This is a genomic window from Stenotrophomonas sp. TWI700 (assembly GCF_039673645.1).
Classification (GTDB): Bacteria; Pseudomonadota; Gammaproteobacteria; order Xanthomonadales; family Xanthomonadaceae; genus Stenotrophomonas; species Stenotrophomonas maltophilia_AA.
In genome coordinates this window covers 1-57,103 of the sequence record NZ_JBDJMB010000017.1, presented here as the reverse complement: position 1 = coordinate 57,103, position 57,103 = coordinate 1, and the positions used below count along the sequence as shown (strand labels likewise).

Here is a 57,103-nt window from a genome sequence, read left to right as displayed (position 1 = left end):
ACCTACGATCTGGTGTTCGGTGAGGTGGACCGGTGATCGCATCCGTCTGCACGATGCCTGACACCCGCCGGCTGCTGCCGGCGCTGCAGGTTCTGGTTTTTAACGATTTCGTATTCGCTGAGGTCGGCCGATGAAGGCGACAGGTAATTTCGAGGCGGCGCGCGACGTCGACCCGATGGTGGTCTTGAATGACAAGACCCGTGCGCACATCGATCACTGGCTGGCCAAGTTCCCGCCGGATCGCAAGCGTTCGGCTGTCCTGCAGGGCCTGCACGCCGCACAGGAACAGAATGCAGGCTGGCTGACCGACGAGTTGATCGCCGGCGTCGCCAAGTACCTGGATCTGCCGCCGGTGTGGGCCTACGAGGTCGCCAGCTTCTACTCGATGTTCGAACTGGAGAAGGTCGGCCGCCACAACGTCGCCTTCTGCACCAACATCAGCTGCTGGTTGAACGGTGCAGAGGACCTGGTCGCGCACGCCGAGAAGAAGCTCGGCTGCAAGACCGGTCAGTCCACCGCCGATGGCCGCATCTACCTCAAGCGCGAAGAAGAATGCCTGGCCGGTTGCGCCGGTGCGCCGATGATGGTCATCAACGGCCATTACCACGAGCGCCTGACCGTCGAGAAAGTCGACGAGCTGCTGGACGGGTTGGAGTAAGACATGGCACATCATCACGCACCCAGTGGTCCGGTCGGTCCCGCACCGTTGCCGCACCAGGTGGTCTACACCACCCTGCATTACGACACTCCGTGGTCGTATGAAAGCTACCTCAAGACCGGTGGCTATGCCGCCCTGCGCAAGATCCTCGAAGAGAAGATCTCGCCGGAGCAGGTCATCGAGATGGTCAAGCAGTCCAACCTGCGCGGCCGTGGCGGCGCGGGCTTCCCGACCGGCCTGAAGTGGTCCTTCATGCCCAAGGGCACCATGCAGAAGTACATCCTGTGCAACTCGGATGAATCCGAGCCGGGTACCTGCAAGGACCGCGACATCCTGCGTTACAACCCGCATTCGGTCGTGGAAGGCATGGCGATCGCCTGCTACGCCACCGGCTCGACCGTGGGCTACAACTACCTGCGTGGCGAGTTCCACCACGAGCCGTTCGAGAACTTCGAGCAGGCCCTGGCCGACGCGTACGCGAACGGCTGGCTGGGCAAGGACATCCTCGGCAGCGGCGTGGACATCGACATCTACGGTGCGCTGGGCGCCGGCGCCTACATCTGCGGCGAAGAAACCGCGCTGATGGAATCGCTGGAAGGCAAGAAAGGCCAGCCGCGCTACAAGCCGCCGTTCCCGGCCAACTTCGGCCTGTACGGCAAGCCGTCGACGATCAACAACACCGAGACCTATGCCTCGGTGCCGGCGATCATCCGCAACGGCCCGGAGTGGTTCGCAGGCCTGAGCCTGACCAAGAACGGCGGTCCGAAGATTTTCTCGGTCTCCGGTTGCGTGCAGAAGGGCGGCAACTTCGAAGTGCCGCTGGGCACCACCTTCGACGACCTGCTGGAAATGGCCGGTGGTCTGAAGCCGGGCCGCACGCTCAAGGGCGCGGTCCCGGGCGGCGTCTCGATGCCGGTGCTGAAGGCCGAAGAGCTCAAGGGCCTGCAGATGGACTACGACACCCTGCGTGCCCTGGGCACCGGTCTGGGGTCGGGCGCCATCGTGGTGCTGGATGACAGCGTCTGCTGCGTCAAGTTCGCCTGCCGCATCTCGCAGTTCTTCCACAAGGAATCCTGTGGGCAGTGCACCCCGTGCCGTGAAGGCACCGGCTGGATGCACCGCGTGCTGGAGCGCATCGTCGCCGGCAAGGCCACGATGGAAGACCTGCACCAGTTGAAGACGGTGGCCGGCCAGATTGAAGGCCACACCATCTGCGCGTTCGGTGAAGCGGCGGCATGGCCCATCCAGGGCTTCCTGCGCCAGTTCTGGGACGAATTCGAGTACTACATCGTCAACGGTCATTCGATGGTTGACGGCAAGAAGGTGGAGGCAGCCGCCGCATGAGCGCGCAACCCGTAAACCCGAGCGTGCCACCGGATCATGTGACCGTCGAAATCGACGGCCAGTCCCTGGTCGTGCCCAAGGGCTCGATGATCATCCAGGCCGCCGACAAGGCCGGCATTCCGATCCCGCGCTTCTGCTACCACGAGAAGCTGCCGATCGCCGCCAACTGCCGCATGTGCCTGGTCGACGTGGAAAAGTCGCCCAAGCCGGCGCCGGCCTGCGCCACGCCGGTCATGGATGGCATGAAGGTCGCCACCCGCAGTGAAAAGGCGCTGAAGTTCCAGCGCTCAGTGATGGAATTCCTGCTGATCAACCATCCGCTGGACTGCCCGATCTGCGATCAGGGCGGCGAGTGCGAGCTGCAGGACGTGTCGCTGGGCTATGGCCGTTCGGTCAGCCGCTTCAACGAGCGCAAGCGCGTGGTGCCCGACGAGGACATCGGTCCGCTGGTCGCCACCGAAATGACCCGCTGCATCCAGTGCACCCGCTGCGTCCGCTTCACCGCCGACGTTGCCGGTACCTATGAACTGGGCGGCATGTACCGCGGTGAGAACCTGCAGATCGGTACCTATGACGGCAAGCCGTTGACCACCGAGCTGTCCGGCAACGTCGTCGACGTCTGCCCGGTCGGCGCGCTGACCAACAAGGTGTTCCAGTTCCGCGCCCGCCCGTGGGAACTGACCGCGCGCGAATCGCTGGGCTACCACGACGCGATGGGCTCGAACCTGTTCCTTCACGTGCGTCGCGGCGAAGTGCTGCGCGTGGTGCCGCGCGACAACGAGTCGGTCAACGAATGCTGGCTGTCCGACCGCGACCGCTATTCGCACCAGGGCCTGTACAGCGAAGACCGTGCGGTCAAGCCGCTGCGCAAGGTCAATGGCGAGTGGAAGGAAGTGAGCTGGGCCGAAGGCCTGGCCGCCGCCAAGGACATCTTCGCCGCCCACCAGGGTGACGACCTCGGCGTGCTGGTGCACCCGTCGGCCTCGAACGAGGAGGGCGCACTGCTGGCCCGTCTCGCGACCGGCCTGGGCACCACGAACATCGATCACCGCATCAACAACCGTGATTTCTCCGACGCCGCCACCGCCGAAGTCTTCGGCCTGCCGTTGGCTGAGATCGAAGGCGCGGACAGCATCGTCGTGCTCGGCAGCAACATCCGCCACGAGCTGCCGCTGCTGCATGCCCGCCTGCGCAAGGCGCAGACCACGCGCAACGCGAAGATCCACGCCGTCAATCCGGTGGACTTCGATTTCGCCTTCAAGCTGGCCAGCAAGCAGATCGTCGCCCCGTCGGCCTTCATCGACGCACTGGGCAACGCCGAGCTGCGTGACGCCGTGAAGGGCGCGAGCAACGCCGTGCTGATCGTCGGTGGCATCGCCGAAAACCACCCGCAGGCCGCCGCGATCCGCGCCGCTGCGCGTGATTTCGCCGCCGCGACCGGTGCCAAGCTGTGCCGCATCCCGCAGGGCGCCAATGCCGTCGGCCTGACCCGCGCCGGCGTGCTGCCGGCCGGCAAGGACGTCAACGCCATGTTGGCCCAGCCGCGCAAGGCCTATGCCATCTACGGCATCGAGCCGGGCCTGGACTTCGCCGACGCCGCTGCTGCCCGCAAGGCGCTGGCTGGTGCCCAGGTGGTGGCGTTCAGCCAGTTCGCCTGTGCCTCGACCCGCGACGTCGCCGACGTGATCCTGCCGATCGGCGCACTGCCGGAAGTGGATGCCACCCTGACCAACCTCGATGGTCGCGAGCAGTCGGCCCGTGCCGGCGGCAAGCTGCCGGGCGAGGCGCGTGAAGGCTGGCGCGTGCTGCGTGCACTGGGCGGCGAGATGTCGCTGGCCGGTTTCGAGTTCACCGACTTGGCCGGCCTGCGCGCCAGCCTGGCCCCGGCCAGCGTCAACGTCTCGTCCTCGGCGGCAACGCCGGTCGCGGGCGAGGGCCTGGAAGTGACCTCGACCGCCGCGATCTACCGCACCGATGCGGTGGTCCGTCGCGCCCAGGCGCTGCAGTCGCATCCGCTCAACAACGCCCCGCGCATCGTGCTCAACGCCGACGACGCCGCCCGCCTGCAGTTGGTGGAAGGCCAGATGGCCAAGGTCGGCACCGATGCCGGCCGTGCCACCTTGCCGGTGGTGGTCGACGCCCGCGTTGCCGCAGGGTCGGTCTGGATTGAATCGGGCCACGGTGCAACCGCACCGCTGGGTGCCGCACGCGTAACGGTGGTGGCTGCATGAACGAATTGCTGTTGAACGCGGTCGACCCGCTGCACCAGTGGCTGCTGTCACTGGGCGACATCGGCGCGCTGCTCTGGATCATCCTGAAGATCCTGGTGATCGCCATGCCGGTGATCATCTCGGTGGCCTTCTACGTGGTCTGGGAGCGCAAGCTGATCGGCTGGATGCACGTGCGCCATGGCCCGATGTATGTCGGCATGGGCATCTTCCAGGCCTTCGCCGACGTCTTCAAACTGCTGTTCAAGGAAATCATCCAGCCGAGCAGCTCGCACAAGGCGATGTTCATCCTGGCGCCGCTGATCACGCTGGGCCCGGCCTTCGCGGCCTGGTCGGTGATTCCCTTCGACGCGCAGATCGTGCTGTCCAACGCCAACGCCGGCCTGCTGTACCTGCTGGCGATGACCTCGCTGGGCGTGTACGGCATCATCCTGGCCGGTTGGGCCTCCAACTCGAAGTACGCGTTCCTGGGTGCCATGCGCGCCTCGGCGCAGATGATCAGCTACGAAATCGCGATGGGCTTTGCCCTGGTCGGCGTGATGATCGCCTCGGGCAGCCTCAACCTGAGCAGCATCGTGATGGCGCAGGCGGGCAACTCCGGTCTGTTCGACTGGTTCCTGCTGCCGCTGTTCCCGCTGTTCATCGTGTACTGGGTGTCCGGCGTCGCCGAAACCAACCGCGCGCCGTTCGACGTCGTGGAAGGTGAATCGGAAATCGTTGCCGGCCACATGGTCGAATACTCCGGCGGTGCGTTCGCGCTGTTCTTCCTGGCCGAATACGCGAACATGATCCTGATCAGCTTCCTGATCTCGATCTTCTTCCTCGGTGGTTGGCTGAGCCCGCTCCAGGGCTGGATCACGGCAGACATCTCGCCGTGGATCGACTGGATCTGGAAGGGCGGCTGGCCGTGGCTGCTGCTGAAGGTCTTCTTCTTCGCCAGCTCCTACATCTGGTTCCGTGCCAGCTTCCCGCGCTTCCGTTACGACCAGATCATGCGTCTGGGCTGGAAGGTCTTCATCCCGCTCACCATCTTCTGGATTGCAGTGACGGCGTTGATGGTGTTTTACGGCGTGATCCAGAAGGGCGTCTAAGCGATGAACCGAATTACCCATTACTTCAAAAGCCTGCTGCTCCTTGAGCTGCTCGGTGGTCTGTGGCTGACCCTGAAGTACGCCTTCAAGCCGAAGTACACGATGATGTACCCGATGGAGAAGTTCCCGCAGTCGCCGCGTTTCCGCGGTCTGCATGCACTTCGCCGCTACCCCAACGGCGAGGAACGCTGCATCGCATGCAAATTGTGCGAAGCGGTGTGCCCGGCGCTGGCGATCACCATCGATTCGGCCAAGCGCGAGGACGGCACCCGCCGTACCACCCGTTACGACATCGATCTGTTCAAGTGCATCTTCTGCGGCTTCTGTGAAGAAAGCTGCCCGGTGGACTCGATCGTCGAGACCCACATTCTCGAGTACCACTTCGAGAACCGTGGCGAGAACATCGTTACCAAGCCGCAGCTGCTGGCCATCGGTGATCGGCTTGAAGCCGAGATCGCCGAGCGTCGCGCCGCCGATGCCGCTTTCCGCTGAGGTCGAATGATGGATTGGGTAAATATCAGTTTCTGGGTCTTCTCCATCGTGGCGGGCATTTCCGCCGCGGCGGTGATCAGCGTGCGCAATCCGGTCTATGCCGTGTTGTGCCTGATCCTGACCTTCTTCTCCGTGGCCTGCATCTGGATCCTGGTCGGGGCCGAGTTCCTCGGTGTCGCGCTGGTGCTGGTCTACGTCGGCGCGGTCATGGTGCTGTTCCTGTTCGTGGTGATGATGCTGGACATCGATCCCTCCAACCTGCGTGAGGGCTGGGTGCGTTACCTGCCGCTCGGCCTGGTGGTGGCGGTGACGATGCTCGTGCAGATGCTGGTGCTGATCGGCGTGAAGGGCAGGGCGGTCAATCCGTTCCCGGCCGACAACGCTGCCGCGCTGGCGGCTGACACCTCCAACATCACCTGGCTGGCCCGCAGCCTGTTTACCGAATACCTGCTGCCGTTCGAGTTCGCCGCCGTCATCCTGACCGTGGCCGTGGTCGCCGCCGTGATGCTGACCCTGCGTCGCCGCACCGGCCTGAAGACCCAGAACCCGTCCGAGCAGACCATGGTCAAGGGCAGCGACCGTCTGCGCATCGTCAAGATGGACGTGGAGAAGCCGGTCGTGCACACCAACATCAAGCCGTCCAGCAATGAGGAGGCGCAGCCATGATCACCCTTGGCCACATTCTGGCGCTGGGCGCGGTGCTGTTCTGCATCAGCCTCGCCGGCATCTTCCTCAACCGCAAGAACATCATCGTGCTGTTGATGTCCATCGAGTTGATGCTGCTGTCGGTCAACATCAATTTCGTCGGGTTCTCGCGTGAGATGGGTGATACGGCCGGACAGCTGTTCGTCTTCTTCATCCTGACCGTGGCCGCGGCCGAGGCCGCCATCGGCCTCGCGATCCTGGTAACCCTGTTCCGTACTCGCCGCACCATCAATGTCGGCGAAGTCGATTCGCTGAAGGGCTGATCCGTAGATGGAAATCACTCTCTCCAAGAGTCTGTTGATCGCAGTGGTGCTCGCACCGCTGTTCGGCAGCATCATCGCCGGCCTGTTCGGTCGTCAGGTCGGTCGCGCTGGCGCGCAGGCGGTCACCATCCTCGGCGTGGCGGTCAGCTGCGTGCTGTCCAGCTACGTGCTGTACATGCTGCTGTGGGGCGGTGCCCAGCCGTTCAACCAGAACATCTATACGTTCTTCGAAGTGGGCCAGTACTCGGCGCACGTCGGCTTCATGGTCGACAAGCTGACCGCGATGATGATGGTCGTGGTGACCTTCGTGTCCTTCCTGGTGCACGTGTACACCATCGGTTACATGCAGGATGACCCGGGCTACCAGCGGTTCTTCAGCTACATCTCGCTGTTCACCTTCTCGATGCTCACCCTGGTGATGAGCAACAACTTCCTGCAGCTGTTCTTCGGCTGGGAAGCGGTGGGCCTCGTCTCGTACCTGCTGATCGGCTTCTGGTTCAAGCGCCCGACCGCCATCTTCGCCAACATGAAGGCCTTCCTGGTCAACCGTGTCGGTGACTTCGGCTTCATCCTCGGCATCGCCGGCGTGTTGTGGGTGTTCGGCACCCTCGATTACGCCACCGTGTTCGCCAATGCCCAGGTGCTGGGCCACCCGGATGCGGTGATCCAGATCTGGTCGGGCACGATCGATCTGTTCGGCACCTCCATCCCGGTGATGAGCGAGCCGGTGATCTGGTCGGTCGCCACCGTGATCTGCATCTGCCTGTTCATTGGTGCGATGGGCAAGTCGGCCCAGGTGCCGCTGCACGTCTGGCTGCCGGACTCGATGGAAGGCCCGACCCCGATCTCGGCGCTGATCCACGCGGCGACCATGGTCACCGCGGGCATCTTCATGGTCACCCGCATGTCGCCGCTGTTCGAGCTGTCGCAGACCGCGCTGAACTTCGTGCTGTTCATCGGTGCCACCACCGCGTTCTTCACCGGCCTGATCGGCATCGTGCAGAACGACATCAAGCGCGTCGTCGCGTACTCCACGCTGTCCCAGCTGGGTTACATGACCGTCGCCCTGGGCGTGTCCGCGTACTCGGCGGCCGTGTTCCACCTGATGACCCACGCCTTCTTCAAGGCGCTGCTGTTCCTCGGCGCGGGCTCGGTGATCATCGCCATGCACCACGAGCAGGACATGCGCAAGATGGGCGGCCTGCGCAAGTACATGCCGATCACCTTCGTCACCATGTGGATCGGTACGCTGGCCCTGGTCGGTACCCCGTTCTTCTCCGGCTTCTACTCCAAGGACACCATCATCGAGGCCGCGCAGCACCACGCGCATGTCTCCTCGAGCTGGGTGGCGACCTACGGGTACTGGGCGGTGCTGGGTGGCGTGGTCGTGACCAGCTTCTACAGCTTCCGTCTGCTGTTCCTGACCTTCCATGGCAAGGAACGCTTCCGCGACGCGCATGATGATCATGGCCACGACGATCACCACGCCGCTGACGGGCATGCTGCCGACGCGCACCACGGTGACGCGCATCATGACGACCATGGCCACGGCCATGGCGCGCATGAGCCGCACGAAACCCCGTGGGTGGTGACGCTGCCGCTGATCCTGCTGGCGATCCCCTCGATGGTCATCGGTTTCTTCAGCATTGGTCCGATGCTGTACGGCACCGACTGGGCCGGCCACCACGCCGAGACCGCCATTCCGGGCCAGGCGCATTCGTTCTTCACCGGCATCGTCGACTTCTACGTCCCGGCGCGTGACACCATCGGTGCGCTGGCCGAAGAGTTCCACGGCCCGGTTGCCTTCGCGATCCACGGCATGATGGCCCCGGCCTTCATCCTGACGGTGGTGGGCTTCCTGCTGGCAGCGCTGTTCTACCTGTGGAAGCCGGAACTGGCCGGCAAGGCCCGCAAGACCTTCGCGCCGATCGTGTCGGTGCTGGAGAACAAGTACGGCTTCGACAAGCTCTGGATCGGCGGTTTCGCCGGCGGCGGTATCAAGCTCGGCAAGGTTTCGCGCGCGATCGACACGAATGTGGTCGATGGTGTGGTGGTCAACGGTTCGGCGCGCCTGATCGATCTGGCGGCCAACCTGCTGCGTCGCACCCAATCCGGTTTCCTCTATCACTACGCCTTCGCGATGATCATCGGCCTGATTGCCCTTCTGGGCGTCCTGATGCATTACCTGCGTTGATGACCTGTACGGAATAAGAAGACGTGTCGAACTGGCCCCTACTTAGTGTTCTCATCTGGCTGCCGATCATCGGCGGTGCATTGATCCTTGCCATCCGGGATGCCCAAACCGCCCGGTGGGCGTCCCTGGGCGTCGCGGTGCTGACCTTCGTGGCCAGCCTGTCGCTGCTCAGCGGCTATGACACGGGAATCGACGCGCTGCAGTTCGTCGAGACCCGCGCCTGGATCCCCGCCTACGACATCGGTTACAACCTCGGCGTCGACGGCATCGCGATCGCGCTGATCCTGCTGACCACCCTGGTCTCGGTGCTGGCCCTGATCGGTGCCTGGAGCGCGATCGACAAGCGCGTGAACCAGTACGTGGCCGCCTTCCTGATCCTGGAAGGCGTCACCGTCGGTATCTTCTCGGCGACGGACGCGATGCTGTTCTACGTGTTCTTCGAAGCGATGTTGATCCCGATGTTCCTGATCATCGGTGTCTGGGGCGGCCCGCGCCGCATCTACGCCGCGCTGAAGTTCTTCCTCTACACCTTCCTCGGCTCGGTGCTGATGCTGGTGGCGCTGATCTACCTGTACCTGAAGGGCGGCAGCTTCCAGCTGGCCGACCTGTACCAGCTGCAGCTGTCGGGCAAGGAACAGACCTGGATCTTCTTCGCCTTCCTGATCGCCTTCGCGGTCAAGGTGCCGATGTTCCCGGTCCACACCTGGCTGCCGGACGCCCACGTGGAAGCGCCGACCGCCGGTTCGGTGATCCTGGCGGCGATCGCCCTGAAGATCGGTGGCTACGGCTTCCTGCGCTTCAACCTGCCGATCGTGCCGGACGCCTCGCACGAGTGGGCCTGGCTGGTGATCGCGCTGTCGCTGGTGGCAGTGATCTACGTCGGCCTGGTCGCCCTGGTGCAGGACGACATGAAGAAGCTGATCGCCTATTCGTCGATCGCGCACATGGGCTTCGTGACCCTGGGTACCTTCATCGCCATGTGGCTGGTGCGTGACGCCGGCAACCCGGATGCGGCCCGCCTGGGCCTGCAGGGTGCGATGGTGCAGATGGTCTCGCACGGCTTCGTGTCCGGTGCGATGTTCTCCTGCGTCGGCGTGCTCTACGACCGCATGCACAGCCGCCGCATCGCCGATTACGGCGGCGTGGTGAACGTGATGCCCTGGTTCGCCACCTTCGCCATGCTGTTCTTCATGGCCAATGCCGGCCTGCCGGGTACCAGCGGTTTCGTCGGTGAGTTCATGATCATCATGGCCAGCTTCCAGCGCAATCCGTGGCTGGCACTCGGCGCGGCGAGCACCCTGGTGATCACCGCGGCGTATACGCTGTGGCTGTACAAGCGCGTGTTCTTCGGTGAAGTGGCCAATGCCCATGTCGCCGAACTGAAGGACATCAACGGTCGCGAGTGGCTGGTGTTGGGTGTATTCGCCGTGGGCACCCTTGCCCTGGGTCTGTACCCCAAGCCGCTGACCGACCTGATGGAGCCCTCGATCGCGAAGCTGGCGATGCAGATCGCATCCAGCAAGCTGCTGTAATCGGGCCGTCGAGAGTATTGATTCCAGGATTTGATGATGACCACCTCGCCGCTGTTGCCACTGACCGCCGCTGACCTCCCGCCGCTCGCTCCCGAGCTGGTGCTGGTCGGCAGTGCGTTCGCCCTGTTGATGCTTGATCTTTTCATCAGTGAGAAGAACAAGATCTGGACCCACCTGTTCTCGATCGCTGCGCTGGCGGTCGTGTTCTTCATGCTCGCCACCGGAGTGGGCGGGCAGGGCGAGGTCTTCCACGGCATGTTCGTCCGCGACAACGCGGCCGACGTGATGAAGACCGTGATCGTGCTGTGCAGCGGGCTGACCCTGATCTACGGCTGGAGCTACCTGCGCGAGCGCAAGCTCTACCAGGGTGAGATTCCGGTGCTGATCCTGTTCGCCACCGCGGGCATGATGATCCTGGTCTCGGCCGGCAGCCTGCTGATGGTCTACCTGGGCCTGGAACTGCTGGCCCTGTGCTCCTACGCACTGGTCGCCAGCAACCGTGAGAACGGCTTGGCCTCGGAAGCGGCGATGAAGTACATCGTGCTGGGTTCGCTGGCCTCGGGCCTGCTGCTGTACGGCATGTCGCTGATCTACGGCGCCACCGGCTCGCTGCACCTGGACGCCATCAATGCGGCCATCCCGCACACCGAAGAGAAGATGCTGCTGCTGACCGGCGCGGTGTTCATGATCGCCGGCGTGGCCTTCAAGCTCGGTGCGGCCCCGTTCCACATGTGGCTGCCCGACGTGTACCAGGGTGCTCCGGCACCGGTCGCGCTGTTCATCAGCTCGGCCCCGAAGCTGGCTGCGTTCGGCATGGCCTACCGCCTGCTGGAAATGGGCGTGGGTCCGCTGGCCGACGAGTGGAAGTACCTGATCGGTGGCCTGGCCGCACTGTCGCTGGTCATCGGCAACCTGATGGCGATCGCGCAGACCAACCTCAAGCGCATGCTGGCCTTCTCGACCGTCTCGCACATCGGCTTCCTGCTGATGGGCATGGCCGGGGGTGGCGAGCGGGGCTACTCGGCGGCGCTGTTCTACGCCCTGAGCTACGCGATCATGTCCACCGCGGCGTTCGGCGCGATCATCGCGTTGTCGCGCAATGGCTTTGAAGCCGAGAAGATCGAAGACTTCAAGGGCCTCAATGCCCGCAACCCGTGGATGGCCGGCCTGGTGCTGTGCATCATGGCGTCGCTGGCAGGCATTCCGCCGTTCCTGGGCTTCTGGACCAAGCTGGCCGTGCTCGGCGCGGCGATCCAGGGCGACATGCTGTGGCTGGCCATGGTCGGTGTGATCTGCGCCGTGATCGGCTGCTTCTACTACCTGCGCGTCATCAAGGTCATGTACTTCGATGAGCCGGTGGGCGAGCCGCTGCCGGCCAACAACGACCGCGTGCTGGGCGTGGTGCTGGGCGTGAATGCGCTGGCGCTGCTGGCGCTCGGCGTGGCGTGGAACCCGATCATGGTGTGGTGCCAGCAGGCATTTGCACATATTTCGTAAAAAACGATACAAACGTGCGCAACTCGTGTAATATTCATCTCCTGAGTTGTTGATGCAGCGGTTTCGCCAGAACATCGTTGCTAGGAAGTCCCCCGGGTCTTCCGCACTCATCCGCTTCTGCTGCGGGGTGGAGCAGTCTGGCAGCTCGTCGGGCTCATAACCCGAAGGTCGCAGGTTCAAATCCTGCCCCCGCTACCATATAGCTCCGGTGCAAGCCGGAGGCAGTGGACGAATCAAGCGATACCGGAAACGGTGTCGCTTTTTTCGTTCCAGGGTTCGGCTCGCGCTGGTTGTTTGGCGTTGGCGTTGGCGTTGGCGTTGGCCAATGGCTGTCGCACAGCAAATGTTTCAAAGGGGTTGCACGGGAACTCAAACTCCCTTACAATTCCGCTTCTGCTGCGGGGTGGAGCAGTCTGGCAGCTCGTCGGGCTCATAACCCGAAGGTCGCAGGTTCAAATCCTGCCCCCGCTACCACAGAAAATCTGCAGTGCAGATGCAGTAGACGAAAAGGCGATCTCGGCAACGAGGTCGCTTTTTTCGTTATGGCATCGCCCAGCTTTTGCTGTGCCTTTGCACCTGACCTCGATGACTGACCTGCCATGTGTGCAGGCGGCGGTTGGGGCAGGTTGGCGGGACCATTGGGGCGACATGGATGTCGCCCATGAGCCCCCAAGGGTGAGAGCGCATTGCTTGCGAGGCACTGCCTCGCATGCGCTCGAACGCACAGCCGCCAGCGGCTGGGCCGGACCGCGGAGCGGGGTTCACGGCGCTTCCCGCGGACCTGCCTGCACCGATGCCCTCGACGAAAGCCTAAACAGCCCGCCTCCGCTGTTCAGCTTTCCGAATAGAGGCACCAGTAGCCACCCCAACCATTGCACCAGCGCGGTGCAACGGCTATCATCAGTGGCTTAGCGGACTGTCTACTCATATCCCCTCAACGGATATGAACAGGCCCCGCAACCGGCTTCCAGGAACGGCAACCTGTACCCAGGCCGCCGTGACCCCCGGAACGCTGGGCTCGCAGACGCGCACCACGTGCGCATCTGCACCGGAATCCAGCATGACCGGAGTTGTACCGGACAGGGGCCCAACGGGCCCTTTGTTGTTTCCGGAAGGTGGTCCATGCAATGGACCAGACCGTATTTCTTTTCAACGAATCAAGGCCGACTGTGAGCGACAAGGCAACCGAAATCGCGAATCTGCTCGCCCCCACCGTTCAGTCGCTGGGTCTCGAGCTGCTGGGCGTGGAGTATCTGACCGCACCGGGCGGCGCAACGCTGCGCCTGTACATCGACGTGCCGCTGGCCGAACAACCCGAGCGCATCGTCAACATCGACGACTGCGAGCGCGTCAGCCGCGAAGTGTCCGCCCAGCTGGACGTCGAAGACCCGATCACGGCGAACTACACGCTGGAAGTGTCTTCGCCGGGCGTGGATCGCCCGCTGTTCACCGGCGCGCAGTTCGAGCGCGCCATCGGCGAATCCGCCAAGGTGACGCTGAGCCTGCCGCAGGACGGCCGTCGCCGTCTGCAGGGCGAGATCCTCGCCGTGGATATCGAACAGGGCACGGTGACCTTCAAGGTCGACAATGCTCCGTTCACCGCCGACATCGAGAACATCGACAAGGCACGCATCATGCCGGACTGGGCCGCCCTCGGCCTGGCTCCGACCAAACCGACTGGCCCGGCACCCAAACAGGGTGGCAAGGCGAACAAGAAACCATCCAACGAGCCGGCGGCCAAAAAGCCGCGCGCGGAGTGAGCCAATGAGCAAGGAACTTTTGCTGGTAGTGGATGCGGTCGCCAACGAAAAAGGCGTCCCGCGCGAAGTCATCTTCGATGCCATCGAGGCCGCGTTGGCTTCGGCTGCCAAAAAGCGTTACCCGGAAGAAGAAGTGCTGGCCCGTGTGTCGATCGACCACAAGGACGGCAACTACGAAACCTTCCGCCGCTGGGAAGTGGTGGCCGATGACGTGGTCATGGAGTCTCCGGACCGCCAGATCCGTCTGATGGACGCCATCGATGAAGCCGACGGCGTGGAAGTCGGCGATTTCATCGAAGAGCAGATTGAAAACCCGGACTTCGGCCGTATCGCCGCACAGGCCGCCAAGCAGGTGATCGTCCAGCGCGTGCGCGAGGCCGAGCGTCAGCAGGTGGTCGATGCGTGGAAGGATCGCGTCGGCGAACTGGTCACCGGTGTGGTCAAGCGCGCCGAGCGCGGCAACATCTATGTGGACCTGGGCGGCAACGCCGAGGCCTTCATCCCGAAGGACAAGGGCATTCCGCGCGACGTACTGCGCGCTGGCGACCGCGTGCGCGGTTACCTGGCCGAAGTCCGTTCGGAACCGCGTGGCCCGCAGCTGTTCATCAGCCGCGCCGCCCCGGAATTCATGATCGAACTGTTCAAGCTCGAAGTGCCGGAAGTCGGCCAGGGCCTGGTCGAGATCAAGGCCTGTGCACGTGATCCGGGCGACCGCGCCAAGATCGCCGTGCTGGCCCACGATTCGCGTACCGATCCGATCGGTGCCTGCATCGGCATGCGCGGTTCGCGCGTGCAGGCCGTGTCCAACGAGCTCAATGGCGAGCGCGTGGACATCGTGCTGTGGAACGAGAACCCCGCCAACTTCGTCATCAATGCGATGGCGCCGGCGGAAGTGCAGTCGATCATCGTCGATGAAGAAAAGCACTCGATGGACCTGGCCGTGGCGGAAGAGCGCCTGGCCCAGGCGATCGGCAAGGGCGGTCAGAACGTCCGTCTTGCCAGCCGCCTGACCGGTTGGCAGCTCAATGTAATGACCCAGGACCAGGTGACCGCCAAGTCCGAGGCAGAGCAGACCGTTGCCCGCCAGCTGTTCATGGACAAGCTGGAAGTGGATGAAGAAATCGCCGCCATCCTGGTGACCGAAGGCTTCAACACCGTGGAAGAAATCGCCTACGTCCCGGTCGGCGAACTGCTGGCCGTGGAAGGCTTCGACGAAGACATCGTCGAAGAGCTGCGTGCCCGTGCCCGCGATGCGCTGCTCAACGAAGCGCTGGCGGTGGAAGAAGGTCTGGAAGACGGCTCGCCGTCGGAAGACCTGCTCGCCCTGGAAGGCATGGACGAGGCGACCGCCTACGCCCTGGCCGGTCATGGCGTGCGTACCAGTGAGGACCTGTCGGACCTGGCCGCCGACGAGATCCTCGAGTTCGGCATCGAGGACATGGACCAGGAGCGCGCCGCCGCCCTGATCCTTGCCGCCCGAGCCGAGGAGATCGCCCGCCTGGAGCGCGGCGAATGAGCCAGCGATGAACAGTGCCCTGACCCGCTCAGGGCTTAGACTCCGCGCTGCCTTCGCACGTTTCGAGGGAGCGCCAACCAGATCATAGGATCCGAATGTCGCAGCAAACCACCATCCGCAAGCTTGCCGAACTGGTCAATACCCCGGTCGATAAACTGCTCGTACAACTTGCCGAAGCCGGCATGAAGTTCAGCGGTCCCGACCAGGTCGTGACCAGTACCGAGAAGGTGAAGCTCCTGGGCTTCCTTCGTCGCTCGCACGGCAAGACCGAGCAGCCCGTCGAGAGCACCGACGAAGCCGCCAAGAAGATCACCCTGAACCGTCGCAAGTTGCAGGAAGTGACCGTCAGCGCCGGCCGCAGCAAGACCACCGTCAACGTGGAAGTGCGCCAGAAGCGTACCTACATGAAGGACGCCAGCGGCAAGCCGATGACCGCGGATGAGGAGCGCGCCGACATCCTGCGCAAGCTGGAGGAATCCCGCCAGCGCAATCTGGACGAGCAGCGCGCACTGGCCGAGAAGGACCGTGCGCGCGATGAAGAAATCGCCCGCAAGCGTCAGGAAGAAATCGACGCCAAGGAACGTGCCGAAGCCGAGCGCAAGGCGGCCGAAGCCGCTGCCGAAGCGGCCAAGAACGCACCGCCGGCTCCGGCCCCGGTTGCGGCCAAGTCTGCTGCTGCCGATGCACCGGCCCGCAATGCGCGTCCGGCTGCACCGTCGACTGCCCGTCCGGCACCGCGTTCGGACGATCGCAACTCGAACAACAACAACAACCGTCCGGGCGCCAAGCGCGACGACGATGGTGGCAACCGCTTCGCCGGTCAGCTGCATCTGTCGGCCGCCGATCGTGCCCGCCGCGGCAACAACAGCAACTCGCGCGGTCGTCCGACCGGGCGCGTGCAGCACGGCAGCCGCCGTGACAGCAACCAGTCGCGCAGCGGCGGTGGTGCCCATGGCTTCGAACGTCCGGTCGCTCCGATCGTGCGTGACGTGACCATCGGCGACACCATCACCGTCGCCGATCTGGCCCAGAAGCTGGCCGTCAAGGGCGGCGATGTGGTCAAGGCGCTGTTCAAGATGGGCGTCATGGCGACCATCACCCAGACCATCGACCACGATACTGCCGCGCTGGTGACCGAAGAACTCGGCCACAACGTGATCCGTGCCAACACCAACGACGCCGAAGACGCGCTGCTGGCGCTGGCCGGTGGCAACCAGGGCGAGCCGGTGGCACGTCCGCCGGTCGTCACCATCATGGGCCACGTCGATCACGGCAAGACCTCGCTGCTGGATTACATCCGCCGCACCAAGGTCGCCACGGGCGAAGCCGGTGGCATCACCCAGCACATCGGTGCGTACCACGTTGAAACGCCGAAGGGCGTGATCAGCTTCCTGGATACCCCGGGCCACGCGGCGTTTACGTCCATGCGTGCCCGCGGTGCCAAGCTGACCGACATCGTGGTGCTGGTGGTGGCTGCCGACGACGGCGTCATGCCGCAGACCAAGGAAGCCATCCAGCACGCCCGTTCGGCGGGTGTGCCGCTGATCGTGGCGATCAACAAGATCGACAAGTCCGGCGCCGATCCGATGCGCGTCAAGAACGAGCTGCTCACTGAGCAGGTCGTGTCCGAAGACTTCGGTGGCGACACCCAGATGGTCGAAATCTCGGCCAAGGCTGGCCTGGGCATCGACGACCTGCTGGATGCGATCTCGATCCAGGCCGAACTGCTGGAACTGAAGGCCGTGGCCGACGGTCGCGCCACCGGCGTGGTCATCGAGTCCTCGCTGGACAAGGGTCGCGGCCCGATCGCCACCGTGCTGGTGCAGCAGGGTTCGCTGAAGAAGGGCGATTACCTGGTCTGCGGTATCCAGTACGGCCGCGTGCGCGCCCTGTTCGACGAAACCGGCGCACAGCCTGACCAGGCGGGTCCGTCGATTCCGGTGCAGGTGCTGGGTCTGTCCGGCGTGCCGGATGCCGGCGATGACTTCGTCGTGGTTGAAGACGAGCGTCTGGCCAAGGACGTCGCGCAGCAGCGCGAAACCAAGCGCCGTGAATCGCGCCTGGTGCAGTCTGCCGGCAGCCGCATGGAAGACATCATGGCGACCCTGGGCAAGGGCGATGGCCAGCAGGTGCTGAACCTGGTGATCAAGGCCGACGTGCAGGGTTCGGTGCAGGCGCTGAGCCAGGCACTGGTCGCGCTGTCCAACGATGACATCCGCATCAACGTGATCCACTCCGGCGTGGGCGGCATCACCGAGTCGGACGCCAACTCGGCGGTTGCCTCCAAGGCCACCGTGATCGGCTTCAACGTGCGTGCCGACGCCTCCGCGCGTCGCATCATCGAGTCCAACGGCGTGGACCTGCGTTACTTCTCGATCATCTATGACGTGATCGATCAGGTGAAGCAGGTGGCATCCGGTCTGCTCGGCGTGGAAATCCGCGAAGAGATCATCGGTATCGCCCAGGTCCGCGATGTGTTCCGCAGCTCGAAGTTCGGTGCGGTCGCAGGCTGCATGATCATCGAAGGTACGGTGAAGCGCAGCAAGCCGATCCGCGTCCTGCGCGACAGCGTCGTGGTCTTCGAAGGCGAGCTGGAATCGCTGCGTCGCTTCAAGGAGAACGTCGAGGAAGTCCGCAACGGTACCGAATGCGGTATCGGCGTGAAGGCTTACAACGACGTCAAGCCGGGTGACCAGATCGAGTGCTTCGAGCGTATCGAAGTGCCGCGCACCCTGTAATGTTCCAGGCCGGGCCGCATCACGCGGTCCGGCTTTTTCGCTTACGCATTACCCTTCAAGACGAGTCCGCCTACCGTGCCAAAGACCTTCCATCGAACCGACCGTGTTTCCGCCCAGATCCGCCGCGAACTGGGGACGCTCGTGCACAACGCCGTGCGTGTACACGGCCTGCCTTCGGTGAGCGTCTCGGACGTGGAAATCACCCGTGACATGGCGCATGCCAAGATTTTCGTCACGGCACTGATGCCCGAACGTTCGGTGGAAGCGATGAAGGGCCTGAAGGAACTGGCCTGGGAATTGCGCATGGAGCTGGCGCGTGCGATGAAGCTGCGCCACGTGCCGGAGCTGCACTTCCACTACGATGATTCGGTGGACCGCGGTGAGCGCATCGACAACATCCTGCGCGACCTGCCCGATACGCTGGCGGCAGAGAAGAGCCGGCAGGGTGATGAAGGCGATGAAGGTGTCGAAGACGACACCGACGAAGGCGAAAAGAAAGTCTGATGGACCAACAGCCCGAAAGGGCTGTTGTCTTATGGGGCGGGGCCTGTCGCAGCGCGACCGCTCCGCCGGAGGCCGGATTGACCGGCAGCGCCACACGGCGCCGTTTTTGAATTGAATGCATGGCACCTCGAATTTCGTTCCGCCGCCTGGATGGCATCCTGCTGCTCGACAAGCCCACCGGCATGAGCTCCAACGCGGCCCTGCAGGTGGCACGTCGCCTGTACCGGGCAGAGAAGGGCGGCCACACCGGCAGCCTGGATCCGCTGGCCACCGGCCTGCTGCCGCTGTGCTTCGGTGAAGCCACCAAGATCGCCGGCCTGCTGCTCGGCTCGGCCAAGGCGTACGACGCCGAGGTGGTGCTGGGCCAGACCACCGATACCGATGACGCCGATGGCACCGTGCTGCGCGAGCGCCCGGTCCCGGCCATCAGCGCAGTGGAGCTGGAGGCGGCGCTGGCCCCGCTGCGCGGTCGCATCCGCCAGCGCGCCCCGATCTATTCCGCGCTCAAGCAGGGCGGTGAGCCGCTGTACATGAAGGCCCGTCGCGGCGAGGCGATCGAGGCACCCGAGCGCGATGTCGAGGTGCACGCCCTGGAGGTGCTGGACCAGCAGCCGACGCGTCTGTCCCTGCGGGTGACCTGCGGTTCAGGCACCTACATCCGCAGCCTGGCCCGGGATCTCGGCGAGACCCTGGGCTGCGGTGCGCATATCGCCGGCCTGCGCCGGCTGTGGGTGGACCCCTTCCGCGACGCCCCGATGGTCACCCTGGAGACCCTGCGGGCCCTGGCCGAGCAGGGCGATGAGGCCGGCATGGAGGCCCTGTTGCTGCCGCTCGACGCAGGTCTGGCCCATTACCCCCGGGTCACGCTGGACGACGAGCAGACCCCCCGCTTCCGCGTGGGTCAGCGCATCCGCGACGCCGGCTGGCCGCAGGGTGGGGTGGTCGTCTTCGGCCCGGGCGAGGCGATCCAGGGCCTGGGCCAGGTCGACGAGACCGGTCTGCTGGCGCCGCAGCGCCTGTTCAACCTCTGACCGACCCGGCCCGGGACCCGCCCGGTCCTTGTTCCGGAGGGCCACGGACGTTACAATTCCGCGGCCTTTTCAGGCTTCCCGCGTTCTGCGGGTTCATCCTTTCGTTCACGGCGAGTCGCGCGGTACGTCAATGGGACGTTTCTGCGGGCCACGCATCCAAGAGAAAAAAGATATGTCGATCGACACCCAGAAGGTCATTGAAGACAACAAGCGCAGCGCGGCTGACACCGGCTCCCCGGAAGTCCAGGTCGCTCTGCTGACCGCCCGCATCGAACTGCTGACCGGCCACTTCAAGACCCACAAGAAGGATCACCACAGCCGTCGTGGTCTGCTGCAGATGGTCAACCGTCGCCGCAGCCTGCTCGACTACCTGAAGAAGAAAGACGCTCCGCGTTACAAGGCCCTGATCGAAAAGCTCGGCCTGCGTCGCTAAGCACGAACCCCCACCGCGGCGCAGGAATGCGCCGCGGTTTTGTTTTGGCAGTACCGCATCAAACGTATGGGCCGGACAACCGGTCACCCGTCGGCGGCAAGGGTCGCCCGCGGTCCATTGAAGAAAGCATCATCCAAGGAAACCCCCGTGGCAAAAATCACCAAAACCTTCCAGTACGGCAAGCACACCGTCACGCTTGAAACCGGCGAAATCGCCCGTCAGGCCGGCGGTGCCGTCATCGTCAAGTTCGACGACACCGTGCTGCTGGTCTCCGCCGTTGCCGCCAAGAGCGCGCGTGAGGGCCAGGATTTCTTCCCCCTGACCTGCGACTATCAGGAGAAGTTCTACGCAGGTGGCCGTATCCCGGGCGGTTTCTTCAAGCGCGAAGGCCGCGCGACCGAAAAAGAGACGCTGATTTCGCGCCTGATCGATCGCCCGATCCGTCCGCTGTTCCCGGAAGACTACAAGAACGAAGTCCAGATCATCGCTACCGTGATGTCGCTGAACCCGGACATCGATGGTGACATCGCTGCCCTGATCGGTGCCTCGGCTGCGCTGTCGCTGGCCGGTACCCCGTTCAAGGGTCCGATCGCCGCCGCCAAGGTCGGTTACAAGAACGGTGAGTACATCCTCAACCCGACCGTGACCGAGCTGAAGGATTCGGAGCTGGAACTGGTTGTCGCCGGTACCGCCAACGCCGTGCTGATGGTGGAATCCGAAGCCGCGCTGCTGTCCGAAGACGTGATGCTGGGCGCCGTGACCTTCGGTCACCGCGAAATGCAGAAGGTCATCAACGCGATCAACGAGCTGACCGTGGAAGCCGGCACCAAGCCGTCGACCTGGGAAGCCCCGGCCAAGAACGACGTGCTGATCAGCGCCCTGCAGGAAGCCATCGGCCCGCGCCTGGGCGAAGCCTTCCAGGTGCGCGACAAGCTGCAGCGCCGTGACGCCATCTCGGCGATCAAGAAGGACGTGGTCGAGTCGCTGGCTGGCCGTGTCGCCGCCGAAGGCTGGAACCCGGCCGAGCTGTCGAAGGAATTCGGCGAGCTGGAATACAGCACCATGCGCAACTCGGTGCTCGACACCAAGGTCCGCATCGACGGCCGTGCGCTGGACACCGTCCGCCCGATCTCCGTGAAGACCGGCATCCTGCCGCGTACCCACGGCTCCTCGCTGTTCACCCGCGGTGAGACGCAGGCGATCGTGACCATCACCCTGGGCACCGCCCGTGATGGCCAGGTCATCGATGCCGTCGCCGGTGAGTACAAGGAAAACTTCCTCTTCCATTACAACTTCCCCCCCTACTCGGTGGGTGAGACCGGCCGCATGATGGGCCCGAAGCGTCGCGAAATCGGCCACGGCCGCCTCGCCAAGCGCGGCGTGCTGGCAGTGATGCCGTCGCTGGAAGCCTTCCCGTACACCATCCGCGTGGTCTCGGAAATCACCGAATCCAACGGCTCCTCGTCGATGGCCTCGGTCTGCGGTTCCTCGCTGGCCCTGATGGACGCCGGCGTGCCGGTCAAGTCGCCGGTGGCCGGTATCGCCATGGGTCTGGTCAAGGAAGGCGAGCGCTTCGTCGTCCTGTCCGACATCCTGGGTGACGAAGATCACCTGGGCGACATGGACTTCAAGGTGGCCGGTACTGCCGAGGGCATCTCCGCCCTGCAGATGGACATCAAGATCGAAGGCATCACCGAAGAGATCATGAAGCAGGCACTGCAGCAGGCCAAGGCTGGCCGTCTGCACATCCTGGGTGAAATGGCCCACGGCCTGACCGCCCCGCGCGAAGAGCTGTCGGACTACGCGCCGCGCCTGCTGACCATCAAGATCCACCCGGACAAGATCCGCGAAGTGATCGGCAAGGGTGGTTCCACCATCCAGGCCATCACCAAGGAAACCGGCACCCAGATCGACATCCAGGATGACGGCACCATCGTCATCGCGTCGGTCAACGCCATCGCTGCGCAGGCTGCCAAGGCCCGCATCGAGCAGATCACCTCGGACGTCGAGCCGGGCCGCATCTACGAAGGCAAGGTCGCCAAGATCATGGACTTCGGTGCGTTCGTTACGATCCTGCCGGGCAAGGACGGCCTGGTCCACGTGTCGCAGATCTCCAGCGACCGCGTGGAGAAGGTCGGCGATGTGCTGAAGGAAGGCGATGTGGTCAAGGTCAAGGTCCTGGAAGTCGACAAGCAGGGCCGTATCCGCCTGTCGATGAAGGCCGTCGAAGAAGGCGAGGGCGTCACCGCCGAGTAATCGGCCCACGCCGATCTCGCGGCAGGTGAGGACCGCTGGTCCTCACGCTTTCGCAGACACAAAAAAAGCGGGCTTCGGCCCGCTTTTTTTGTTCCCGATGCGACCCGTATGACACGAACAGTCACGCTGCAGCAGGTTGCATGACGTCACGAGGCGGCCCGGAAGACCGCATGGACTGTCCGCCGGACGGATTCGCAGGACATCGTCACCGATGGCACGCACAGGGTGCGCTGCACTGCTAACGTGGCCTCGCCTTCGACCGGGGAGATCCCATGTTCCGTCCTGCCGTCGCTGTTCTTGCCGTCCTGATCGCCAGCGTGATGCCGCAGGCGGCCTCCGCCGCCGAGCCGTTGCCCACGGTCATCGGCGCCTATTACCCCGGCGGCTCCGCCGACCGATATCCGGTGGAAAACATTCCGGCCGAGACGCTGACCCATCTGTTCTACGCGTTCGCCACCATCGACCAGGGTCAGTGCGTCGTCGCGCCGCAGGCCGATGCGCACTTCAAGGCACTGGCCACGCTCAAGCGCGCGCATCCGACGCTGCATACGCTGATCTCGATCGGTGGCTGGAACGCCGGGGGCTTCTCCGATGCGGCGCTGACCGCGGAAAGCCGGCAGCGCTTCGTGGCCTCCTGCGTGGCGATGTTCTTCGAGCGCCACCGCGGCAGCTTCGACGGCGTGGATATTGATTGGGAATTCCCCGTGTATGGCGGGCCGACCGATATCACCGACCGCCCGGAAGATCGTCGCAACATGACCCTGCTGGTGCAGGAGTTCCGGCGCCAGCTCGATGCGCTGGACAAGGCCGACGGCCAGCATCGGCTGGTCACCGCGGCATTGCCTGCTGGTCGGGTGCAGACCGATGGTCCGTATGATCCGGCGCGCAGCTATGAGCTCAAGGAACTTGGCCGCACGCTCGATTTCATCAACCTGATGAGCTACGACATGGGCACCGGCTTCTCGGCGGTGTCCACCTTCAACGCGCCGCTGCACGCGGTGCCGGAGGATCCGCTGGCGCCGGAACTCAAGCGCTGGAACAGCGTGGCCGGGGCGGTGGCGTACTACGAGCAGCAGGGAGTGCCGAAAGAGAAGCTGGTGCTCGGTGTGCCGTTCTACGGCCGTGGCTTCACGCTGGAGGGCGATGCCAACCACGGCCTCTACCAGCGTTACAGCGCGCCGCACCCGGCCGGTGACTGGCGGCAGATCCAGGCCGGCATGCTCGGCCAGCCCGGCTGGGAGCGGCACTGGCACCCGGTCGCGCAGACCCCGTGGCTGTACAACGCCACCGAAAAGGTCTTCGTCAGCTTCGAGGATCCCACCTCGATCGGCCTGCGCGCGAGCTTCGCCAGGGACAGCGGCCTGCGCGGCGTCTTCATGTGGGAGCTGACCGGCGATGACGCGCAGGGCACTCTGCTCAAGGCAATGGTCGCGCCGTTCCAGGGCCATTCCCGGTAGCTCATCGGAAGCGGGTAGTGCGGCTCGGCCGCCATGGCCGGGTCTGAAGTGCTGGAAATGCGCCTGAAGAATTCTGAAAGCCTGCCGCAGCAGGCGTCCAGGGTGATCAGCGCGGTGCACTCCACACGCTGTTCGGGTCGCCATGCCGCGCGCGGCGCAGGCTCGCACGGGCCAGCGTGGCAAATCCGAAGGCCAGTGCCAGTGCCACCGCGTCCACCCAGAACAGCGGCCAGTAGCCGCGTGCGGCGCTCGCCCACGGCCAGTAGCCGGTCAGCGCCCCGTGTACCACCGCCACCAGTGTGGTGCTGATGGCGGCCGCCCAGAGCAGCTCACGGGCGGCTTGGTCGGGGCGACGCAGTGCCGCCCACAGCGCACATGCGGCCCAGGTGGCGAAACAGATCCAGCGGATGCCGTGATCGACTGCCTGCGGCGCGACCTGCTCCAGGATCTGCGCGCCCACGAAGCTCGCCGAAACCGCAACGCACAGCCCGATGCACACGCCCACCGTGGCCCGGGCCATGTTGATCTGCGCGCGCCCCTGTTCCACCTGGCGCCGCTTGCGCCGCGATTCGATCCACAGCAGGTTGCCGGAATAGAACAGGAAGGCGCCGCCCAGGCCGAGCAGGAAGTACAGCCAGACCACCACGCCATTGCCGAACTCGCCGAAATGCAGCGCGTAGGCCGCACTCAGGGTGGCGTGGTTGGCGTCGCGCTGGCCGGGCAGCTGGCTGCTCAGCAGCCGTCCGCTGGCCGCATCCAGGCCGACCGCGCCGAGCGGCCCCAGGGTGCCGCCGGATTCACCGGTGATCTCGATCGTGGCATTGGCATCGCCGGCATGGGCAAGCTTCAGGAAGGCCGGTTCGAAATCGGCCACGCCCTGCGCGCGCGCCACCTCGATGGCACGGGCGTGCAGCATGCGCAGGTTCGTTCCATTGCCGGACGGGCCGCTGGGCTCGCGTACCGGCGCGGTGTCCATCGCGGCCGGCACCGCCTGCAGCAGCTTGCCGTCGAAGATCAGCGGATTCAGCGCCGCCATCTGCAGGAAGATCAGACAGAGCAGCGCGCCGGTGACCGCGAACATCAGGTGGAAGGGCAGGCTGAGCACACCGATCACGTTGTGTGCGTCCTGCCACATCTGCTTGAGGTTGCGGCCCGGGCGCAGCGCGAACAGATCACCGAACAGCTTGGGCAGGTGGATGACCAGGCCGCTGAGCAGGGCCACGCCATACAGCAGGCTGACGATGCCCATCAGGTAGGTGCCCGCGACCGGCAGGCCGAGGCTGTAGTGCAGTTCGTTGACCAGCTCGGCCAGCCCGGTCTGCGGCGGCGTGATGCTGCCGTCGTAATGGTCCAGCCAGGCATACAGCCAGGTGCCCTTGGCATCCTGCCAATACGCGATCGGCTGCGGATGGTCGCCGCCGGGGAAGGTCATGCCCACATGGGTGCGTGCGGCCGGGTGGCGCTCGAGCACGCCGTCGAGCAGGCGCTGCGCGTCGTCCAGGCTGGCGGCGGGCGTGTCCACCGCATGCGGGGTCTGCCACAGCGGCAGATCGTGGTGGAACAGGGTCAGCGCGCCGGCATAGAACGCCACGAACAGCGCGAAACCGGCGACCAGGCCGACCCACGTATGCAGCGTGGTGAAGGTGCGGAGGGTCAGGGAACTGAATTTCATCGCATCGCTCTCATTGCACCGCGCCGGTCAGGCGCAGCAGCCACAACAGGCCGAATCCAGCCACGGCGGTCGCGCTCATCACCGCCCACGCGCGCGCGCCGGTGCGGAAGCTGAAGGCCCAGATCGCGGCCAGCATCCACAAGGGGATGAAGGCGATCAGGCTGGGCACCAGCGCGTTCTGCCACGGCCCCGGCGGCAGCCAGGCGACCAGACCGGTGGCCGCGGCCGCGACGAAGAACCCCGCCAGGAGGCCGGCGCCCGCGCGGGCCCACATCAGCGCATCACCTGTGCCGGGCGGTGCCACGCGGCCAGCAGCGGGAGCAGGATCGCCACCAGCATCCAGCTGCACAGCATCACCACCACACCGGTCGCGATGCCCAGGTTGGCGATCCACAGCCACAGCGCCGCCACGGCAGCCACCAGGCTGATCTGCCGGCCAAGGCGGCCGGCACGGCGCAGGCGGGGCCAGCGGCAGTGCGGTGAGGCGGCATACAGCGCCAGCGCGGAAAAGGCGGAGCCGGCCAGCGCCAGGCTGCAGAAGCCGAGCGAGGTCAGCGCAACAGTGATCATCGGGAATCCAATCGGCAAACCTGTCCTGGGCAGGACAGTAATCCGCGCATGGTAATCATTGCGGTTTGTGGGCGCCACACGGACGCATTCAGGCGGTCCTGTCCGTTGGCCGCCGCCGGGGCGGCGCATTCATCGGCGGATTGGTTTAAGATCAGGGCAACTCTATCGAGGCAACAAAGGTGGCCCGCGCCCTGCGCCGGTCTAGCGTGTGACATGAGCACTACCACCGCCCACCGCTGAACGCCCCCGACGGCCCCTGACGCAGGCGCCTTCGTGGCGCTTTTTTGTTGCCGCCTCGCCCCCGGATTCTCCAGGCCCCCTTGCGGGCCACCAGACCAAAGCACTCTCATGATCGCGATCACGCTCCCCGACGGCAGCCGCCGTGAATTCGAACATCCCGTCAGTGTCATGGACGTCGCCCAGTCGATCGGCGCCGGCCTGGCCAAGGCCACCATCGCCGGTTCGGTGGATGGCGTGCTGGTCGATGCCAGTGACGTCATCGACCACGATGCCAGCCTGCGCATCATCACCGCCAAGGACGAGGAGGGCGTTGAGATCATCCGCCACTCCGCCGCCCACCTGGTCGGCCATGCGGTCAAGCAGCTGTACCCGGACGTCAAGATGGTGATCGGCCCGGTCATCGCCGAAGGCTTCTACTACGACATCTACTCCGAGCGCCCGTTCACGCCCGAGGACATGGCCGCCGTCGAGAAGCGCATGGGCGAGCTGATCGCGCAGGACTACGACGTCATCAAGAAGGTCACCCCGCGTGCGGAGGTCATCGAGATCTTCAAGGCGCGTGGCGAAGACTACAAGCTGCGCCTGATCGAAGACATGTCGCCGGAGATCCAGGCGATGGGCATGTACTACCACCAGGAATACGTGGACATGTGCCGCGGCCCGCACGTGCCCAACACGCGCTTCCTGAAGGCCTTCAAGCTGACCCGCATTTCCGGTGCCTACTGGCGCGGCGATGCCAAGAACGAGCAGCTGCAGCGCATCTACGGCACCGCCTGGGCCGACAAGAAGCAGCTCGAGGCCTACATCAAGCGCATCGAAGAAGCCGAAATGCGCGACCACCGCCGCATCGGCAAGCAGCAGGAGCTGTTCCACCTGCAGGAAGAGGCGCCGGGCCTGGTGTTCTGGCACCCCAAGGGCTGGGCGCTGTGGCAGGTGGTCGAGCAGCACATGCGCCGTGTGTACCGCGACAGCGGCTACGGCGAAGTGCGCTGCCCGCAGATCCTGGACGTGTCGCTGTGGCAGAAGTCGGGCCACTGGGACAACTACCAGGAAAACATGTTCTTCACCGAATCGGAGAAGCGCACCTACGCGGTCAAGCCGATGAACTGCCCGGGCCACATCCAGGTGTTCAACCAGGGCCTGCACAGCTACCGCGACCTGCCGATCCGCTACGGTGAGTTCGGCTCGTGCCACCGCAACGAGCCGTCCGGCGCGCTGCACGGCATCCTGCGCGTGCGTGGTTTCACCCAGGACGACGGCCACGTGTTCTGCACCGAGTCGCAGATCGAAGCCGAAGTGACGGCCTTCCACCAGCAGGCGCTGGCGGTCTACACCACCTTCGGTTTCGACGAGATCCAGATCAAGATCGCGCTGCGCCCGGAAAAGCGCCTCGGCGATGACGCCACCTGGGACAAGGCCGAAGCCGCGCTGCGTTCGGCGCTGGGCAACTGTGGGGTCGAGTGGCAGGAGCTGCCGGGCGAGGGCGCCTTCTACGGCCCGAAGATCGAGTATCACCTCAAGGACGCCATCGGCCGTACCTGGCAGCTGGGCACGATGCAGGTCGATTTCATGATGCCCGGCCGCCTCGGCGCCGAGTACGTGGACGAAAACAGCCAGAAGAAGCACCCGGTCATGCTGCACCGGGCGATCGTCGGCTCGATGGAGCGGTTCATCGGCATCCTGATCGAGCACCACGCCGGGTCCTTCCCGTCCTGGCTGGCCCCGACCCAGGTGGTGGTGGCCAATATCACCGACGCCCAGGCTGAATACGTCAGCGAAGTGCGGAAAACCCTTGCAGATCAAGGCTTCCGCGTGAACGCCGATTTGCGCAACGAGAAGATCGGATATAAGATTCGCGAGCATACGCTGCAGCGGGTCCCGTACCTGCTGGTGGTTGGCGACCGTGAGAAGGAAAATGGCGCCGTGGCCGTGCGTACGCGCTCTGGCGAAGATCTGGGCAGCATGTCCGTCCAGGCCTTCATCGAGCGGTTGCAGGCAGAACAGTCCGTGTAAGAAAGTCCCGGCCCTGCGGATGCTCCGCGATGGGCCGGTTTGATTCCTCTGGGAGATTGCAATATCAGTACCCCTGACAACAAACAGAACCGCAAGAATCAGGAAATCCGGGTGCCGCGCGTCCGCGTGATCGGCAGCGACGGAGAAATGATTGGTGTGTTGACGCGTGACGAAGCGCTGTCGATGGCCGAAGACGAAGGTCTGGACCTGGTCGAGATTCAGCCGCAGGCTGATCCGCCGGTGTGCAAGATCATGGACTTCGGCAAGTTCAAGTTCGAAGCGCAGAAGAAGGCCAACGAGGCCAAGAAGAAGACCAAGCAGGTCGAGATCAAGGAAGTGAAGTTCCGCCCGGTCACCGATGAAGGTGATTACCAGATCAAGCTGCGCAAGATGCGCGGGTTCCTGGAAGAGGGCGACAAGATCAAGGTCAACATCCGCTTCCGTGGCCGTGAAATGAGCCATCAGGAACTGGGTCGCGAGATGGCCAGCCGGATCGAAGGTGATCTGGGCGAGGACATCGTGATCGAGTCCCGTCCGCGCCTTGAAGGCCGGCAGATGGTGATGATGATCGCGCCGAAGAAGAAGTAACAGGCCGGCCCCAGCCCGAACGGGTGGGGCGTAGAGCCGGGCCATGCCCGGCTGCCGGCGCCGCCGGAGTCGATTGCTTCAGATTCGCGTCAGAAGGCAGGGGCGTCTTTTCAGGCGCCTGTTGCCGTTTGCCGTGGCCGCAGCCTCCTGTGGCCCGCCCGGCGGGCGTTCCACGCCCTGTCGGCACCGGTAAACACCCGCCCAATCAAGCGTTTGCAACTGCCTGGATTCACGGGCATAATGGGCGGCCCCGTTTTGCGGGGGTGCTGTTTTGAACGGTTTCCCGCCCCACAAAGGCACGCTGTTTCAACGGCAAACAGGACCGGCCTGGTTCCCATAGGGGATCCCGGGCTTACAAGCAGGCAAGGGCACGGACGGAAAGTGTGGCAATGCCACCGCCCTGGTCAGTGACAAAACATCATCAAGGACATAGCAATGCCCAAGATCAAGACCAACCGGGCGGCGGCCAAGCGCTTCCGCAAGACCGCGTCCGGCAAGTTCAAGGCTGGCCACGCCAACCGTAGCCACATCCTCACGAAGAAGTCGACCAAGCGGAAGCGCAATCTGCGTCAGACGAACCATGTTCGTGCAGAAGACGCAGGCCGTTTGAACCGTATGCTTCCCTACCTCTGAGGACTGACCCATGGCACGAGTAAAGCGTGGCGTACAGGCGCGTCGCCGCCACAAGAAAATTCTGACCCTGGCGAAGGGTTACTACAACGCTCGCCGCAAGGTCTTCCGCGTTGCCAAGCAGGCCGTGATCAAGGCACAGCAGTACGCCTACATCGGTCGTAAGCAGAAGAAGCGCAACTTCCGTTCGCTGTGGATCACCCGCATCAACGCGGCTGCCCGCATCAACGGCCTGAGCTACAGCCGTTTCATGAACGGCCTGCTCAAGTCCGGCATCACCCTGGACCGTAAGGTTCTGGCTGACATCGCCGTGCATGACGCAGCTGGTTTTGCTGCACTGGCCGAAAAGGCCAAGGGCGCACTGGCGGCATAAGTCCATTCCCCTGCCGTTGCCGTTCACGCGCAACGGCTGTGGGTAAGGCAAATGCATGGGGAAGGGCGCAAGTCCTTCCCCATTCTTTTTTGTGTTGGCGGTGGCCCTCCCGGTGCCATCGATCGACAGCGGTGGCGACGGGGGTCGGCCCGACGCGCATCGCGATGGCATACCGACGCGAGGCTCCGGCTATCCATGAGTGACATCCAATCCCTGACCACGCAGGCACTGGCCGACGTGGCCGCTGCCCAGAGCCCCGATGCGCTGGAAGCCCTGCGCGTGGCCCTGCTGGGCAAGAACGGCAGCATCACCGCACAGCTCAAGCAGCTCGGTGGCCTGCCGGCCGATGAGCGCAAAGCCGCCGGCGAAGCCATCAACCGTGCCCGTGACGCGCTGACCAGCGCGCTGGGTGATCGCAAGACCGTGCTGGAAGACGCTGCGCTGGACGCGCGCCTGGCCGCTGAAGCGATCGACATCACCCTGCCGGGCCGTCGCGATGAGCGCGGTGGCCTGCACCCGGTGACCCGTACCCTGGAGCGCATCACCGAGATCTTCGGCCGCCTCGGTTACGAGCTCTCCGAAGGTCCGGAAATCGAAGACGACTGGCACAACTTCGAAGCGCTGAACTTCCCGCCGCACCATCCGGCGCGTGCGATGCACGACACCTTCTATTTCGGCGACGGCCGCCTGCTGCGCACGCATACCTCCGGTGTGCAGGTGCGCTACATGGGCGAGCACGCACCGCCGCTGCGCATGATCGCGGCCGGCAAGGTGTACCGCAGCGACAGCGACCAGACCCATTCGCCGATGTTCCACCAGGTCGAAGGCCTGCTGGTCGATGAGCACTCCACGTTCGCCGATCTGAAGGGCACGCTGTCCGAGTTCGTACGCGCGTTCTTCGAACAGGATTTCGAAATGCGCTTCCGCCCCAGCTACTTCCCGTTCGTGGAACCCGGTGCGGAAGTGGACATCGCCTGGCAGCAGCCCGACGGCAGTACCCGCTGGCTGGAGGTGCTCGGCTGCGGCATGGTCCATCCGAACGTGCTCCGTAGCGTCGGCGTCGATCCGGAGCGCTATACCGGCTTCGCCTTCGGTATGGGCGTGGAGCGCTTCGCGATGCTGCGTTACGGCGTCAACGACCTGCGTGCGTTCTTCGAAAACGACGTGCGGTTCCTGAAGCAGTTCGCGTAAGCGCGTCAGCGTAGCGCCGGGCCATGCCCGGCTGGACAGGATTCAAGACCATCACGGCCCAGGCGCCTGCGCCGGGCCCACCAGGGTGACACCATGAAATTCTCTGAAAACTGGCTGCGCAGCCACGTCCCGACCACCGTTTCGCGCGATGAACTCAGCGCGGTGCTGACCGCGATCGGTCTGGAAGTGGAAGAGGTCGATGCGCTGGGCGATGGCCTGCAGCATGTCGTCGTAGCCAAGATCATCTCCGCCGAGCGCCATCCCGAAGCCGACCGCCTGCAGATCTGCCAGGTCGATGCGGGGCAGGGCGAGCACCTGCAGATCGTGTGTGGCGCGCCGAACGCACGGCCGGGCCTGGTCGCCCCGCTGGCGATGGTCGGTGCGCAGATCGGCGACCTCAAGATCAAGCCGGCCAAGCTGCGTGGCGTGGAATCCAACGGCATGCTGTGCTCGGCCAAAGAGCTGGGCCTGGACACCGATGCCTCCGGCCTGTTCGAACTGCCGGACGATGCGCCGGTCGGGCAGACCCTGGTCGAGTACCTCGGCCTGCCCGACGCCAGCATCGAGATCAAGCTGACCCCGAACCGCGCCGACTGCTTCAGCATCCGCGGCATCGCCTTCGACGTGGCCGCCGCGTGCGCCAGTGAAGTGGTGCCGTTCGACGCCGCCCCGGTGGCTGCCGTGGGCACGCGTGAGCTGGCGATCCGCCTGGATGCCGGTGCCGAAGCGCCGCGTTATGTCGGTCGCGTGATCGAGGGCGTCAACGCCCGCGCCGCGACCCCACTGTGGATGGCCGAGCGCCTGCGCCGCAGCGGCGTGCGCCCGGTCTCGCTGCTGGTGGATGTCACCCAGTACGTGATGCTCGAGCTGGGCCAGCCGATGCATGCCTTCGATCTGGGCACCCTGCAGGGCAGCATCGGCGTGCGCCGTTCGCGCGCCGGTGAAACCCTGAAACTGCTCGACGGCCGCGACGCCGCGCTGGACGACAGCTTCCTGCTCGTCACCGATGCCGACCGCCCGATCGCGCTGGCCGGCCTGATGGGCGGCTTCGATACGCGCGTCACCGACGACACCACGAACGTATTCCTGGAAGCCGCGCATTTCGCGCCCGCCGCGATCATGGGCCGGGGACGCAAGCTCGGCCTGCACACCGATGCCGGCCACCGCTTCGAGCGCGGCGTCGACCCGGTGCTGCCGCGCACGGCGATTGAGTACGCCACCCGCCTGATCCTGGATCTGGCCGGCGGCACCCCGGCGCCGGTCACCGAGGCCGTGCGTGAGGCCGACCTGCCGGCGACCGCCACCATCGCCCTGCGCCGTGCCCGTATCGCGCGCCTGCTGGGCATCCAGATCGCCGATGCCGATGTGGAGCGCATCCTGCGTGCGCTGGGCATGGACGTGGCCGCGTCCGCCGATGGCTGGCAGGTCACCGCGCCGAGCCGCCGCTTCGATATCGCCATCGAAGAAGACCTGATCGAAGAACTGGCCCGCATCCACGGCTACGAGCGGATTCCGACCACGCTGCCGGGCGGTGCCTCGCGCGTGGCGATGCCGACCGAGACCCGCCTGGACGACCTGAGCGTGCGCCGCCAGCTGGTCGCCCGTGACCTGCAGGAAACCATCAACTACGCCTTCGTCGATGCCGCGCTGCTCGCGCAGTGGCAGCTGGACGACGGTCTGGTCGCGCTGGCCAACCCGCTCTCGGCCGAACTGGCGGTGATGCGCCCGTCGCTGCTGCCAGGCCTGGTCGCAACCCTCGGCCGCAACGCCGCGCGCCAGCTGGGCCGGGTGCGCCTGTTCGAACTGGGCCGCGTGTTCCATCAGCAGGCCGGCGAGGGCCAGCCCGCCCCGCTGGAGACCCAGCGCGTGGCCGCTGCGATCTGTGGCGATGCCGACACCCAGCAATGGGGCCTGCCGACCCGCAAGGTCGATTTCCACGACCTCAAGGGCGACCTGGAATCGCTGGCGGCCGCCAGTGGCGCCGAACTGGAGTTCAAGCCGTCGCAGCGTCCGTATGGCCACCCGGCACGTTCGGCCGAGGTCTACCGTGACGGCGTCAGCCTGGGCTGGATTGGCCAGATCCACCCGCGCCTGGCCAAGGCCATGGATATCGACGTGGACGTGTTCGCCTTCGAGCTGGACCTGGCGCCGCTGGCCACCCGCGCGCTGCCGCGGGCGACCGAGCTGTCGCGGTTCCCGTCGATGCGCCGCGATCTGGCCTTCCTGGTGCCCGAGGCCGCGGCCTGGGCCGACCTGGAAGCCACCCTGCGCCGGGCCGTCGGCCCGCTGCTGCGCGAGGTCACCCTGTTCGACCGGTACGTCGGCCAGGGGGTCGAGCCGGGGTTCAAGAGTCTCGCTATGGGCTTGATTTTGCAGGACAAGTCGCGCACTCTGACGGACCGCGACGTGGATGCGGTGGTGGCCGAGGCGGTCTCTGCCATGGAGCGTGAACATCACGCCCGGATCCGCGGCTGAGCGGGAAGCATGGGGGATAGCAGGCAATGGCATTGACCAAGGCGGAGATGGCCGAGAAGCTGTTCGACGAAGTCGGTCTGAACAAGCGCGAAGCCAAGGAATTTGTCGACGCGTTCTTCGATGTGCTGCGTGAAGCATTGGAACAGGGACGTCAGGTGAAGCTGTCCGGCTTCGGGAATTTCGACCTGCGGCGCAAGAACCAGCGCCCGGGTCGCAACCCCAAGACCGGTGAGGAAATTCCGATTTCCGCCCGTACGGTGGTCACCTTCCGTCCGGGCCAGAAGCTCAAGGAAAGGGTAGAGGCATATGCTGGATCCGGGCAGTAACCGAGAACTTCCGCCGATACCGGCCAAACGCTACTTCACCATCGGTGAAGTCAGCGAGCTGTGCGACGTCAAGCCGCACGTGCTGCGTTACTGGGAAACCGAGTTCCCCAGTCTCGAGCCGGCCAAGCGCCGCGGCAACCGCCGCTACTACCAGCGCCACGACGTGCTGATGGTCCGCCAGATCCGCGGCCTGCTGTACGAGCAGGGCTACACGATCGGCGGCGCGCGCCTGCGCCTGGAAGGTGCCGATGCGCGCGAGGAATCGGCGCTGAGCAACCAGATCATCAAGCAGACGCGGATGGAACTGGAAGAAGTGCTGCAATTGCTGCGCCGCTGAACCATTTTTCACGCAAACCCGTTATACTCGTCGGCCCGCTGAGAGGCGGGGACATTGCCAGCATCATCGGGGCGTAGCGCAGCCTGGTAGCGCATCTGCCTGGGGGGCAGAGGGTCGTCGGTTCAAATCCGGCCGTCCCGACCAATGTTGGTGAGTCGAAGAAGCCTGCGCCGCAATGCGTGGGCTTTTTTGTTGCTTTTGGCGCGCCATCTGGGATGGTAATCCATCGGAAGTCCGGGCTGTCCATTCGTTAGCAGGCTAGTAGTCGGGGCGCTGCCCATTCGCGTCCCGGCTGACCCGGTAGGCCTCCACGGCAGGCGCCACGCTGGCCAGGAGCGATGTCCCCTTGACCAGATTGCTGTCTACGGCAACACCATGGGGTACGTGGAGTGGCGCGTTATCGCGGTGAACGACGGCGGTGCAGTCTCTCTGAAGCATGGTTTCTCTGCAGCGGTCTGACGTTCTGAGAGGCCGAGTCTTGGCATCAGGCTCCAAGACCTCGGCCGAAGGAAATATGCCAATCGCTCAAGGCTGATTCTGGAATGAGACCGTCGCGGTTGCCGATGCCTTTTTATCAGATGCCCTCGCGGCAGTAGCACTGCTTGGGGGGCTACAAACGACGGTGTGCGCAACTGGTGCGGCTCTGACGCCATCGTCATCGATGAGCAACGTTTCGAGCTGGAACGTTGAAACACCTGGATTCTCTGAGCCGCTTACACCGCAGTTCCATGTCAGGTGAATCGGCGAGGTCGTCTCGCTATAGACGTTCTTCGTAAACTGCGAACACGTCCACCCGGAAGGACAGGCCTTGAACACACCAACGACCTTCAGAGGGAACTTTGGATGCCCTTCAAAGTGCACGGTCCAATCCGCCTCCACGTTCTGGGTGGCCTCAAGGGGTGGGATGTTCGTGATCTTAAGCGGCTCGCAGCCCACGCCTTGGGAGTTCAAGTGCCAACCTTTGGCGATACCGTTGACTGCTGCTTCTCGGAAGTAGTCGTTCTGAAGAGCAAGAGCATCCTCGGCATTGGTGTGGAAACCAAGTTCCACGATAATCGAGGGGGCTTGAGCGTGGGTATTCTCGCCTTTGTCAGTGACGCCGACGGGAGTGCCTGCTACTGACCAATTGGAATAGTTGCCAACTGATTGAATTGCTTCCTTCATGTAGCAGAGAACGTTGCTGGCTAGTTCCTGATCCGCGACTCGACCGGTGTGATAGTAGACCCGTGTGCCTCGAGTTGTTGGAGATGTCGATGCGTCGGTGTGAAGGTTGATTGCGGCGGCTGCGCCCACGTGATTCGCAAACAATGGACGACTCCTGATGTCTTCGTCTCTCTCTCGGAGTGAATGCGTGGCGTTTGGAAGCGAGTTCCAGATACTAGTTTCCTGGGGAAGGGTCTGCTGTAGCCAGTACCTCGCAGAAATCTGCCACCACTGCCGCCCGCTAGAAGGGTGGATTGCGACGTCATTGGTTCTTGCCTTTGCGACAGAGGCCCAGCCTTCATCTATGAGCTTCGCTGACAGGTCCCTTGAAAAGTAGGGGGTTACGAAATCTTCAGTCATTCCGTTACTGGGATCGCGCTGTGCCCGCCAGTCGTTGTACTGATAGTTGAAGTAGACCCCGTGCCCACCCGCTACTGCGACGACGGGGAGCGTGGTATCAATCGTGGCCTCTATTTTTTTTTTGCTTTAGCGGTGAGGGCGAAGGGGCGTCCTCGGGAAAATAGGCGCTGATTGGACGCCCATCGTAGCGGTACTCGATGATTGCAATTTCAAGGGCGGGGTCGATGATCTCGAGCGCCGCAGTGGTTAACTGGGACTGAAGGTCCTCAAACTCTGAGCCATTGACCTTTGGCACATAGCCGCGGCTCAATGAAATGGTGAGCTGCCGCTTGGCCGGATCCACCTTGGCAACGACGCTGACGAGCTTGCTCTGTCCATCGATCCGAGACTGCTTGTCCACAATTTGTTGAAGTTCAGCGGTAACAAGGGAGTCAATCTCCGCCCATTTCGCCTTCGACTGCGTGGTGGCCGGAGTGGCCGCCGACGGCGGTGCTGCTGTGGAAACCTGTGACACTACGGCGGCGGTCAAGATCGTTGCTGCGATGCCTTGCTTGATCCTCAAGCCAAATCGCGTCGTTAGACCGATTGCATGCACATGCTTCATCTGCACATCCTCGTGATTGTGAAATAATCCATTTCAAAGTGACAGATAGTCCTATCCATTCCGTCACTTGGCGAAATTAGCGCATAACAAGAATGTGAAAGTGTGAACTCTATCTGCCAGTGCTGGCAAAAGCCGTGGGCACGTCCGGGCCAAGGTCGCACCGAAAAGGTGTCTACGTAGCCATGGGCGTCTCAGCTGGCGATCCCAGTTGTGTGGCATCTCGCTGGGTAACCGAAGCGTCCTTGGATGACAAGTCTCGGCGACGCCAGGCATATCTTGCCGGCAAGGACACTGGTGACTACCGGGACGATCCAATCTTGGCAAGTGCCCGGATTCCATGAAGCTAGGCCCCGGCAGTGGGCACTTGCTGCTGTCGGACGCCCGTACCGCGGAGGATCGGCTGGCCGCCTCGTTGGAATAGATGGTCAGACGCAAGGGAACTGGCCGGTCGAAGTGGTGGCGGAAGGGGCACAGTGAAGCAATGACATAGCCCGGAGCACGGCGATGCCTGGGGGGGAGAGGGTCGTCGGTTCAAATCCGGCCGTCCCGACCAATGTTGGTGATTCGATCAAAGGCTTGTGCAGCGATGCGCAGGCCTTTTTTCTTTTTGTCCGAGTCCATCCTGCGGGCAAGACCGATAGTGTGGTTGGCCGTCCCCCGTCACTGTGAATGCTCTTCTCTGCGAACCCATGTCTGCCGCAATGTGCGGCAACAGCAGTGAAGCACCTTCATATGAGCTTAGGGGAGTTGTTTGAGGTGATACGCCTGCCTGTTTTTGCTTTTTCCGTGGCGCTGATCTGCGCCACGCCCGTTGTTTCCAACGACGCTTGTGCTGCCGTTCCGGACAGGATGACCGTGGAGGCCCAGGCGCGGGTAGATCCGCTCGCCATACAAACGGCAACCGCTCCTCCGGTGCCGCTCCCCACACGGGGCACGCCGGGAGAGCGGCTGACCATCCTCAACGAGCTGCCTGGCGGGTTCAGGGAGCGCTGGACGTTTGAATGGGTCACTCCGAGAGGTGGCGGCGGTGGTGGAGAATGGAAACAAACGCACTATGAGTCGCTTGCACCTGTCACTGGCCTGTATCAACCCGATGAGTTGTGATGTGGGCAGAATGATGCCGGGCGAGTCGTCGCAACGGGTGACAATGCAGGCCACGCCGCCCAGCGGCGCAGCGAGAAGGGATACACGCGTGATCGAGATTCGCCAGGCAACGATGCAGGACCTGCGGGCGCTGGTGGCCATCGACAGCGTCGCCGCACAGGCGCCGGAACGCACTGAGCTGATCCACGCCTGGATCGCAGCGGATGCGTGCCACGTGCTCACCATCGACGCACGCGCTGCCGCGTACGGCGTACTCGACTATCACTTCTTCGGCTGCGGCTTCATCGAGATGCTGATGGTCGATCCAGCGCGCCGCCGCCAAGGGCTGGCCCGGATTCTGATCGAGCACCTGAAATCCGTCTGCGCACACCCCAAGCTGTTTGCATCGACCAATCGTTCCAACACCCGGATGCAGGCCGTGCTTCTGCAGACCGGCTTCGAATCCAGCGGATACATCGACAACCTCGACCCCGATGATCCGGAGCTGGTGTTCTACTGCAGGGTCACCCCGGGCGACGGTTGAGCCTTCGAGGCCGGGCGTGTCCTTGTCGATGCAGGGCGACTGGATGAGCTGCCGTTTGCGCGCGGCGTCGGCTTCGCTGCGGATTGCGTCGTGGGCAAGCCAGACGTTCGCGGTCAGAAGGTCTAATGCGGCTGCCTCAATGCCCGTTCAACGGCAGCGGCCGGTCGATCACCACGTCCTTCATCACCAGGGTCGAGGTCAGCCGCTGCACGCCGGGCAGGGCGGAGAGGTGTTCGTCGTAGAGGTGCCGGAACGCGGCCAGGTCGCGGGTGACCACGTGCAGCAGGTAGTCCGGGTCGCCGAACAGGCGCTGTGCCTGCAGGACCTGCGGCACTTCGGCCACCGCGTGTTCGAAGGCGTCCACCGCGTGGCGGTCGCCGTCGCGCAGGGTGATGAAGACCAGCGCTGAGAACTTCAGGCCCAAGGCGGCGGGATCGAGCTCGGCGCGGTAGCCGCGGATCGCGCCGGACTGCTCCAGGGCACGCACGCGGCGGTGACAGGGCGAGATGCTCAGGCCGATGCGCTCGGCCAGCTCGGTCACGGTGAGGCGGCCGTCTTTCTGCAGCTCGGCAAGAATTCGCTGATCGGTGGCATCCATGCGCAAGAGTTTCCTCCTGCAGGCCGGCGCGGTGCAAGTATTTGGAAGCACATTCCAGAGACGCGGGAATATTCTTCTATCCATCCCGCAGATCGCGGCAAGACCGCCCCTTGGACCCCCATGCAACCCAGCGTCATTGCCGCCTTCTGGGCGGTGTCCATCCTCTTCGTGCTCATCCCCGGTGCGGATTGGGCGCACGCGATCGCCGCAGGTCTGCGCGGGCGGGCGGTGGTGCCGGCGGTGGCCGGATTGCTGTCTGGCCATCTGCTCGCGATCGGGCTGGTCGCCGCGGGCGTCGGTGCGATGCTTGCCCGCGTGCCGGTCGCGCTGCACGTCCTGACCGTGCTGGGTGCGCTGTATCTGCTCTGGTTGGGCATCGGCCTGCTGCGCCACCCGCCGGTGGCTGCGGCCGACGCTGCGGGGGCGGTGACGGGGTGGCGCCATTGGGCGCTCAAGGGCGCCTGCGTCAGCGGGCTCAATCCCAAGGTGCTGCTGCTGTTCCTGGCCCTGCTGCCCCAGTTCATTTCCGCCAGCGCGGCGTGGGCGATGCCCGTGCAGATCATCGCGCTGGGCATGGTCCATCTGGTCAGCTGCGGTGCGGTCTATCTTGCGGTCGGCTATGGCGCCGGTGCCTTGCTGCGCACGCGCCCGCGTGCATCACGCGCCGTCGGCCGTGTCTCTGGCGCGGCGATGATCGTGATCGCCGTGCTGTTGTTGAGCGGAACCGGCACACTCTGACCCCACGTTGTTCTCCACCAGGATGCTTCGCATGACCGAACAGCTCCATCCCTACGCGACGCCGGGCACTGCCCCGGTCCCGGCACCGCGCGTGCGCATTCCACACCTGCAGCAGATGAAGGAGCGCGGCGAGAAGTGGGCCATGCTCACCGCCTACGACATGTACACCGCGGCGATCTTCGAAGACGCCGGCATTCCGGTGCTGCTGATCGGCGACTCGGCGTCGAACAATGTGTTCGGCAACGACTCGCTGCTGCCGGTCACCGTCGACGAGCTGATGCCGCTGGTGCGCGCGGTCAGCCGCTGCACGCGGCGCCCGCTGGTGATCGCCGATCTGCCATTTGGTTCCTACCAGGCCTCGCCGGAGCAGTGCTTCCACACGGCCGTGCGTTTCATGAAGGAGGGCGGCGCCCACGCAGTGAAACTGGAAGGCGGCATCGAGATGGTGCCGCAGGTCCGCAAGCTGGTCAGCTGCGGCATCCCGGTGATGGCGCATATCGGCTTCACGCCGCAGTCGGAGCATCAGCTCGGCGGCTTCCGCGTGCAGGGGCGGGGCGAGGATGGCGCACGGCTGATCGAGGAGGCGCGCGCGCTGGAGGCTGCCGGTGCTTTCGCGGTACTGATGGAAATGGTCCCCGGCACGGTGGCCGCACAGATCACCGCGGCGCTGAAGATTCCCACCGTCGGCATCGGAGCGGGCAGCGACTGCGATGCGCAGGTGCTGGTCTGGCAGGACATGGCAGGGCTGCGCACCGGCAAACTGCCGCGCTTCGTGAAGCAGTACGCGGACATGCACGGGCTGCTGGAAAAGGCCGCGCGTGAGTTCGCGGAAGAGGTGGGCGCAGGCACGTTCCCCGGCCCGGAACACACGTTCTGATCGATACGCGCGCGGCCTGAGGCGCGTTTCCACGGTACCGCCGCGCGGCGGTACCGTGCTCCCCGCGTCATCCAATCGTCATGCAGGCCACGTACCTTCGCCGCACCTGGGGGCGAGGCGGGATCGTGGCCGAACACGCAAAACGGCGTTTGGCGCGCATGTTTCTGGAGCAGGGGCCGGTGCTGAGGGGATTCTTCACCCGCCGCGGTGCGCGTCAAGATGCCGAGGACATGGTGCAGGAAACCTATCTGCGCCTGCTGCGCGCACATGAGGATCAAGGCGAGGCGATCGCCAATCCGGAGGCCTATCTGTTCACCGTCGCGCAGAATCTGGCGCGCGAGCAGGCCGCGCGTCGGCGCTGGTCGATGCTTCCGATCGATGATCTGGAAAACCTCACCACGCTGCTGACCGGCGAAGAAACCGTCGAGGATGCCGCCGAACGCGCGCAGCGCCGCACGCATCTGCAGACGCTGCTGGGCACCTTGCCCGAGCACACCCGTGCGGTGTTGGTGATGCAGTACCGCGATGGACTCAGCTACAAGGAGATCGCCGAGCGGTTGGGCGTGTCCTCCCATATGGTCAAGAAGCACGTGGTGCGCGGCTTGTCCGTGTGCCGCCGCGCGCTGGCCGGTCATGCGGAGGCGTGGTGAGCGAGAGTCCCGTGCCGCGTCCTTCCCTCGCCAACGAAGCCGCGCACTGGCATGCGCTGCAGCGTCAGGGCGGGGTGACCCCTGATCAGCAACGCCAGTTCATGACCTGGCTGGTGACCTCGCCGGCCCACCTGCGCGAGTACATCACGGTGAGCCGCGTGGCCAGCGAGCTCAGCGATGCGCTGCGGGGCATGGCGGTCGACCTGGATGCGCTGATTGCTGCAGGGCCGCCGCCGGCCGACGACAACGTGGTGGCGCTGCCGGTGCGGCGGCGTCCGCCGCAGCCGATGGCGTCGCGTGCGTCACGCCGGCACCTGCCGGGTATCGCCGCGGCCGCCGCGCTGCTGCTGGGCGTGGGTGTGGTCGGCCACATGGCCTGGCCACAGACCCGCCACTACGTCGCGGCGCATGGCGCGCCGCGCAGCTTCGCGCTGCCCGATCACACCGTGGTGCATCTGAACGCGGAGAGCGAACTGTCGATCCGCTTCACCCTGCTGAGCCGCCGCGTGGAGCTGTCGCGCGGGCAGGCCAGCTTTGTGGTCGCCGAGGAACGTCGTCCCTTCGCCATGCATGCGGCAGGGCTGGAGGTGCGCGATATCGGCACGACCTTCGACGTCTCGCTGCGACGCGAGCAGGCGAGGATCGAGGTGGCCGAAGGCAGCGTGCAGGTACGCGGCGACTCGGGCCAGGGCCGTCTGCTCGCTGATCTTCGCGCCGGGCAGAGCGCCCATATCGACTACCGCGACCAGTCCGTCAGCATCCGCCAGCAGCATGCGGACACGATGACCGCATGGTGGCGACGCCGCGTGGTGTTCCAGGACGAGCCACTGCGCGAGGTGGCCGAGCAGTTCAACCGGCTCAACGACGTGCGCCTGCAGGTGGATGACGATGTCGCCGGCGCGCTGCGCCTGACCGGCAACCTGCGTGGCGATGATCTTGCATCGCTGCGTACCTTCCTCGATCAGCAACCCTCGCTGCATACCCGTGTGGTCGACAGGACGATCCGTGTGGGCAGCCGCTCTGCCGCTGGGGCCGCGCAGAAACCGCAGTAATGGCAGTTCCCCGCGTGACCGAGCGGGGCACTGCCAAGGGCTGTCAAAAAAAATTCATCGAAATACCGGTGCCCGATCCTCGCCCTGCGCCCTCGTAGTCCAGGCAAGCGCGAACGATTCCGTCTCGCGACGCTCATACCACCCCACTGGACCTCTACGATGCGCCGCATTCTTTTCCTTTCGATCGCTCTTGCCCTGCAGAGCGCTGCCGTCACCGCCACCGCGCAGGAATCGCGTGTTGCCAGCGAGGCGATTCCGGCCCAGCCGCTCGACCGTGCGCTCAATGATCTGTCGCGCCAGACCGGGCTGCAGTTCGTCTACAACGCGCAGCAGGCCGGCAACCCGCGCACCCGCGCCATGCCCGCCGGCCTGGCGCCGCAGCAGGCCCTGGAGCAGCTGCTGGACGGAACCGGCCTGCGCTATCGCTATCTCAACGACACCACGGTGACCATCGAAGCGCGCACTGATGCCGCACCGTCGGGCACGTCCGCCGTGTCCACCGCCGCATCCGCCGTGGCGTTTGAAGCGGAACCCGCGGGCGCCGGCCATGCCGGCCTGCAGCAGCTGGAGCGCATCGACGTGGTCGGCAGCTACAGCCGCAGCCTGGAGCAGGCCGTGGACATCAAGCGCGCCACGATCGGCTTCTCCGATTCGATCGTCGCCACCGACGTGGCCGACTTTCCGGAGCAGAACCTGGCCGAAGCCCTGCAGCGCATGCCCGGCGTGACCATCGAGCGCGACAAGGGCTTGGGCAGTCGCGTCAATGTGCGTGGCCTGCCATCGGAGTACACCCATGTCTCGATCAACAACCTGGCCACCGCGTCGGGCAGTGGTGGGCGTGACATCGAATTCGACATCTTCGCCTCGGAGATCATCCAGCAGGTGACGGTGCTGAAGTCGCCGACCGCGGCGGACGAGGAGGGCGGCATCGCCGGCTCGGTGCAGATCTCCACCGCGCGCCCCTTCGATTACACCGGCCGCAAGCTGGTGGCGTCGGCCGAAGGCGCGCACAACTCGATCTCCGAAGAGGTCGATCCCAAGTTCTCGTTCCTGGCCAGTGATACCTGGGGTGACTGGGGTGGCCTGGTGTCCTTCGCCACGGCCAAGCGCAGCAACCGCACGGACGCGACCTCCGGGATCAACTTCCGCCCGATGTCGCGCTTCCTGGGCGCCTCCGGCACGCGCGGCACGCAGGCTGCCGCGGTGCTGGCCCGCGATGCCGGTGTGGTGGTCAAGAACCGCAACGACACCGATGAAAGCAACCTGATCGTGTTCCAGGACAAGGTCGGTGACCGCGTGTTCGTGAATGACCAGGACAAGTGGGGTGCCACCGCCTCGCTGCAGTACCGCCCGAGCAGCCGTTTCAGCGTGACCTTCGATGCGATGCTCGGCGGCTACGACACCACCGAAGATGAGTACGACGCGGCCGCGTATTCCGCCTCCAGCCGCAGCACGCTGGAGACCATCCATGACTACGACGCCAGCACGCTGTCGCAGTACGGCATCGTGGTGCTGCGCGATGTGTCCTACACCGCCACCCAGCACGAAATGCTGAGCAAGGAGCGGATCAACAAGACCGATTTCAGCCAGTACAGCATGGCGATGGATTGGAAGGGCGATACCTGGGGCGTGGATGCGATGGTCGGCTATTCCGGCGCCGACAAGACCCTGGATGCCAGCAATCTCAAGCACGTGGCCTACGCGCCGTCGCGGTCCCGCTGGACCGGCAAGAGTGGCGAGACGATTCCCAGCGCCAACCCGGCCAGCATCGACATGTACAACGCTTCGGACAAGTACCTGTTCGAGGCCTATGAAACCACGCTGGAGAAGGTCAGCGATGACAAGTACGCCGCCCAGGTGGATGTGACCAAGGCGCTGGAACTGGCCTTCCTGCCGGCCCTGCGCAGCGTCCAGTTCGGTGCGCGCTACACCGACAAATCCAAGCAGCGCGAGTACGGCGAAGCCAAGATCTACGGGCCGGGTGCAGGCAACAACAGCTGGGTCAACAAGCGCACCCTGGCCGACAGCCCGTTGCAGTCGATCGCCGATATCGTGCCGGGCGGTGGCTACTCGGTGAAAGACCTGGACTGGAAGATGGTCTCCAACGACTACGCTCGCAGTGCTTTCCGCTATCCGGGCTTCGCGACGCCGTTTGATCCGGGCCAGTACTACCGGGTCGATGAGAACGTGACCAGCCTGTACGCGATGACCGACATCGGCCTCGATGTGGGCCGCGTGCCGGTCTCGATCAACGCCGGCGTGCGCTACGTGGATACCTCGGTGCAGTCCTCCGGCTTCCACCCGATCCAGCGGGCAGACGGCAGCACCGGCTATACCGACACGCCTGTCTCGCGCAAAGGCAGCTACAACGATCTGCTGCCGAGCCTGAATGCCACTGCCGAGCTCGCCGAAGGCCTGGTGCTGCGCGGCGCGGCCTCCAAGACCTTCATCCGCCCAGCGTTGACCGACATCGCCTACAAGCGCACCGCCAGCTGGAGCTCGTTCCGCTTCACCGATGGCAACCCGGATCTGCAGCCTACCTATGCCAAGCAGTGGGAGCTGGGGCTGGAGAAGTACCTGGATAATGGTGGCCTGCTCGCTACCTCGTACTTCCACAAGAAGATCGACGGCGTGGTGATCAATGCGTTGACCGGCGTGGTGCCGGATGTGGCGGTCTACAACGCCAACGGCTCGCTCAACGGCACCTATGATTTCGACGTGTACCAGCCGATCAACGCCGATGGAACGTACGTGGTGAAAGGCGTCGAGCTGATCGCGCAGCTGCCGCTGAGCATGCTGCACCGCTCGCTGGAAGGCTTCGGCATCAACGCCAACTACACGATGCTGGACAGCTCGCTGGCCGGCGAATCCGACCTGGGCGTGAGTACGCCGATGCCGGGTCTTTCGGAGAAGTCATACAACGTCACCGTGTACTTCGAGGACGCGCGCTTCGACGCGCGCGTGTCGTACAACCACAAGGGCGAGTACGTCGAGTCGATCGGCTACAACATGTACCCGATCTGGCGCGATGACTACGGCCAGGTGGATGTGTCGATCGGCTATCGCCTCACCGACAGCATCAAACTCAGCCTGAAGGGCATCAACCTGACCAACCAGGCGACCACCGGCTACACCATCGATCCCGCCTTCCCGACGATGTACGAACGCTCCGGCCGCCGTATCAGTCTCGGCCTGCGCGCGGACTTCTGAGCCGCCCCTTCGCGGTGCATCCGGAGGCGCGTACGCGTGCCCCGGGTGCGGCCGCCCGTTTGTGAGGAACATCCAATGCGACATTTCTTCTTCCTGCCGCTTGTGGCCGTGCTGGCGTGGCCGGCGGTCTCCCACGCGGCCGACGGCGAGGCCGGCCGCAGCTGGCAGGCCGGTGATCACCATGTCCACAGCGAGTGGAGCGTGGACTGGGATCGCAGCACCCTGCCGCCGACGCCGATCCGTGGCGGCGACTCGTCCTACACCCGCACCCATAACGCGCGTCAGGCGCTCGCCAATGGGCTGGCGTGGATGGTGCATACCGATCACGGCGGGCCGGGACATTCCGCGGTCACCCGGGACCATGCGTGGCCGGCGCTGCTGGACGCCCGGCGCGAAGTGCCCGGACTGATCCAGTTCAACGGCATGGAGTTCGACGTACCGGCGGGCGAACACGCCTCGCTGATCATCGCGCCCGGTCCGCAGGAACGCGATCAGCTGGTCGCGATCGAACGCGATTACAGCCGCAGCGAGCCGCTGCAGGGAAGCCGCGATGATGGGCAGACGATGCTCGAGGCACTGGCCCACATGCGGGCGCTGCCGGCACCCCCGTTGATGTTCATCAATCACCCCTCGCGCACCGCCACCGCGATGGGCCGGTGGGGCGATGTCGAGCCCGATGAGCTGCGTGCCTGGCATGGCGCCGCACCGCAGGTGCTGGTTGGTATGGAAGGCGCGCCGGGCCATCAGGCCACCCGTGTCCATCGCGGCCTGTATCGCAATGCAGACGCACCCACGATGGGCGGCTTTGACCAGATGACCGCAACGGTCGGCGGCATCTGGGACACGCTGCTCTCGGAAGGCCATCGCTTCTGGATCACGGCCAGCTCCGATTCGCACGTCAACCAGCGCGATGGCGGCAGTGACTTCGATCCCGGCCAGTACAGCAAGACCCATGTCTGGGCGCGGCGGGACGCCGATGACATTCTCGATGGCCTCCGCCACGGGCGGATGTTCGCGGTGACCGGCGATGTGATCGATGCGCTGGAGCTGCGGGTGAGTGCGGACGGTCACGATGCACGCACTGCAACGATGGGTGGCACGCTGTCGCTGTCCCCTGGAGCGTCCATGCGCGTGGAACTGCGGGTGCGCGTACCGGCGTCAGCCAATCACGCTGGGCAGCACCCGGTGCTGGATCACGTCGAGTTGATCGTGGGCGGCTCCGGCAGTGGAAATGGGCCTGTGATGCAAACGCGTGTGTTCGGCGCCAGCGACTGGCAGGTGGACGGCGCATGGCGTTCGGTGTCCTGGGTGTTGCCGGTCCCCGCCCGGGGCGGCTTCGTCCGTGCCCGCGGCAGTAGTACTGCGGAGGTGACGCCGCTGCCCGATGTGCCAGGCGAAGATCCGTGGCAGGACCTGTGGTTCTATTCCAATCCCGTCTTTGTCGAGGCCGTGCGCTGAGGGGACCCCGCTTGAGAGGCAGACTTCACGCCGTTCAGCCGAGGCGTTCACGAAGGTGAGACAGCGTGCTGGCTACCGTGGAGTCCTGTCATTCAACCCGATTCGGGGAAAGGATCATCATGATCAAGTGGGCCATCATTTTTGCCGTCATCGGCTTGATCGCCGGTGCCCTCGGTTTCGCCGGTATCGGCGGCGCTGCGATCGGCATCGCCAAGTTCCTGTTCTGGGCCGGCATCATCATCGCCGTGGTGCTGTTCGTGCTGGGCATGACGATCGCCAAGAAGGTGACCTGACCCATCGCATAAACACGCGACGGTTCCAGATAAAGGCCTGCGCGGTTTCGCGCAGGCCTTTTCGTTGGCGAGGCAACAGGTGCCCCGCAAGGCTCAGTTGAAGTACACCGACACGCCCAGCCCGGCCTGGGCATCCGGGCTGTCGTCATCCAGCCCCACATCGAAGGAGGCGTCGAGCTGCACGGTCGGGCTCGCCATCCAGGTGATCCCTGCGCCTGCGATTTTGCTCGAGGGCTCGCCGTCCGTATGGGTGAAGCCCGCTTCCAGATAGGTGCTGACCGTGTCGGTGGCGGCGAAACTCAGGCTGGGCGCCCAGGTGACGCTGTCCTCGCTGCCGCCGCGGGTCACGTTGGCGTACAGCGCGCCGGTCCAGCGGTCGCTGACCTCGTACTCATAGCTGGCGCCCAGCGCGTACTGCGTCGCGCCCTCGCTGAAGTCGCGTGAGCCGGTGGCAAAGGTGGTGGTGGCCAGCAGGGCCACGGCGTGCCTGTCCGATGGCAGGGGCAGGGCGACTTTGAGGCCGATGCCGAGATCCCCGGCCCCACGGCTGCGCGCAGCCGGCGCATCGCGCGGCGCAACGCGCAGGTGGTTCCAGGGCGAAGTGAAGGCCTGCAGCTCAACGTGGCTGGACACCCCGATCCTGAGATTGAGGTCGGCACTGTACTGCGTGCTCAGCACCCCGTCCGCGTCGCGGTCGCGGCTGAAGCTGGGCAGTCCCGCCTCCAGCGCTACGCCACCGCGGGGCAGCGTCGAAGCCGCAAACCCGATGCCCGGGCGATCAAAGGCCAGCTCGGGTGGCGCATCCTCCTGCGCGGATGCGGCAGTGGAAAACAGCAGGGACAGCAGCAGCGCTGTACATCGCATGGAAATACTCCCGGCCGGACCATCACGGCATCAAGGAGCAGCCAGCCTGCTCCTTGGCCGGAATGTAGCACGGTGATTTTCGCGCTTCTGTGCAGATCCCGGAGCAGCGTCCTGCGCCGCGGCGCCAACGCGACAAGGGGGCGCTGCAGCGGTCAGTGTGCCGGCCGGGTCATGGCGATGAGGGCATCGCGCATGCGCACGGTCGCTCCGTCGGGTGTCGCGTCACAGCCGAGCACGCAGGCGCGGAGCAGGAACCCATCGGCGGCGTGCCGGGCGGCGGTCAGCTGCGCATCGCGACGGTCCAGCGGATGGTCGCGCAGCACGGCATCGAGCCATGAACGCCGTGCGGTGACCCATTCGCTGTCGACGTGGTGCGGCCGGCATTCGACGCTGATGGTGCGCCCGATGTCGAACAGCTCGGCGATGTAGGCACGCGAAAACCGGCCGTGGGCCTGGCTGTCGCGCTCCATGCGCTGCTGGATCGCACGGTGGAGATTGGCCACGATCGCATGCGCGGCGAGGTCATCATTGGCTGCTTGCAGCAGCGAGGTATCGGTTGCGTTGTGCATTCGCGCCTCCAGGACACCGGTGGGGGAAAAACGAGGAATCAGCCGCGCGGCAGGACCGGATCACCCTGCCGCAGCAGGGTGTCCAGCAGCGCGACGACGCGCTCGCCCTGGCCCTCGCAGGCCAGTTCGAACGTGGTCTGCCCGTCGAGTGCGGGCAGCGGGGAATGCAGAATCCATTCAAGAACGGCGGCGCGGTCCGGCTCGATCTGCAGGGCCAGATCCGCGACACGACGTACGATTCCCTGACGCATGATCAGAATCCGTAACTGAGGGAGAGGGCGGCGGTATCCATGTGGTCGCCACGGGTCATCGGGCTGTCACGCACGGCATCGGCCAGCGAGGTGCGGCGGATCGAGGCGGTGGCGGTCCAGCGCGGCCCCAGCGGCATCACTGCGGCGATGTCCAGGTAGGGCGACACGCCGCTGCCGGCGGAGTAGTGCGCCAGGCCGCTGCGGGCGGCTTCGCGTTCGCTGACACCGAAGTAGTAATCGTTCAGATCGGCACTGGCGTAGTTCAGGCCCACCGCAGGCATGAAGGTCACGCGGCCGGCCGGGATCGGGTAGGCATAGCGGGCGTCGGCCGAGAAGCCGCCGCCGTGCCCGGTCACTTCTGCCTGCGCATTGGCCTGCAGCACGCCCCATTCGGCCTGGTGCCGCCAGGAGACGCCGAGCATGCCGGACAGGCTGCGGTTGTCGAGCTGGCGCAGCTGCGGGTCGTGGCTGTCGCGGCGCTTGAAGCGCATCACGTAGGGCGAGGCGGTCAGGGCCAGCTCGGACTGCGCCGTCTGGTGCAGGCGATAGCCTACGCTGCCCCCGCGGAAGAAGAACGACCGGCCTTCCCAGCTCACGATCGGGGCGGCCAGGCGATCGGTGTCATAGCCGGCGTAGGGGGCCTTGAGCGCGACGACGGCAATGCCGACGCTGCTTTTCCTGCCCGTCTCGGGGGCATCGGCTGCCTGGGCGGCCGTAGCGGTGAACGCACTGGCCAGGGCCAGGCCAGTCAGGGTGGAAAGCGGACGCGAACAACGGAAACGGACGTGCATGGACCTGCCGAGGGGGAACAACCGGAGTGTCATGGTGGGCGCCCTACATTGTCGGAACGTTACGTCCGGCTGCGCGGTACCATCGCCTCCTTCGTACCCGCAGGCACCGCTCCCATGCGCCTTCTTCTCCTGGAGGATGATCCGGAAATGGCCAGCGCGATCCAGGTCAGCCTGGCGCGCCACGGCATGGTGGTCGACGTGGTCGGCACGATGGCGCAGGCCGATGAAGCGCTCAAGGCCGGCGTCCACCAGATCCTGCTGCTGGACCGGCAGCTGCCCGATGGCGATGGCGCCAGCTTCGTCCGGATCGCGCGCGAGCACGTGCCGAACCTGCCGGTGATCATGCTGACCGCGCGTGCGTCGGTCGCGGACCGGGTCACCGGGCTGGACGTCGGCGCGGACGATTACCTGACCAAGCCGTTCGCCGTCGAAGAGCTGCTCGCGCGGATCCGCGCGATCTCGCGGCGGCCCTCGCAGATCACCTTGCCGGTGTTGTCGCTTGGCCGGCTGCAGTTCGATTTCGTCTCGCGCGAGGCGCGCGTGTCCGAGGTGCTGCTGGCCCTGCCGCGACGGCAGCTGCTGGTGCTGGAGGCGCTGGCGCTGCGCCAGGGGCGCACGGTGGGGCGCGCTTCATTGCTGGAGGCCGTGTACGGTTTCGACGACGCCATCCAGTCCAACGCGCTGGACGCGCATGTCTCCAAGCTGCGCAAGGCGCTGCTGGAAGCGGATGCGGGCGTGGAGATCCACGTCATGCGCGGGATCGGTTATCTGCTCAAGGACACGCCGTGAGATTGCTCAAGCCCGATTCCCTGGCGTTCAACCTGGTGTGGAAGGTCTGCCTGATCCAGGCCGCCACGATCGCGCTGGCATTGAGTGCGATGGTGCTGACCTACGGCGATCGCCGCTCGGCCTACATCGACTGGAAAACCAGCGACCAGATCGCCTCGGCGATCAGCGTCGGTCCCCAGGGACTGGAAGCGGATCTGCTGAAGGTCGCGGCAGTGGTACCACGGCCGCCGGCAACCTTCTGGTTCGCCGCCGCCGATGAGCATGGCCGACGCTTGGTGCATGGCGATGTTCCCGTGCAGTACCGTCAGTTGGTGGCACGGCTGGATCAGATCGAGCAGACCGACATCCGTACCCGCATCAATGCCGATGCGCTCGCCGTGCGCGTGGTGGTCGCCGATCGGCCGGAAGGGCGACTGCACGTGGCGGTGGGGGGCATTCCCGAGCGCAGCATCGTGCGCCAGCTGCTGTTGATCTTCCGCTATCTGGGCGGCTGGATCGCGCTGCCGGTGCTGGTGATCACCCTGGTGGTGGCACCGTGGGTGATCCATCGCGCGCTGCGCGGGGTCAACCGTGTGGCCGCGCAGGCGGCCGCGATCCAGGTCAACGAGCGTGGCAGCGGCCTGGATACCCGCGCGGTACCGCTGGAAATCTACCCGCTGGTGGACGCCTTCAACGCGGCCGTGCGCCGCATCGGTGAAAGCTACGACGCGCAGGATCGCTTCCTGGCTGGTGCGGCGCATGAACTGCGCATGCCGATCGCGATCCTGGCCACGCGCCTGGCTGACCTGCCGCCGGGCGATGCGCGTTCGCGCCTGCAGCTGGACCTGAGCCGCCTGAGCAACATTGCCGAGCAGCTGCTGGATCTGCAGCGGCTGGACCGGCATGGCAGTCAGTCCCAGCGCATCGACCTGTCCGCGCTGACCCGCGAGGTGGCCGCCGATGTGGCGCCGCTGGTGGTGGATGCCGGCTACGGGTTCTCGGTGGATGCACCGGAGCAGCCGATCTGGGTGCGCGGCGACCCGCACGCGCTGCACCGGGTGATCGCCAGCCTGCTGCAGAACGCCATTGCCCACGGCGGCGGGCGGGGCATGATCGCCGTGGCGCTGCACGACGACGGCTGCCTGTCGGTCAGCGATGAGGGCCCGGGCGTGCCGGAGGCCGAGCGGTTGTCCGTGTTCGAGCCGTTCCATCGCTTGCGGCCCAGTGGCAGCGGCAGCGGCCTTGGCCTGCATCTGGCCCGGGAAATCGTGCTGCGCCATGCCGGGACCATCGCCGTGGATGGCGCGCCGGGTGGCGGTGCGCGGTTCCGGGTCGTGCTGCCGGTGGATCCGCGGCCGCAACCGGGGCTGGCCCCGGCATGACCAATGGCAGGTGATCGGGCCCGGCCATCGTGGGACAACTGGTGCGTCCCCTTTCAGGTGCCGGTTCGATGCGCGTACGTTCGCTGTTCCCTGTGATCGCGGTATCCGGCCTGGCCCTGTCCGGCCTGTCCGGGTGTGCCACCTATGACGACGTCGCTTCGCGCCCGCAGTGCGAGGATTCGCCGCAGGTGAAGGACCTGCCGGCGCAGGTCGCCCGCCGTGAAAGCCGCTGCAATGAGTTGAACATCCGGTTCAACGACGATCGTGGCGGCGACAGCAAGCCGCTCGATTTCGGCGGCAAGAACAAGGACGGTTGATCCCGCGTTGGTCAGCGTTTCGCCGGCCCGGCCGGCGGCGCAGCGCAGTAGGCGGCAGGATGCAGGGTTCACTCCTCCATCACCGGGCGTGGGCTGATATGACCCTCGACGATTCTGCCGATGTTGCGTTGCAGTCCGTGACGAGCACCGCGGAACGTGATGATGCGTTGAAGCAGGATGCGTGCGACTCGCCTGTGTGGACATCGCCGGTATCAGGTTTGACGCCAGGTTGTCAGCGCCACTGCCAGGAGGCACGTCATGAAAACACTGTTTTCGATGCGTCACATCGCACTCGCTGCGGCGCTCACCTGTGCCTCCGCCCAGGCCGATGCCTGCACGCGCGTGGTCTACCTGGGCGACAACCAGGACGTCATCACCGCCCGCTCGATGGACTGGAAGAGCGACGTCGCCACCAACCTGTGGGTGTTGCCGAAAGGCATCGCCCGCGACGGCCAGGCCGGTCCGCGTTCGATCCGCTGGACCTCGCGCTACGGCAGCGTGGTCGCCACCGGCTATGACATCTCCACCACCGATGGCCTCAACGAAGCCGGGCTGTCGGCCAACCTGTTGTGGCTCGCCGAATCCGAATACCCGCAACAGCGCGGCAGCAGGCCAGGGCTGGCGATTTCGTTGTGGGCGCAGTATGTGCTCGACAATTTCGCTACCGTCGCCGAGGCCGTCGCCGCGCTCGAACGCGAACCGTTTTCGATCGTGACCGACAAGGTGCCGGGCGAGTCGCGGCTGGCCACGCTGCACCTGTCGCTGTCCGATGCCAGCGGCGACAGTGCCATCGTGGAATACATCCAGGGCAAGCAGGTGATCCACCACGACCGTGCGTACCAGGTCATGACCAACTCGCCGGTGTTCGATCAGCAGCTGGCGCTCAACGCGTACTGGCAGGACATCGGCGGCACCGTCATGTTGCCCGGCACGAACCGCTCGGCCGATCGTTTCGCGCGCGCGAAGTTCTACATCAACGCCATTCCCAAAAGCGAGGATCCGGTGGTGGCGCTGGCCAGTGTGTTCAGCGTGATCCGCAACGTATCCGTGCCCTACGGGATCACCACGCCGGGCGAACCGAACATCTCTTCCACGCGCTGGCGGACCGTGGCCGACCACAAGCGCAGGCTGTATTTCTTCGAATCGGCGATGACCCCCAATACCTTCTGGGTGGACCTCAACAAGGCGGATTTCTCGCGCGACGCGCCGGTGCTGAAACTCGACCTGGGTCCGGACCAGCGCAATGTGTTCGCCGGCGACGCGCTGCCCCGGTTCCAGCCGTCCGAACCGTTCCGGTTCCTCGGCACCGACGGCTGAGCAGAATCAGACTAATCCGATACCGGCAGGCGGCCGCCTGCTCTATTGTTCCTGGCGAGGGAAGGATCCCTCCCGTCGTGAGCTTCCCGCCCAGGCATGCCGCAAAGGAACGATCCACATGGTGATCAAACTGCAACACATCGAGCGCCGCTGGCACGTCCTGCACCCGGCCAAATCCGCACCCATCGCCTTCCGCAGCGGCGCCACCGCCTTCGATTTCGCCGATGCGCTGGCCCGAGAGCACTATGCCGAGACCGGCCACAGCAGCGCGGTCCGCGTGCAGGTGCTGGAAACCTACGTGGACGCGGTCCGCTACGGCTGAGCCTCATCGCCGCCGGGGAGGATGTGACGCGAGGCACGCTGTGCCGGTCAGCTCCGCGTCGGTTACCTAAATAGGGGATGAAATCAGCGACTTCTGGCCTATGTCGCCCGCCGGGACGATCGCCGATCCTGTGCGCCTCCCCACACGGTAACGAGGAATGCATGATGAGCAACAGGAAGCCCACGGGGTCGAACCGCTGGCTTTGGGCCGTGGCGCCCGCACTGATGGCGCTGGCCGGTGCGGCCCAGGCGCAGAACTACGACCGCTATTACGACGACGGCTACAACGGTGGCCCGGTGCGCTGCGAATCGATCAAGAACCGCACCCAGCAGTGCGCGCTGCCCGGTCGTGCACGCCTGGTGCGGCAGATCTCCGGTTCGCCTTGTGTTGAAGGCCAGACCTGGGGTCAGGCGCGCGGTGGTGTCTGGGTGACGCAGGGGTGCCGGGCGGAGTTCGTCGCCGAGCGCGGCCGGCCCTCGCACGGGGGGTGGGGCAACAATGGTGGCGGCTGGAACGACGGCGGCCATGGCAATGGCCGTGGCGAGCTGATCACCTGCGATTCCAACGATCGTCGGCAGCGCCGCTGCAACGTGACCATCCGGCGTGATGCACGCTTGGTCCGGCAGACCTCCAAGACCGCCTGCATCGAAGGGGAAACCTGGGGCTGGGACCGCAGCGGTGTGTGGGTGGCGGGCGGTTGCCGCGGTCAGTTCGCGGTGAATTGATCGGCATTGCCGATCCTGGCGGCCTGCCATCACCGATGACAGGCCGCGTGCCGCGAGCGGTCAGCCCGTGGCGCTGAGCGCCTGGCCACTCTTGACCAGCATCGGCCAGCGCTTGAGCACGGCCTGTCGGATGCCGGCGGCATCGATGCCGGCCTCGGCCAGCAGGTCTTCGCGGCTGGCGTGGTGCTGGAAGCTGTCCGGCAGACCCAGGTGCAGGAACGGCCTGAGCACGTCTTCGGCGTTGAGCAGCTCGGCCACACCGGAGCCGGCACCGCCGGCGACCACGTTGTCCTCAATGGTCACGAAGCCTTCGTGGCGCTGCGCCAGTTCCAGCAGCAGGGCGCGGTCCAACGGCTTGATGAAGCGCATGTTGACCACGGTCAGGCCCAGCTCGCGACCCACCTGTTCGGCGGCGCTCACGGTGCTGCCAAAGGCGAGCAGGGCGATGCGGCTGCCCTGCAGGCGCAGGTCGGCCTTGCCGATCTCCAGCGTGGACAGATTCGTGCCGGCGGCGATACCGGTGCCACTGCCGCGCGGATAGCGCACGGCGGCCGGGCCGGCGTAGCGCAGGCCGGTGGTCAGCATCTGGCGGCACTCGGCCTCATCGGACGGCGCCATCACCACCATGTGCGGCACGCAGCGCAGGAAGCTCAGGTCCAGGTTGCCGGCATGGGTCGCGCCGTCCGGGCCGACCACGCCAGCGCGGTCGATCGCGAACAGCACATCCAGCTCCTGCACGGCCACGTCGTGGACCAGCTGGTCATACGCGCGCTGCAGGAAGGTCGAATAGATCGCCACCACCGGCTTGGCGCCCTGGGTGGCCATGCCGGCGGCCAGGGTGACCGCGTGCTGCTCGGCGATGGCCACGTCGAAATAGCGCTCCGGGAATTCCTTGCTGAAGCGCACCAGGCCCGAGCCTTCGCGCATCGCCGGGGTGATCCCCATCAGCTTCGGCTCGGCGGCCGCGGCATCGCAGAGCCAATCGCTGAAGACGTCGGTGTAGGTCGGCTTCTTGATCCCGCCCTTGGAGACCAGGCCCTTGTCTGGATCGAAGGGGCCCACGGCGTGGTAACCGATCTGGTCGCCTTCGGCGCGCTCGTAACCCTTGCCCTTGGTGGTCATCACGTGCAGCAGCTTCAGGCCCTTCAGGCTCTTGAGCGTCTTCAGCGTGGCGACCAGCGCCGGCACGTCATGGCCGTCGATCGGACCAGTGTAATGGAAGCCCATTTCCTCGAAGAACGTGGAGGGCACGAACATGCCCTTCCAGTGCTCTTCCCAGCGCTTGACGAAGCGCGCGGTCGGGTTGTGCTTCTTGTCGCCGAGGATCTTCTTGCCGCCTTCGCGCAGCGCATTGAGCGTGCGGCTGCCGGTGGCGCGGCCGAGCATCTTGGTCAGCCCGCCGACCGCCTCGGAGATCGACATGTTGTTGTCGTTGAGGATCACCAGCAGGTTCGGTTCGCTGTCCATGCCGCCGGCGTGGTTGAGCGCTTCATACGCCATGCCGGCGGTCATCGCGCCGTCGCCGATCACGGCCACGACCTTGCGGTCATCACCTTCGGCCTGGCGCGCGATCGCCATGCCCAGCGCGGCCGAGATGGACGTGGAGGAATGGCCGACGCCGAAGGTGTCGTACTCGCTTTCCTCGCGCTTCGGGAACGGGGCGACGCCGTCCTTCTGCTTGACCGTGTGGATCTCGTCGCGGCGGCCGGTCAGGATCTTGTGCGGGTAGGTCTGATGGCCGACATCCCAGACCAGCTGATCGACCGGCGTCTGATACAGGTAGTGCAGGGCGACGGTCAGTTCGATCACGCCCAGGCCGGCGCCGAAATGGCCGCCGCTCTTGCCCACCGATTCAATCAGGTAGGCACGCAGTTCATCCGCGATCGCGGGCAGTTCGGATTCATCGAACCTGCGCAGGTCATCCGGTGACTGGATGCGCGCAAGGCGGGGATAGCGGGCGGAGTCGATCATGTTTATCGCGCTTCTTCTGAGCGCCTATTTTCCCCCCCAAATGGGGGTGGGGCAAGCAAACCGCCTTTTCAGTGAGTAAACGGTGACGGTGGCTGCGACAGAACGTCGCAGCGCGCTCAGGCGGAGAGCTTGGAACGCTTGGGAAGCTGCGCCTTCAGAAACGCCATCTGATCGGCCAGGATGTTGCGGTTGGACAGGATCATGTGTTCGATCCAGCTCGGCCGGTAGGGCACCGCAAGCAAGGGCATGCTGGCCTGCTGCGGGGTCCGGTTGCTCTTGCGCGAATTGCAGTGGAAGCAGGCGCTGACCACGTTCTCCCACACGTCCAGGCCGCCCTTGGAGATCGGCATGACGTGGTCGCGGGTCAGCTGGGGGCGATTGAACTGTTGCCCGCAGTACAGGCACAGGTGCGAATCGCGCGCGAACAGCGCGGGATTGGACAGGTTCGGGGTGGGATCGATCGCGCGGGAGCGGGCGTGGCCGCGGGCGGCGATGATCGGGTGCAGGTCCAGGCCACTCTGCAGGCCGGTGGTGCGGCAGATGCCGCCATGGATGTGCAGGCAAGGGTCGCCGAGGGTCCAGGCCACCGCGCCGCGCGCGTAGAGGCAGGAGGCATCCTGCCAATTGATCCAGTCGAGCACGCGCCCGTGGGCGTCCAGGGCCAATAACCGTACCGAGCCGGGCCGATGCAGCGTAACGATTGGCGACACCTCGGCGACCGGGGCGGACGAGGCTCCGGTATCGATCAGACCCAAGCGTGTAGTGTCTGTCTCCATCGGGAAAACAGCTTATACCCGAATCGTTACGAATTGGGTATAGGGGCTTGCGCCCCTACCCGATTCGTAACGATTCGGACAGGCATTCCACCTTAACCCCGCGCCTTCGGCGCGCCCCCTTGAACATCAAGGGGGCTTTTCTCCAGAAGGTGTATCGGGGTGGCGACCAAACGTCGGGCCCAAACCCGGGCGGCCCCCCCGCAAACACCCACCCAACCACCCGTAACCCCCCACCCAGGGTAGGTGGGGCCGGAAACCAAAAAACA

General features: G+C 65.1%; 54 protein-coding genes and 3 tRNA genes (1 of these 57 cut by a window edge). 45 read left to right on the top strand and 12 right to left on the bottom strand.

All coding sequences use genetic code 11. The features are described from left to right. The 21 genes from ABE473_RS13015 to ABE473_RS12915 all read left to right on the top strand — a co-directional run. Positions 1-36 carry the end of an NADH-quinone oxidoreductase subunit D gene (locus ABE473_RS13015; protein WP_346489752.1) on the top strand. It extends 1,272 nt beyond the left edge of the window, so the window shows 36 of its 1,308 coding nt (coding positions 1,273-1,308); its start codon lies off the left edge, out of view; the stop codon is at positions 34-36. Between the two features lie 94 nt (positions 37-130). After that, positions 131-658: an NADH-quinone oxidoreductase subunit NuoE gene (gene nuoE, locus ABE473_RS13010; RefSeq protein WP_121038421.1), complete on the top strand. Its 528-nt coding sequence runs from the start codon at positions 131-133 to the stop codon at positions 656-658. Positions 659-661: 3 nt separating this feature from the next. Beyond that, entirely contained in the window at positions 662-2,002 is a 1,341-nt protein-coding gene (gene nuoF, locus ABE473_RS13005) for an NADH-quinone oxidoreductase subunit NuoF (RefSeq protein WP_123730636.1), read from the top strand. After that, entirely contained in the window at positions 1,999-4,233 is a 2,235-nt protein-coding gene (gene nuoG / locus ABE473_RS13000; protein WP_346489751.1) for an NADH-quinone oxidoreductase subunit NuoG, read from the top strand. Before nuoF ends, nuoG begins: the two co-directional genes overlap by 4 nt. Continuing rightward, positions 4,230-5,321: an NADH-quinone oxidoreductase subunit NuoH gene (nuoH, locus tag ABE473_RS12995; protein ID WP_121038412.1), complete on the top strand. Its 1,092-nt coding sequence runs from the start codon at positions 4,230-4,232 to the stop codon at positions 5,319-5,321. Before nuoG ends, nuoH begins: the two co-directional genes overlap by 4 nt. A 3-nt stretch (positions 5,322-5,324) precedes the next feature. Beyond that, entirely contained in the window at positions 5,325-5,813 is a 489-nt protein-coding gene (nuoI, locus tag ABE473_RS12990; RefSeq protein ID WP_121038409.1) for an NADH-quinone oxidoreductase subunit NuoI, read from the top strand. Positions 5,814-5,822: 9 nt separating this feature from the next. Next, positions 5,823-6,479 (top strand): NADH-quinone oxidoreductase subunit J, encoded by a 657-nt coding sequence (locus tag ABE473_RS12985; RefSeq protein ID WP_121041162.1) that lies wholly within the window; start codon positions 5,823-5,825, stop codon positions 6,477-6,479. After that, entirely contained in the window at positions 6,476-6,781 is a 306-nt protein-coding gene (gene nuoK / locus ABE473_RS12980; RefSeq protein WP_019182685.1) for an NADH-quinone oxidoreductase subunit NuoK, read from the top strand. Before ABE473_RS12985 ends, nuoK begins: the two co-directional genes overlap by 4 nt. Positions 6,782-6,788: 7 nt before the next feature. Then, positions 6,789-8,975: an NADH-quinone oxidoreductase subunit L gene (nuoL, locus tag ABE473_RS12975; RefSeq protein WP_346489750.1), complete on the top strand. Its 2,187-nt coding sequence runs from the start codon at positions 6,789-6,791 to the stop codon at positions 8,973-8,975. A gap of 23 nt (positions 8,976-8,998) precedes the next feature. After that, positions 8,999-10,507, top strand: coding sequence for an NADH-quinone oxidoreductase subunit M (locus ABE473_RS12970; protein ID WP_019182687.1), 1,509 nt, complete (start codon positions 8,999-9,001; stop codon positions 10,505-10,507). 36 nt (positions 10,508-10,543) lie between these two features. Next, positions 10,544-12,004 (top strand): NADH-quinone oxidoreductase subunit NuoN, encoded by a 1,461-nt coding sequence (nuoN, locus tag ABE473_RS12965; protein WP_176989302.1) that lies wholly within the window; start codon positions 10,544-10,546, stop codon positions 12,002-12,004. 121 nt (positions 12,005-12,125) lie between these two features. After that, a tRNA-Met gene (locus ABE473_RS12960) sits at positions 12,126-12,202 on the top strand. A gap of 199 nt (positions 12,203-12,401) precedes the next feature. Next, positions 12,402-12,478, top strand: a tRNA-Met gene (locus ABE473_RS12955). Between the two features lie 695 nt (positions 12,479-13,173). After that, a complete protein-coding gene (gene rimP, locus ABE473_RS12950; protein WP_176989303.1) occupies positions 13,174-13,764 on the top strand; it encodes a ribosome maturation factor RimP in 591 nt (196 codons plus the stop codon). Positions 13,765-13,768: 4 nt separating this feature from the next. Next, complete coding sequence (gene nusA / locus ABE473_RS12945; RefSeq protein WP_176989304.1) at positions 13,769-15,280, top strand: transcription termination factor NusA; 1,512 nt, start codon at positions 13,769-13,771, stop codon at positions 15,278-15,280. 95 nt (positions 15,281-15,375) lie between these two features. After that, positions 15,376-18,018: a translation initiation factor IF-2 gene (gene infB, locus ABE473_RS12940; RefSeq protein ID WP_346489749.1), complete on the top strand. Its 2,643-nt coding sequence runs from the start codon at positions 15,376-15,378 to the stop codon at positions 18,016-18,018. Positions 18,019-18,093: 75 nt separating this feature from the next. Further along, entirely contained in the window at positions 18,094-18,522 is a 429-nt protein-coding gene (gene rbfA / locus ABE473_RS12935; RefSeq protein ID WP_176989306.1) for a 30S ribosome-binding factor RbfA, read from the top strand. A 119-nt stretch (positions 18,523-18,641) separates the two neighbouring features. Then, on the top strand, positions 18,642-19,553 hold the full coding sequence (gene truB, locus ABE473_RS12930; protein ID WP_346489748.1) for a tRNA pseudouridine(55) synthase TruB: 912 nt from the start codon (positions 18,642-18,644) through the stop codon (positions 19,551-19,553). A gap of 172 nt (positions 19,554-19,725) precedes the next feature. After that, positions 19,726-19,986, top strand: coding sequence for a 30S ribosomal protein S15 (rpsO, locus tag ABE473_RS12925; RefSeq protein WP_038687260.1), 261 nt, complete (start codon positions 19,726-19,728; stop codon positions 19,984-19,986). A gap of 147 nt (positions 19,987-20,133) precedes the next feature. Continuing rightward, on the top strand, positions 20,134-22,242 hold the full coding sequence (gene pnp, locus ABE473_RS12920; RefSeq protein WP_346478109.1) for a polyribonucleotide nucleotidyltransferase: 2,109 nt from the start codon (positions 20,134-20,136) through the stop codon (positions 22,240-22,242). A 272-nt stretch (positions 22,243-22,514) separates the two neighbouring features. Next, entirely contained in the window at positions 22,515-23,699 is a 1,185-nt protein-coding gene (locus ABE473_RS12915) for a glycoside hydrolase family 18 protein (protein WP_346489747.1), read from the top strand. Positions 23,700-23,805: 106 nt separating this feature from the next. Here ABE473_RS12915 and ABE473_RS12910 read toward each other — a convergent pair whose 3' ends face one another. The 3 genes from ABE473_RS12910 to ABE473_RS12900 are packed head-to-tail and all read right to left on the bottom strand — an operon-like array spanning position 23,806 to position 25,941. Further along, positions 23,806-25,371 (bottom strand): PepSY-associated TM helix domain-containing protein, encoded by a 1,566-nt coding sequence (locus tag ABE473_RS12910; RefSeq protein WP_346489746.1) that lies wholly within the window; start codon positions 25,369-25,371, stop codon positions 23,806-23,808. A gap of 10 nt (positions 25,372-25,381) precedes the next feature. Further along, positions 25,382-25,645, bottom strand: coding sequence for a hypothetical protein (locus tag ABE473_RS12905; protein WP_346478114.1), 264 nt, complete (start codon positions 25,643-25,645; stop codon positions 25,382-25,384). Then, complete coding sequence (locus ABE473_RS12900) at positions 25,645-25,941, bottom strand: hypothetical protein (RefSeq protein WP_179458364.1); 297 nt, start codon at positions 25,939-25,941, stop codon at positions 25,645-25,647. The genes ABE473_RS12905 and ABE473_RS12900 overlap by 1 nt, the downstream gene beginning before the upstream one ends. A gap of 348 nt (positions 25,942-26,289) precedes the next feature. Here ABE473_RS12900 and thrS point away from each other — a divergent pair, with 348 nt between their 5' ends. The 9 genes from thrS (at position 26,290) to ABE473_RS12855 (ending at position 34,258) form a co-directional block, all read left to right on the top strand. Beyond that, entirely contained in the window at positions 26,290-28,194 is a 1,905-nt protein-coding gene (gene thrS / locus ABE473_RS12895; RefSeq protein WP_346489745.1) for a threonine--tRNA ligase, read from the top strand. 48 nt (positions 28,195-28,242) lie between these two features. Further along, positions 28,243-28,782, top strand: a complete 540-nt coding sequence (infC, locus tag ABE473_RS12890; RefSeq protein ID WP_172838068.1) for a translation initiation factor IF-3 — start codon at positions 28,243-28,245, stop codon at positions 28,780-28,782. 435 nt (positions 28,783-29,217) lie between these two features. Further along, positions 29,218-29,415, top strand: coding sequence for a 50S ribosomal protein L35 (gene rpmI / locus ABE473_RS12885; RefSeq protein ID WP_017355265.1), 198 nt, complete (start codon positions 29,218-29,220; stop codon positions 29,413-29,415). A gap of 10 nt (positions 29,416-29,425) precedes the next feature. Beyond that, positions 29,426-29,785, top strand: coding sequence for a 50S ribosomal protein L20 (gene rplT / locus ABE473_RS12880; RefSeq protein ID WP_017355264.1), 360 nt, complete (start codon positions 29,426-29,428; stop codon positions 29,783-29,785). 195 nt (positions 29,786-29,980) lie between these two features. Further along, positions 29,981-30,976 carry a phenylalanine--tRNA ligase subunit alpha gene (pheS, locus tag ABE473_RS12875; protein ID WP_176989316.1) on the top strand — a complete coding sequence of 332 codons (996 nt, stop codon included), beginning with the start codon at positions 29,981-29,983 and terminating at the stop codon, positions 30,974-30,976. 93 nt (positions 30,977-31,069) lie between these two features. Continuing rightward, a complete protein-coding gene (pheT, locus tag ABE473_RS12870; RefSeq protein ID WP_346489744.1) occupies positions 31,070-33,451 on the top strand; it encodes a phenylalanine--tRNA ligase subunit beta in 2,382 nt (793 codons plus the stop codon). 26 nt (positions 33,452-33,477) lie between these two features. Then, a complete protein-coding gene (locus ABE473_RS12865) occupies positions 33,478-33,777 on the top strand; it encodes an integration host factor subunit alpha (RefSeq protein ID WP_005410432.1) in 300 nt (99 codons plus the stop codon). Beyond that, positions 33,758-34,114, top strand: coding sequence for a MerR family transcriptional regulator (locus ABE473_RS12860; RefSeq protein WP_019182707.1), 357 nt, complete (start codon positions 33,758-33,760; stop codon positions 34,112-34,114). The genes ABE473_RS12865 and ABE473_RS12860 overlap by 20 nt, the downstream gene beginning before the upstream one ends. A 67-nt stretch (positions 34,115-34,181) precedes the next feature. Further along, positions 34,182-34,258, top strand: a tRNA-Pro gene (locus ABE473_RS12855). Between the two features lie 381 nt (positions 34,259-34,639). On the opposite strand, the gene ABE473_RS12850 is transcribed toward ABE473_RS12855, so the two are convergent. Continuing rightward, the gene (locus ABE473_RS12850; RefSeq protein WP_346489743.1) at positions 34,640-35,677 is read right to left on the bottom strand and encodes an N-acetylmuramoyl-L-alanine amidase; all 1,038 of its coding nucleotides are present in this window, start codon (positions 35,675-35,677) and stop codon (positions 34,640-34,642) included. Between the two features lie 97 nt (positions 35,678-35,774). Continuing rightward, complete coding sequence (locus ABE473_RS12845) at positions 35,775-36,281, bottom strand: hypothetical protein (protein ID WP_346489742.1); 507 nt, start codon at positions 36,279-36,281, stop codon at positions 35,775-35,777. A gap of 717 nt (positions 36,282-36,998) precedes the next feature. Here ABE473_RS12845 and ABE473_RS12840 point away from each other — a divergent pair. After that, the gene (locus ABE473_RS12840) at positions 36,999-37,385 is read left to right on the top strand and encodes a hypothetical protein (protein ID WP_346489741.1); all 387 of its coding nucleotides are present in this window, start codon (positions 36,999-37,001) and stop codon (positions 37,383-37,385) included. Continuing rightward, positions 37,345-37,908 carry a GNAT family N-acetyltransferase gene (locus ABE473_RS12835; protein ID WP_346489740.1) on the top strand — a complete coding sequence of 188 codons (564 nt, stop codon included), beginning with the start codon at positions 37,345-37,347 and terminating at the stop codon, positions 37,906-37,908. The genes ABE473_RS12840 and ABE473_RS12835 overlap by 41 nt, the downstream gene beginning before the upstream one ends. 136 nt (positions 37,909-38,044) lie before the next feature. Here ABE473_RS12835 and ABE473_RS12830 read toward each other — a convergent pair whose 3' ends face one another. Next, positions 38,045-38,506, bottom strand: coding sequence for an Lrp/AsnC family transcriptional regulator (locus ABE473_RS12830; RefSeq protein ID WP_346489739.1), 462 nt, complete (start codon positions 38,504-38,506; stop codon positions 38,045-38,047). A gap of 120 nt (positions 38,507-38,626) precedes the next feature. On the opposite strand from ABE473_RS12830, the gene ABE473_RS12825 reads away from it, so the two are divergent. From ABE473_RS12825 to ABE473_RS12795, 7 genes are all read left to right on the top strand, one after another. Then, positions 38,627-39,244, top strand: a complete 618-nt coding sequence (locus ABE473_RS12825) for a LysE family translocator (protein WP_346489738.1) — start codon at positions 38,627-38,629, stop codon at positions 39,242-39,244. 31 nt (positions 39,245-39,275) lie between these two features. Then, a complete protein-coding gene (gene panB / locus ABE473_RS12820; RefSeq protein WP_179458413.1) occupies positions 39,276-40,121 on the top strand; it encodes a 3-methyl-2-oxobutanoate hydroxymethyltransferase in 846 nt (281 codons plus the stop codon). A 125-nt stretch (positions 40,122-40,246) separates the two neighbouring features. Continuing rightward, positions 40,247-40,771, top strand: a complete 525-nt coding sequence (locus tag ABE473_RS12815) for an RNA polymerase sigma factor (RefSeq protein ID WP_346489737.1) — start codon at positions 40,247-40,249, stop codon at positions 40,769-40,771. Further along, positions 40,768-41,823 carry a FecR domain-containing protein gene (locus ABE473_RS12810; protein WP_346489736.1) on the top strand — a complete coding sequence of 352 codons (1,056 nt, stop codon included), beginning with the start codon at positions 40,768-40,770 and terminating at the stop codon, positions 41,821-41,823. The genes ABE473_RS12815 and ABE473_RS12810 overlap by 4 nt, the downstream gene beginning before the upstream one ends. A gap of 159 nt (positions 41,824-41,982) precedes the next feature. Beyond that, positions 41,983-45,033: a TonB-dependent receptor gene (locus ABE473_RS12805; protein ID WP_346489735.1), complete on the top strand. Its 3,051-nt coding sequence runs from the start codon at positions 41,983-41,985 to the stop codon at positions 45,031-45,033. 75 nt (positions 45,034-45,108) lie between these two features. Next, on the top strand, positions 45,109-46,491 hold the full coding sequence (locus tag ABE473_RS12800) for a hypothetical protein (protein WP_346489734.1): 1,383 nt from the start codon (positions 45,109-45,111) through the stop codon (positions 46,489-46,491). Between the two features lie 119 nt (positions 46,492-46,610). Beyond that, positions 46,611-46,784 carry a DUF1328 family protein gene (locus ABE473_RS12795; RefSeq protein WP_019182774.1) on the top strand — a complete coding sequence of 58 codons (174 nt, stop codon included), beginning with the start codon at positions 46,611-46,613 and terminating at the stop codon, positions 46,782-46,784. A gap of 93 nt (positions 46,785-46,877) precedes the next feature. Here the strand turns inward: ABE473_RS12795 and ABE473_RS12790 are convergent, their stop codons facing one another. The 4 genes from ABE473_RS12790 to ABE473_RS12775 form a co-directional block, all read right to left on the bottom strand. Continuing rightward, positions 46,878-47,648, bottom strand: coding sequence for a transporter (locus ABE473_RS12790; protein WP_346489733.1), 771 nt, complete (start codon positions 47,646-47,648; stop codon positions 46,878-46,880). A 152-nt stretch (positions 47,649-47,800) separates the two neighbouring features. After that, entirely contained in the window at positions 47,801-48,217 is a 417-nt protein-coding gene (locus ABE473_RS12785; protein ID WP_346489732.1) for a hypothetical protein, read from the bottom strand. A 38-nt stretch (positions 48,218-48,255) separates the two neighbouring features. Continuing rightward, positions 48,256-48,468 carry a hypothetical protein gene (locus tag ABE473_RS12780; protein WP_121038335.1) on the bottom strand — a complete coding sequence of 71 codons (213 nt, stop codon included), beginning with the start codon at positions 48,466-48,468 and terminating at the stop codon, positions 48,256-48,258. Positions 48,469-48,470: 2 nt separating this feature from the next. Beyond that, complete coding sequence (locus ABE473_RS12775; protein ID WP_346489731.1) at positions 48,471-49,259, bottom strand: MipA/OmpV family protein; 789 nt, start codon at positions 49,257-49,259, stop codon at positions 48,471-48,473. Between the two features lie 114 nt (positions 49,260-49,373). Here ABE473_RS12775 and ABE473_RS12770 point away from each other — a divergent pair, with 114 nt between their 5' ends. From ABE473_RS12770 to ABE473_RS12745, 6 genes are all read left to right on the top strand, one after another. Further along, entirely contained in the window at positions 49,374-50,048 is a 675-nt protein-coding gene (locus ABE473_RS12770; RefSeq protein ID WP_179458421.1) for a response regulator transcription factor, read from the top strand. Further along, positions 50,045-51,409 carry a HAMP domain-containing sensor histidine kinase gene (locus ABE473_RS12765; protein WP_346489730.1) on the top strand — a complete coding sequence of 455 codons (1,365 nt, stop codon included), beginning with the start codon at positions 50,045-50,047 and terminating at the stop codon, positions 51,407-51,409. The genes ABE473_RS12770 and ABE473_RS12765 overlap by 4 nt, the downstream gene beginning before the upstream one ends. Before the next feature lie 68 nt (positions 51,410-51,477). Further along, entirely contained in the window at positions 51,478-51,726 is a 249-nt protein-coding gene (locus ABE473_RS12760) for a hypothetical protein (protein WP_346489729.1), read from the top strand. Positions 51,727-52,002: 276 nt separating this feature from the next. Continuing rightward, a complete protein-coding gene (locus ABE473_RS12755) occupies positions 52,003-53,043 on the top strand; it encodes a linear amide C-N hydrolase (RefSeq protein ID WP_346489769.1) in 1,041 nt (346 codons plus the stop codon). 118 nt (positions 53,044-53,161) lie between these two features. Further along, positions 53,162-53,365, top strand: a complete 204-nt coding sequence (locus ABE473_RS12750) for a hypothetical protein (protein WP_179458425.1) — start codon at positions 53,162-53,164, stop codon at positions 53,363-53,365. 164 nt (positions 53,366-53,529) lie between these two features. Next, positions 53,530-54,090 (top strand): DUF3011 domain-containing protein, encoded by a 561-nt coding sequence (locus tag ABE473_RS12745; protein ID WP_346489728.1) that lies wholly within the window; start codon positions 53,530-53,532, stop codon positions 54,088-54,090. Between the two features lie 60 nt (positions 54,091-54,150). On the opposite strand, the gene dxs is transcribed toward ABE473_RS12745, so the two are convergent. Together dxs and ABE473_RS12735 are read right to left on the bottom strand one after the other, a co-directional pair. Further along, complete coding sequence (gene dxs, locus ABE473_RS12740) at positions 54,151-56,061, bottom strand: 1-deoxy-D-xylulose-5-phosphate synthase (RefSeq protein ID WP_346489727.1); 1,911 nt, start codon at positions 56,059-56,061, stop codon at positions 54,151-54,153. Between the two features lie 116 nt (positions 56,062-56,177). Further along, entirely contained in the window at positions 56,178-56,837 is a 660-nt protein-coding gene (locus ABE473_RS12735) for an HNH endonuclease (protein ID WP_176989371.1), read from the bottom strand. Positions 56,838-57,103: the final 266 nt, after the last annotated feature.

Coding starts and splice junctions, on each gene's coding strand:
- ABE473_RS12805 (WP_346489735.1), top strand. CDS start 41,983: ATGCGCCGCATTCTTTTCCTTTCGATCGCTCTTGCCCTGCAGAGCGCT.
- rplT (WP_017355264.1), top strand. CDS start 29,426: ATGGCACGAGTAAAGCGTGGCGTACAGGCGCGTCGCCGCCACAAGAAA.
- ABE473_RS12800 (WP_346489734.1), top strand. CDS start 45,109: ATGCGACATTTCTTCTTCCTGCCGCTTGTGGCCGTGCTGGCGTGGCCG.
- ABE473_RS12795 (WP_019182774.1), top strand. CDS start 46,611: ATGATCAAGTGGGCCATCATTTTTGCCGTCATCGGCTTGATCGCCGGT.
- ABE473_RS12770 (WP_179458421.1), top strand. CDS start 49,374: ATGCGCCTTCTTCTCCTGGAGGATGATCCGGAAATGGCCAGCGCGATC.
- pheS (WP_176989316.1), top strand. CDS start 29,981: ATGAGTGACATCCAATCCCTGACCACGCAGGCACTGGCCGACGTGGCC.
- ABE473_RS12735 (WP_176989371.1), bottom strand. CDS start 56,837: ATGGAGACAGACACTACACGCTTGGGTCTGATCGATACCGGAGCCTCG.
- ABE473_RS12825 (WP_346489738.1), top strand. CDS start 38,627: ATGCAACCCAGCGTCATTGCCGCCTTCTGGGCGGTGTCCATCCTCTTC.
- ABE473_RS12760 (WP_346489729.1), top strand. CDS start 51,478: ATGCGCGTACGTTCGCTGTTCCCTGTGATCGCGGTATCCGGCCTGGCC.
- nuoF (WP_123730636.1), top strand. CDS start 662: ATGGCACATCATCACGCACCCAGTGGTCCGGTCGGTCCCGCACCGTTG.
- nuoH (WP_121038412.1), top strand. CDS start 4,230: ATGAACGAATTGCTGTTGAACGCGGTCGACCCGCTGCACCAGTGGCTG.
- nuoN (WP_176989302.1), top strand. CDS start 10,544: ATGACCACCTCGCCGCTGTTGCCACTGACCGCCGCTGACCTCCCGCCG.
- nuoI (WP_121038409.1), top strand. CDS start 5,325: ATGAACCGAATTACCCATTACTTCAAAAGCCTGCTGCTCCTTGAGCTG.
- ABE473_RS12750 (WP_179458425.1), top strand. CDS start 53,162: ATGGTGATCAAACTGCAACACATCGAGCGCCGCTGGCACGTCCTGCAC.
- truB (WP_346489748.1), top strand. CDS start 18,642: ATGGCACCTCGAATTTCGTTCCGCCGCCTGGATGGCATCCTGCTGCTC.
- ABE473_RS12830 (WP_346489739.1), bottom strand. CDS start 38,506: ATGGATGCCACCGATCAGCGAATTCTTGCCGAGCTGCAGAAAGACGGC.
- nuoL (WP_346489750.1), top strand. CDS start 6,789: ATGGAAATCACTCTCTCCAAGAGTCTGTTGATCGCAGTGGTGCTCGCA.
- ABE473_RS12775 (WP_346489731.1), bottom strand. CDS start 49,259: ATGCACGTCCGTTTCCGTTGTTCGCGTCCGCTTTCCACCCTGACTGGC.
- nuoG (WP_346489751.1), top strand. CDS start 1,999: ATGAGCGCGCAACCCGTAAACCCGAGCGTGCCACCGGATCATGTGACC.
- ABE473_RS12780 (WP_121038335.1), bottom strand. CDS start 48,468: ATGCGTCAGGGAATCGTACGTCGTGTCGCGGATCTGGCCCTGCAGATC.
- ABE473_RS12845 (WP_346489742.1), bottom strand. CDS start 36,281: ATGAAGCATGTGCATGCAATCGGTCTAACGACGCGATTTGGCTTGAGG.
- ABE473_RS12905 (WP_346478114.1), bottom strand. CDS start 25,645: ATGTGGGCCCGCGCGGGCGCCGGCCTCCTGGCGGGGTTCTTCGTCGCG.
- rpmI (WP_017355265.1), top strand. CDS start 29,218: ATGCCCAAGATCAAGACCAACCGGGCGGCGGCCAAGCGCTTCCGCAAG.
- ABE473_RS12745 (WP_346489728.1), top strand. CDS start 53,530: ATGAGCAACAGGAAGCCCACGGGGTCGAACCGCTGGCTTTGGGCCGTG.
- ABE473_RS12910 (WP_346489746.1), bottom strand. CDS start 25,371: ATGAAATTCAGTTCCCTGACCCTCCGCACCTTCACCACGCTGCATACG.
- ABE473_RS12915 (WP_346489747.1), top strand. CDS start 22,515: ATGTTCCGTCCTGCCGTCGCTGTTCTTGCCGTCCTGATCGCCAGCGTG.
- nuoE (WP_121038421.1), top strand. CDS start 131: ATGAAGGCGACAGGTAATTTCGAGGCGGCGCGCGACGTCGACCCGATG.
- ABE473_RS12785 (WP_346489732.1), bottom strand. CDS start 48,217: ATGCACAACGCAACCGATACCTCGCTGCTGCAAGCAGCCAATGATGAC.
- ABE473_RS12865 (WP_005410432.1), top strand. CDS start 33,478: ATGGCATTGACCAAGGCGGAGATGGCCGAGAAGCTGTTCGACGAAGTC.
- ABE473_RS12900 (WP_179458364.1), bottom strand. CDS start 25,941: ATGATCACTGTTGCGCTGACCTCGCTCGGCTTCTGCAGCCTGGCGCTG.
- ABE473_RS12755 (WP_346489769.1), top strand. CDS start 52,003: ATGCGTCACATCGCACTCGCTGCGGCGCTCACCTGTGCCTCCGCCCAG.
- infB (WP_346489749.1), top strand. CDS start 15,376: ATGTCGCAGCAAACCACCATCCGCAAGCTTGCCGAACTGGTCAATACC.
- dxs (WP_346489727.1), bottom strand. CDS start 56,061: ATGATCGACTCCGCCCGCTATCCCCGCCTTGCGCGCATCCAGTCACCG.
- pheT (WP_346489744.1), top strand. CDS start 31,070: ATGAAATTCTCTGAAAACTGGCTGCGCAGCCACGTCCCGACCACCGTT.
- panB (WP_179458413.1), top strand. CDS start 39,276: ATGACCGAACAGCTCCATCCCTACGCGACGCCGGGCACTGCCCCGGTC.
- ABE473_RS12790 (WP_346489733.1), bottom strand. CDS start 47,648: ATGCGATGTACAGCGCTGCTGCTGTCCCTGCTGTTTTCCACTGCCGCA.
- nuoK (WP_019182685.1), top strand. CDS start 6,476: ATGATCACCCTTGGCCACATTCTGGCGCTGGGCGCGGTGCTGTTCTGC.
- rpsO (WP_038687260.1), top strand. CDS start 19,726: ATGTCGATCGACACCCAGAAGGTCATTGAAGACAACAAGCGCAGCGCG.
- ABE473_RS12860 (WP_019182707.1), top strand. CDS start 33,758: ATGCTGGATCCGGGCAGTAACCGAGAACTTCCGCCGATACCGGCCAAA.
- ABE473_RS12985 (WP_121041162.1), top strand. CDS start 5,823: ATGGATTGGGTAAATATCAGTTTCTGGGTCTTCTCCATCGTGGCGGGC.
- thrS (WP_346489745.1), top strand. CDS start 26,290: ATGATCGCGATCACGCTCCCCGACGGCAGCCGCCGTGAATTCGAACAT.
- nusA (WP_176989304.1), top strand. CDS start 13,769: ATGAGCAAGGAACTTTTGCTGGTAGTGGATGCGGTCGCCAACGAAAAA.
- ABE473_RS12850 (WP_346489743.1), bottom strand. CDS start 35,677: ATGACTGAAGATTTCGTAACCCCCTACTTTTCAAGGGACCTGTCAGCG.